Annotated in this window: 52 protein-coding genes and 11 tRNA genes (1 of these 63 running past the window's edge); 22 read left to right on the forward strand and 41 right to left on the reverse strand. The window is 42.8% G+C overall.

The window, feature by feature from the left end; translation table 11 throughout:
* Positions 1-27: 27 nt before the first annotated feature.
* The 16 genes from L4C54_RS09145 to lolB all read right to left on the reverse strand — a co-directional run bounded on the left by L4C54_RS09145 (position 28) and on the right by lolB (position 6,323).
* Positions 28-112 (reverse strand) — tRNA-Leu (locus L4C54_RS09145).
* A gap of 83 nt (positions 113-195) precedes the next feature.
* A tRNA-Gln gene (locus tag L4C54_RS09150) sits at positions 196-270 on the reverse strand.
* A 66-nt stretch (positions 271-336) separates the two neighbouring features.
* Positions 337-421 (reverse strand) — tRNA-Leu (locus tag L4C54_RS09155).
* Positions 422-488: 67 nt separating this feature from the next.
* Positions 489-563, reverse strand: a tRNA-Gln gene (locus L4C54_RS09160).
* Positions 564-629: 66 nt separating this feature from the next.
* Positions 630-714 (reverse strand) — tRNA-Leu (locus L4C54_RS09165).
* 82 nt (positions 715-796) lie between these two features.
* A tRNA-Met gene (locus tag L4C54_RS09170) sits at positions 797-873 on the reverse strand.
* 30 nt (positions 874-903) lie between these two features.
* Positions 904-988, reverse strand: a tRNA-Leu gene (locus L4C54_RS09175).
* 82 nt (positions 989-1,070) lie between these two features.
* Positions 1,071-1,147: transfer RNA gene (locus tag L4C54_RS09180), tRNA-Met, on the reverse strand.
* 79 nt (positions 1,148-1,226) lie between these two features.
* Positions 1,227-1,301, reverse strand: a tRNA-Gln gene (locus L4C54_RS09185).
* Between the two features lie 54 nt (positions 1,302-1,355).
* A tRNA-Leu gene (locus L4C54_RS09190) sits at positions 1,356-1,440 on the reverse strand.
* A 54-nt stretch (positions 1,441-1,494) separates the two neighbouring features.
* A tRNA-Met gene (locus L4C54_RS09195) sits at positions 1,495-1,571 on the reverse strand.
* A 291-nt stretch (positions 1,572-1,862) separates the two neighbouring features.
* Positions 1,863-2,954: a redox-regulated ATPase YchF gene (gene ychF / locus L4C54_RS09200; RefSeq protein ID WP_428800864.1), complete on the reverse strand. Its 1,092-nt coding sequence runs from the start codon at positions 2,952-2,954 to the stop codon at positions 1,863-1,865.
* A gap of 10 nt (positions 2,955-2,964) precedes the next feature.
* Positions 2,965-3,555, reverse strand: coding sequence for an aminoacyl-tRNA hydrolase (pth, locus tag L4C54_RS09205; RefSeq protein WP_428807969.1), 591 nt, complete (start codon positions 3,553-3,555; stop codon positions 2,965-2,967).
* Between the two features lie 292 nt (positions 3,556-3,847).
* Positions 3,848-4,792 carry a ribose-phosphate pyrophosphokinase gene (locus L4C54_RS09210; protein ID WP_428800862.1) on the reverse strand — a complete coding sequence of 315 codons (945 nt, stop codon included), beginning with the start codon at positions 4,790-4,792 and terminating at the stop codon, positions 3,848-3,850.
* A gap of 29 nt (positions 4,793-4,821) precedes the next feature.
* A complete protein-coding gene (gene ispE / locus L4C54_RS09215; RefSeq protein ID WP_428807970.1) occupies positions 4,822-5,712 on the reverse strand; it encodes a 4-(cytidine 5'-diphospho)-2-C-methyl-D-erythritol kinase in 891 nt (296 codons plus the stop codon).
* Entirely contained in the window at positions 5,709-6,323 is a 615-nt protein-coding gene (gene lolB / locus L4C54_RS09220) for a lipoprotein insertase outer membrane protein LolB (protein WP_428807971.1), read from the reverse strand. Before lolB ends, ispE begins: the two co-directional genes overlap by 4 nt.
* A 164-nt stretch (positions 6,324-6,487) precedes the next feature.
* On the opposite strand from lolB, the gene hemA reads away from it, so the two are divergent.
* From hemA to ybaK, 8 genes are all read left to right on the forward strand, one after another.
* Positions 6,488-7,747, forward strand: a complete 1,260-nt coding sequence (gene hemA, locus L4C54_RS09225) for a glutamyl-tRNA reductase (RefSeq protein WP_428800859.1) — start codon at positions 6,488-6,490, stop codon at positions 7,745-7,747.
* An 87-nt stretch (positions 7,748-7,834) separates the two neighbouring features.
* Positions 7,835-8,923, forward strand: a complete 1,089-nt coding sequence (gene prfA / locus L4C54_RS09230) for a peptide chain release factor 1 (protein WP_428800858.1) — start codon at positions 7,835-7,837, stop codon at positions 8,921-8,923.
* Positions 8,924-8,951: 28 nt separating this feature from the next.
* Positions 8,952-9,803: a peptide chain release factor N(5)-glutamine methyltransferase gene (prmC, locus tag L4C54_RS09235; RefSeq protein WP_428807972.1), complete on the forward strand. Its 852-nt coding sequence runs from the start codon at positions 8,952-8,954 to the stop codon at positions 9,801-9,803.
* Between the two features lie 11 nt (positions 9,804-9,814).
* Positions 9,815-10,195 (forward strand): SirB2 family protein, encoded by a 381-nt coding sequence (locus L4C54_RS09240; protein ID WP_428800856.1) that lies wholly within the window; start codon positions 9,815-9,817, stop codon positions 10,193-10,195.
* Positions 10,196-10,373: 178 nt separating this feature from the next.
* The gene (locus L4C54_RS09245; protein ID WP_428800855.1) at positions 10,374-11,183 is read left to right on the forward strand and encodes a SirB1 family protein; all 810 of its coding nucleotides are present in this window, start codon (positions 10,374-10,376) and stop codon (positions 11,181-11,183) included.
* An 87-nt stretch (positions 11,184-11,270) separates the two neighbouring features.
* Positions 11,271-12,122, forward strand: coding sequence for a 3-deoxy-8-phosphooctulonate synthase (kdsA, locus tag L4C54_RS09250; RefSeq protein WP_428800854.1), 852 nt, complete (start codon positions 11,271-11,273; stop codon positions 12,120-12,122).
* Between the two features lie 350 nt (positions 12,123-12,472).
* Entirely contained in the window at positions 12,473-14,134 is a 1,662-nt protein-coding gene (ushA, locus tag L4C54_RS09255) for a bifunctional UDP-sugar hydrolase/5'-nucleotidase UshA (protein WP_428800853.1), read from the forward strand.
* A gap of 152 nt (positions 14,135-14,286) precedes the next feature.
* Positions 14,287-14,760, forward strand: coding sequence for a Cys-tRNA(Pro) deacylase (gene ybaK, locus L4C54_RS09260; protein WP_428807973.1), 474 nt, complete (start codon positions 14,287-14,289; stop codon positions 14,758-14,760).
* 100 nt (positions 14,761-14,860) lie between these two features.
* On the opposite strand, the gene L4C54_RS09265 is transcribed toward ybaK, so the two are convergent.
* A complete protein-coding gene (locus tag L4C54_RS09265; protein ID WP_428807974.1) occupies positions 14,861-16,111 on the reverse strand; it encodes a uracil-xanthine permease family protein in 1,251 nt (416 codons plus the stop codon).
* Between the two features lie 242 nt (positions 16,112-16,353).
* Between L4C54_RS09265 and L4C54_RS09270 the strand changes: the two genes are divergently transcribed.
* Positions 16,354-17,640, forward strand: coding sequence for a DUF2066 domain-containing protein (locus L4C54_RS09270; protein ID WP_428807975.1), 1,287 nt, complete (start codon positions 16,354-16,356; stop codon positions 17,638-17,640).
* A gap of 88 nt (positions 17,641-17,728) precedes the next feature.
* On the opposite strand, the gene L4C54_RS09275 is transcribed toward L4C54_RS09270, so the two are convergent.
* The 9 genes from L4C54_RS09275 to bepA all read right to left on the reverse strand — a co-directional run bounded on the left by L4C54_RS09275 (position 17,729) and on the right by bepA (position 28,187).
* Complete coding sequence (locus L4C54_RS09275) at positions 17,729-18,229, reverse strand: nitrous oxide reductase accessory protein NosL (protein WP_428807976.1); 501 nt, start codon at positions 18,227-18,229, stop codon at positions 17,729-17,731.
* 32 nt (positions 18,230-18,261) lie between these two features.
* Positions 18,262-19,080, reverse strand: a complete 819-nt coding sequence (locus tag L4C54_RS09280) for an ABC transporter permease (protein ID WP_428807977.1) — start codon at positions 19,078-19,080, stop codon at positions 18,262-18,264.
* Positions 19,077-20,012 (reverse strand): ABC transporter ATP-binding protein, encoded by a 936-nt coding sequence (locus tag L4C54_RS09285; RefSeq protein ID WP_428807978.1) that lies wholly within the window; start codon positions 20,010-20,012, stop codon positions 19,077-19,079. The genes L4C54_RS09280 and L4C54_RS09285 overlap by 4 nt, the downstream gene beginning before the upstream one ends.
* Positions 20,009-21,334 (reverse strand): nitrous oxide reductase family maturation protein NosD, encoded by a 1,326-nt coding sequence (locus tag L4C54_RS09290; protein ID WP_428807979.1) that lies wholly within the window; start codon positions 21,332-21,334, stop codon positions 20,009-20,011. The genes L4C54_RS09285 and L4C54_RS09290 overlap by 4 nt, the downstream gene beginning before the upstream one ends.
* An 86-nt stretch (positions 21,335-21,420) precedes the next feature.
* Complete coding sequence (nosZ, locus tag L4C54_RS09295; RefSeq protein WP_428807980.1) at positions 21,421-23,313, reverse strand: TAT-dependent nitrous-oxide reductase; 1,893 nt, start codon at positions 23,311-23,313, stop codon at positions 21,421-21,423.
* Between the two features lie 80 nt (positions 23,314-23,393).
* Positions 23,394-25,526 (reverse strand): transcriptional regulator NosR, encoded by a 2,133-nt coding sequence (gene nosR / locus L4C54_RS09300; protein ID WP_428807981.1) that lies wholly within the window; start codon positions 25,524-25,526, stop codon positions 23,394-23,396.
* A gap of 340 nt (positions 25,527-25,866) precedes the next feature.
* Positions 25,867-26,295, reverse strand: coding sequence for a DUF2069 domain-containing protein (locus tag L4C54_RS09305; RefSeq protein ID WP_428807982.1), 429 nt, complete (start codon positions 26,293-26,295; stop codon positions 25,867-25,869).
* A 69-nt stretch (positions 26,296-26,364) separates the two neighbouring features.
* A complete protein-coding gene (gene arsC, locus L4C54_RS09310) occupies positions 26,365-26,709 on the reverse strand; it encodes an arsenate reductase (glutaredoxin) (protein WP_428800842.1) in 345 nt (114 codons plus the stop codon).
* Between the two features lie 23 nt (positions 26,710-26,732).
* The gene (bepA, locus tag L4C54_RS09315) at positions 26,733-28,187 is read right to left on the reverse strand and encodes a beta-barrel assembly-enhancing protease (protein ID WP_428801270.1); all 1,455 of its coding nucleotides are present in this window, start codon (positions 28,185-28,187) and stop codon (positions 26,733-26,735) included.
* A gap of 242 nt (positions 28,188-28,429) precedes the next feature.
* Between bepA and L4C54_RS09320 the strand changes: the two genes are divergently transcribed.
* The 3 genes from L4C54_RS09320 to L4C54_RS09330 all read left to right on the forward strand — a co-directional run bounded on the left by L4C54_RS09320 (position 28,430) and on the right by L4C54_RS09330 (position 31,883).
* Positions 28,430-28,645, forward strand: a complete 216-nt coding sequence (locus tag L4C54_RS09320; protein ID WP_428800841.1) for a sulfurtransferase TusA family protein — start codon at positions 28,430-28,432, stop codon at positions 28,643-28,645.
* Between the two features lie 20 nt (positions 28,646-28,665).
* Positions 28,666-29,739 (forward strand): AI-2E family transporter, encoded by a 1,074-nt coding sequence (locus L4C54_RS09325; RefSeq protein ID WP_428800840.1) that lies wholly within the window; start codon positions 28,666-28,668, stop codon positions 29,737-29,739.
* Between the two features lie 272 nt (positions 29,740-30,011).
* Complete coding sequence (locus L4C54_RS09330; RefSeq protein WP_428800839.1) at positions 30,012-31,883, forward strand: methyl-accepting chemotaxis protein; 1,872 nt, start codon at positions 30,012-30,014, stop codon at positions 31,881-31,883.
* 87 nt (positions 31,884-31,970) lie between these two features.
* Here L4C54_RS09330 and bcp read toward each other — a convergent pair whose 3' ends face one another.
* Both bcp and L4C54_RS09340 read right to left on the reverse strand, forming a co-directional pair.
* On the reverse strand, positions 31,971-32,444 hold the full coding sequence (gene bcp, locus L4C54_RS09335) for a thioredoxin-dependent thiol peroxidase (protein WP_428807983.1): 474 nt from the start codon (positions 32,442-32,444) through the stop codon (positions 31,971-31,973).
* Between the two features lie 12 nt (positions 32,445-32,456).
* Positions 32,457-32,999, reverse strand: coding sequence for a glycine cleavage system transcriptional repressor (locus tag L4C54_RS09340; protein ID WP_428807984.1), 543 nt, complete (start codon positions 32,997-32,999; stop codon positions 32,457-32,459).
* A 301-nt stretch (positions 33,000-33,300) separates the two neighbouring features.
* On the opposite strand from L4C54_RS09340, the gene dapA reads away from it, so the two are divergent.
* Together dapA and bamC are read left to right on the forward strand one after the other, a co-directional pair.
* Positions 33,301-34,179: a 4-hydroxy-tetrahydrodipicolinate synthase gene (gene dapA / locus L4C54_RS09345; RefSeq protein WP_428800836.1), complete on the forward strand. Its 879-nt coding sequence runs from the start codon at positions 33,301-33,303 to the stop codon at positions 34,177-34,179.
* Between the two features lie 51 nt (positions 34,180-34,230).
* The gene (gene bamC, locus L4C54_RS09350; protein WP_428807985.1) at positions 34,231-35,247 is read left to right on the forward strand and encodes an outer membrane protein assembly factor BamC; all 1,017 of its coding nucleotides are present in this window, start codon (positions 34,231-34,233) and stop codon (positions 35,245-35,247) included.
* Positions 35,248-35,306: 59 nt separating this feature from the next.
* Here bamC and L4C54_RS09355 read toward each other — a convergent pair whose 3' ends face one another.
* From L4C54_RS09355 to L4C54_RS09370, 4 genes are read right to left on the reverse strand one after another with little or no spacing between them, the layout of a single operon-like run.
* Complete coding sequence (locus L4C54_RS09355; RefSeq protein ID WP_428807986.1) at positions 35,307-35,525, reverse strand: DUF2897 family protein; 219 nt, start codon at positions 35,523-35,525, stop codon at positions 35,307-35,309.
* Positions 35,525-36,226: a M15 family metallopeptidase gene (locus L4C54_RS09360; protein WP_428808278.1), complete on the reverse strand. Its 702-nt coding sequence runs from the start codon at positions 36,224-36,226 to the stop codon at positions 35,525-35,527. Before L4C54_RS09360 ends, L4C54_RS09355 begins: the two co-directional genes overlap by 1 nt.
* Before the next feature lie 2 nt (positions 36,227-36,228).
* Positions 36,229-37,368, reverse strand: coding sequence for a succinyl-diaminopimelate desuccinylase (gene dapE / locus L4C54_RS09365; protein ID WP_428807987.1), 1,140 nt, complete (start codon positions 37,366-37,368; stop codon positions 36,229-36,231).
* 20 nt (positions 37,369-37,388) lie between these two features.
* The gene (locus tag L4C54_RS09370) at positions 37,389-37,736 is read right to left on the reverse strand and encodes an ArsC family reductase (protein ID WP_428807988.1); all 348 of its coding nucleotides are present in this window, start codon (positions 37,734-37,736) and stop codon (positions 37,389-37,391) included.
* A gap of 201 nt (positions 37,737-37,937) precedes the next feature.
* Between L4C54_RS09370 and L4C54_RS09375 the strand changes: the two genes are divergently transcribed.
* The gene (locus L4C54_RS09375) at positions 37,938-38,225 is read left to right on the forward strand and encodes a winged helix-turn-helix domain-containing protein (RefSeq protein WP_428800831.1); all 288 of its coding nucleotides are present in this window, start codon (positions 37,938-37,940) and stop codon (positions 38,223-38,225) included.
* Positions 38,226-38,297: 72 nt separating this feature from the next.
* Here the strand turns inward: L4C54_RS09375 and L4C54_RS09380 are convergent, their stop codons facing one another.
* Together L4C54_RS09380 and L4C54_RS09385 are read right to left on the reverse strand one after the other, a co-directional pair.
* Complete coding sequence (locus L4C54_RS09380; RefSeq protein ID WP_428807989.1) at positions 38,298-38,660, reverse strand: DUF4156 domain-containing protein; 363 nt, start codon at positions 38,658-38,660, stop codon at positions 38,298-38,300.
* A 9-nt stretch (positions 38,661-38,669) separates the two neighbouring features.
* Positions 38,670-39,011 carry a DUF2956 domain-containing protein gene (locus L4C54_RS09385; RefSeq protein ID WP_428807990.1) on the reverse strand — a complete coding sequence of 114 codons (342 nt, stop codon included), beginning with the start codon at positions 39,009-39,011 and terminating at the stop codon, positions 38,670-38,672.
* 91 nt (positions 39,012-39,102) lie between these two features.
* On the opposite strand from L4C54_RS09385, the gene L4C54_RS09390 reads away from it, so the two are divergent.
* A complete protein-coding gene (locus L4C54_RS09390; RefSeq protein WP_428808279.1) occupies positions 39,103-39,732 on the forward strand; it encodes a TPR domain-containing protein in 630 nt (209 codons plus the stop codon).
* 45 nt (positions 39,733-39,777) lie between these two features.
* Here the strand turns inward: L4C54_RS09390 and L4C54_RS09395 are convergent, their stop codons facing one another.
* The 5 genes from L4C54_RS09395 to cobA all read right to left on the reverse strand — a co-directional run bounded on the left by L4C54_RS09395 (position 39,778) and on the right by cobA (position 47,325).
* Positions 39,778-41,529, reverse strand: a complete 1,752-nt coding sequence (locus L4C54_RS09395) for a bifunctional protein-serine/threonine kinase/phosphatase (protein WP_428807991.1) — start codon at positions 41,527-41,529, stop codon at positions 39,778-39,780.
* Between the two features lie 209 nt (positions 41,530-41,738).
* The gene (locus L4C54_RS09400) at positions 41,739-43,208 is read right to left on the reverse strand and encodes a NarK family nitrate/nitrite MFS transporter (protein WP_428807992.1); all 1,470 of its coding nucleotides are present in this window, start codon (positions 43,206-43,208) and stop codon (positions 41,739-41,741) included.
* Between the two features lie 156 nt (positions 43,209-43,364).
* Positions 43,365-43,709: a nitrite reductase small subunit NirD gene (gene nirD / locus L4C54_RS09405; protein ID WP_428807993.1), complete on the reverse strand. Its 345-nt coding sequence runs from the start codon at positions 43,707-43,709 to the stop codon at positions 43,365-43,367.
* Positions 43,710-43,889: 180 nt separating this feature from the next.
* Complete coding sequence (gene nirB, locus L4C54_RS09410) at positions 43,890-46,454, reverse strand: nitrite reductase large subunit NirB (RefSeq protein ID WP_428807994.1); 2,565 nt, start codon at positions 46,452-46,454, stop codon at positions 43,890-43,892.
* A gap of 52 nt (positions 46,455-46,506) precedes the next feature.
* Entirely contained in the window at positions 46,507-47,325 is an 819-nt protein-coding gene (cobA, locus tag L4C54_RS09415; RefSeq protein ID WP_428807995.1) for a uroporphyrinogen-III C-methyltransferase, read from the reverse strand.
* A 414-nt stretch (positions 47,326-47,739) separates the two neighbouring features.
* On the opposite strand from cobA, the gene L4C54_RS09420 reads away from it, so the two are divergent.
* Together L4C54_RS09420 and L4C54_RS09425 are read left to right on the forward strand one after the other, a co-directional pair.
* A complete protein-coding gene (locus tag L4C54_RS09420; protein ID WP_428807996.1) occupies positions 47,740-50,238 on the forward strand; it encodes a molybdopterin oxidoreductase family protein in 2,499 nt (832 codons plus the stop codon).
* Positions 50,239-50,306: 68 nt separating this feature from the next.
* A complete protein-coding gene (locus tag L4C54_RS09425) occupies positions 50,307-50,900 on the forward strand; it encodes a cysteine dioxygenase (protein WP_428807997.1) in 594 nt (197 codons plus the stop codon).
* Between the two features lie 145 nt (positions 50,901-51,045).
* Here L4C54_RS09425 and L4C54_RS09430 read toward each other — a convergent pair whose 3' ends face one another.
* Together L4C54_RS09430 and nrfA are read right to left on the reverse strand one after the other, a co-directional pair.
* Positions 51,046-51,570, reverse strand: coding sequence for a glycine zipper 2TM domain-containing protein (locus L4C54_RS09430; protein WP_428807998.1), 525 nt, complete (start codon positions 51,568-51,570; stop codon positions 51,046-51,048).
* 227 nt (positions 51,571-51,797) lie between these two features.
* Positions 51,798-53,192: an ammonia-forming nitrite reductase cytochrome c552 subunit gene (nrfA, locus tag L4C54_RS09435; RefSeq protein WP_428808280.1), complete on the reverse strand. Its 1,395-nt coding sequence runs from the start codon at positions 53,190-53,192 to the stop codon at positions 51,798-51,800.
* A 564-nt stretch (positions 53,193-53,756) separates the two neighbouring features.
* Here nrfA and nrfB point away from each other — a divergent pair.
* The 4 genes in view from nrfB to L4C54_RS09455 are tightly spaced (at most 38 nt apart) and all read left to right on the forward strand, a layout consistent with a single transcriptional unit that may run on beyond the window.
* Positions 53,757-54,344: a cytochrome c nitrite reductase pentaheme subunit gene (gene nrfB, locus L4C54_RS09440; RefSeq protein WP_428800819.1), complete on the forward strand. Its 588-nt coding sequence runs from the start codon at positions 53,757-53,759 to the stop codon at positions 54,342-54,344.
* A gap of 1 nt (position 54,345) precedes the next feature.
* A complete protein-coding gene (gene nrfC / locus L4C54_RS09445) occupies positions 54,346-55,032 on the forward strand; it encodes a cytochrome c nitrite reductase Fe-S protein (RefSeq protein ID WP_428807999.1) in 687 nt (228 codons plus the stop codon).
* Between the two features lie 2 nt (positions 55,033-55,034).
* Entirely contained in the window at positions 55,035-55,991 is a 957-nt protein-coding gene (nrfD, locus tag L4C54_RS09450; RefSeq protein ID WP_428808000.1) for a cytochrome c nitrite reductase subunit NrfD, read from the forward strand.
* Positions 55,992-56,029: 38 nt separating this feature from the next.
* Positions 56,030-57,671 carry the 5' portion of a heme lyase CcmF/NrfE family subunit gene (locus tag L4C54_RS09455; RefSeq protein ID WP_428808001.1) on the forward strand. It continues 317 nt past the right edge of the window, so 1,642 of the gene's 1,959 nt are visible here — the first part of the coding sequence; the start codon lies at positions 56,030-56,032; its stop codon lies beyond the right edge, outside the window.

Here is a 57,671-nt window from a genome sequence, read left to right on the forward strand (position 1 = left end):
CTAACTAGGTTAGGGGATAAGAAATAATGGTGCGGTCGGAGAGACTTGAACTCTCACACCTCTCGGCGCCAGAACCTAAATCTGGTGCGTCTACCAATTCCGCCACGACCGCAGCAAAGCTTTCTCTTGTTAAAACGTAAGTTCTAGCGAAGAGTATAGTTATAAAGACATTGGAGAATCTGTATAACGTTGTAGTGGCTGGGCTACCTGGATTCGAACCAGGGAATGCTGGCATCAAAAGCCAGTGCCTTACCGCTTGGCGATAGCCCAACAAAGATTGTTTCAGTGTCAATCACACGTTCTTATCAACTAACTRRGTTAGKGRATAAGAAATAATGGTGCGGTCGGAGAGACTTGAACTCTCACACCTCTCGGCGCCAGAACCTAAATCTGGTGCGTCTACCAATTCCGCCACGACCGCAGCAAAGCTTTTACTCTAGCRAAGAGTATAGTTATAAAGACATTGGAGAATCTGTATAACGTTGTAGTGGCTGGGCTACCTGGATTCGAACCAGGGAATGCTGGCATCAAAAGCCAGTGCCTTACCGCTTGGCGATAGCCCAACAAAGATTGTTTCAGTGTCAATCACACGTTCTTATCAACTAACTAGGTTARGGGATAAGAAATAATGGTGCGGTCGGAGAGACTTGAACTCTCACACCTCTCGGCGCCAGAACCTAAATCTGGTGCGTCTACCAATTCCGCCACGACCGCAGCAAAGCTTTCTCTTGTTAAAACGTAAGTTCTAGCGAAGAGTATAGTTATAAAGACATTGGAGAATCTGTATAACGTTGTATGGTGGCTACTGCGGGATTTGAACCTGCGACCCCATCATTATGAGTGATGTGCTCTAACCAGCTGAGCTAAGTAGCCAAAATAGTGTATAAACACCATCTTTAAATATGGTGCGGTCGGAGAGACTTGAACTCTCACACCTCTCGGCGCCAGAACCTAAATCTGGTGCGTCTACCAATTCCGCCACGACCGCGTTGCTGTTTAATTCAATTAAGAATTCTCTAAGCAAGAGTTTGTAGTCTTCGTCGATAATTGGAAATCAACGAGACGTTGTATGGTGGCTACTGCGGGATTTGAACCTGCGACCCCATCATTATGAGTGATGTGCTCTAACCAGCTGAGCTAAGTAGCCATCTTTTCGAGCGAGACAATATAATCAATCTCACTGCGAGTGTCACCCTCTTTTTCAAGAAAAATTCCACTTTAAAGTGTGGCTGGGCTACCTGGATTCGAACCAGGGAATGCTGGCATCAAAAGCCAGTGCCTTACCGCTTGGCGATAGCCCAACAATGATTCTTGTTCTCTATGTTTGCAGAGCAAACTAACAAGCAATCTAAACATGGTGCGGTCGGAGAGACTTGAACTCTCACACCTCTCGGCGCCAGAACCTAAATCTGGTGCGTCTACCAATTCCGCCACGACCGCAATATTTCCTAAAAACTCATAATGCTAGTTAAACATAAATAAGCGTTTAGGAAATGGTGGCTACTGCGGGATTTGAACCTGCGACCCCATCATTATGAGTGATGTGCTCTAACCAGCTGAGCTAAGTAGCCATTTCCAAATTGTCTTTCCCATCTCGATGTGACTCTCGTTGGGAACGGGGCGCATTATGCGTAGTTGAGCGAAAACCGTCAATAGTTTTTTGTAATAAATCCAGATAAATCTATCGTTCGGTTTCTTTTTGAACAAAGCGCTGTGTTTGTCATCGAAAAGTGGTTGTAAATCAGCATAAACACGAAGGTTAATATTTGATGTACAAAGCGTTAATAACTGTTAAAAACAAAAGAGCCAGTATGAATACTGGCTCTTTAATTACAGTTAATAAGTATGGTTAACTTACTGAATTATACGTTGAAGCGGAAGTGAACAACATCACCATCTTTTACGATGTAATCTTTGCCTTCTAAGCGCCATTTACCTGCTTCTTTTGCGCCGCTTTCACCCGTATATTGAATGAAGTCATCATAACCAACAACTTCAGCTCGAATGAAGCCTTTTTCAAAATCAGTGTGGATCTTTCCTGCCGATTGCGGAGCAGTCGCGCCAATAGGGATTGTCCATGCACGAACTTCTTTTACGCCAGCGGTGAAGTAAGTTTGTAGTGCAAGTAAGTCGTAACCAGAGCGGATCACGCGGTTAAGACCAGGTTCTTCAATCCCCATATCTGCAAGGAACTCTTCACGATCTTCATCATCAAGTTCAGAAAGTTCTGACTCAATAGCAGCACAAACAGCAACAACAACGTTGTTCTCTTTTTCTGCGTACTCACGAACAGCGTCTAAATATGGGTTATTTTCGAAACCATCTTCAGCTACGTTTGCGATGTACATCGTTGGTTTCAGCGTTAGAAAGTTCAAGTAACCAATAGCAGCGACTTCTTCTTTAGCTAGGTCAACCGTACGAGCCATGCCACCTTCAGTAAATACAGGTAGAAGCTTTTCTAATACTGTAATTTCAAACTTAGCATCTTTGTCGCCACCTTTAGCTTTCTTAGCGTTGCGCTGAATAGCACGTTCACAAGAGTCTAAATCAGCAAGAGCCAACTCAAGGTTGATCACTTCAATATCTTCAATCGGTGACACTTTTCCTGATACGTGAATGATGTTCTCGTTCTCAAAACAACGAACAACGTGACCGATAGCGTCAGTTTCACGGATGTTAGCTAGGAACTTGTTACCTAGGCCTTCACCTTTCGATGCACCAGCAACCAGACCTGCGATATCAACAAATTCCATGGTTGTTGGTAGCACTTTTTGAGGATTTACTATTTTAGCAAGCGCATCAAGTCGAAGATCCGGTACCGGTACGATGCCGGTGTTTGGCTCGATAGTACAGAAAGGGAAGTTAGCAGCTTCGATACCTGCTTTAGTAAGTGCATTAAATAGCGTTGATTTACCGACATTTGGCAATCCAACAATGCCACATTTAAAACCCATGATAGTAACCTTATTCTGCTTTGAACGTATGTAAGCGGTTTTGTGCTTTGGTGAGGCCATCTTTTAATAAGATGTCTAAGCAGCGTACGGATTCGTCGACTGCTGCATCTAAGCACTCCTGCTCTTTTGCAGGGGCTTTACCAAGCACATAACCTGAAACTTTGTCTTTATGTCCCGGATGGCCAATACCAACCCGTAAACGATAGAAATCTTTATTATTAGCCAATTTGCTAATGGTGTCTCGTAGACCATTATGGCCACCGTGACCGCCACCTTTTTTGAACTTTGCTACTCCCGGAGGCATATCAAGTTCATCATGAGCGATCATGATCTCTTCTGGCTTAATTTGATAAAACTTAGCTAATGCGCCAACGGCTTTACCTGAAAGGTTCATAAAGGTCGTTGGAATAAGTAGGCGGAGATCTTCACCGTTGATAATAATGCGCCCAGTTAACCCATAAAATTTAGATTCATTTTTTAGGGTAACGTTGTGAACGCGAGCTAGCTCTTCTACAACCCAAGCACCTGCATTATGACGTGTGCGAGTATATTCTGGGCCGGGATTTGCTAGACCAACAAGTAATTTAATTTGCTGACTCAAAGTTTGGATCTCTCTGGATGATCAAAAAGCGCGGTATGATAGCACAGAAAAGAGCCTAGGCTCTATACCCTTCGTACTTGAAGGTGCAGCTTTGTTAACGACGCTTATTCGCCCCAATTACATAGGCTAGCTATGCTCATGGGGCTTCATTCACTTGTCGCCTCACTGCAACTCCAACTACTTTGGCTCTAGCTTGGGCCAGATATAAAAAAAGCACTTCAAATTATGAAGTGCTTAAATCAATTTTTAAGCCAATTACCAGACTGAGCTGTTAATTAATTTAAATAATCTATTAGCTAAACATCGCAGAGATTGACTCTTCGTTGCTGATGCGACGAATCGCTTCAGCAAGCATGCGAGATAGGCTTAGCTCTGTTACTTTACCAGTTGCTAACATCTCTGGAGAAAGAGAGATAGAGTCGGTAACGATAACTTGGTCAAGAACAGAGTTCTTAATGTTTTCTGCAGCAGTACCAGAGAAAACAGCGTGAGTAGCGTAAGCAAATACTCGCTTAGCACCGCGCTCTTTTAGAGCTTCAGCTGCTTTACATAGTGTGCCACCGGTATCGATCATGTCATCAACGATAACACAATCACGACCTTCAACATCGCCAATTAGGTTCATTACTTCAGAAACGTTAGCACGTGGACGGCGCTTATCTACGATAGCGATGTCTACGTCACCTAGCGCTTTAGCTGTTGCACGAGCGCGAACTACACCACCAAGGTCTGGAGAAACAACAACAGGGTTGTCTAGACCACGGTTAGCCATATCTTCAAGAAGCACTGGAGTACCGAAGATGTTATCTACAGGTACATCGAAGAAGCCTTGAATTTGCTCAGCGTGTAGGTCGATAGTCAGAACGCGGTCAACACCAACGTTTGACAGGAAGTCTGCAACAACTTTTGCAGTGATTGGTACACGAGCAGAACGTACACGACGATCTTGACGAGCGTAACCAAAGTATGGGATTACAGCAGTAATACGGCCCGCTGAAGCACGGCGCATTGCGTCAATCATTACCACCAATTCCATTAGGTTGTCATTGGTTGGTGCACAAGTAGATTGAATCAGGAATACATCACTACCACGAACATTTTCGTTAATTTGAACAGCGACTTCGCCGTCAGAAAAACGATCTACAGTAGCATCGCCAAGTGAAATGTATAAACGATCAGCAATACGTTGGGCTAGTTCAGGTGTTGCGTTACCAGCAAATAGCTTCATATCAGGCACGGTGGAAACCTCAGGGTTGCGTCCAGTTTTCAAATAAATTCGGTGTGGGCTGTTTGGTAATCAGCCAAAGTCTCTTTTAAAGGCGAAACATTCCGTCCTTTCGTCACAAAAGCAGAGACGGTGTCAGAGAGTTGATCTAGTACAAGCATAGCTTCTTTTTTGCTACTAAATTCAGCAAAAATACACGAGCCCGTTCCAGTCAATCTCGACGGCGCGTATTGTAGCAGCCATGAAAGTTTTTGATCAACCTCTGGGTACAGCATTCGTACAATTTTTTCGCAATCGTTTCCGTAATTGCCTTCTAGCAGCATTTTTAATGGTCGTTTTGGTGTATCACGAGTCAAATTCTCATGGCGGAATATGTCTATGGTTGCAATGCTCGCTTCCGGTTTAACCACTAAATACCATTTCTCTTCTGGATCGGCTTTCGTCAGTTTCTCACCAACACCTTCTGCAAAAGCCGAAAATCCGCGAACGAAAACCGGTACGTCTGCGCCCAGTTTAAGCCCGATTTCAGCTAATTCATCATCCGATAGGCTAAGTTGCCATAGGTGGTTAAGTGCAACCAGTACCGTTGCCGCATTAGAAGAGCCACCACCAATGCCACCGCCCATAGGAAGAATTTTGTTAATGGCAATCTTTGCACCCAATTCATTGGTTTCATTTGATTTACCTTCGCAATATTGCTTAAGCGCATCTGCGGCTTTCCAAATTAGGTTGTCAGTCGTAGCAACACCTTCAATGGGATTGAGTAGTGTAACTTCACCAGAACGATCGGCCGTGATAGTGAGCTCATCCCCATGCTCTAGAAATTGAAACAACGTTTGTAGTTCGTGATACCCGTTCTCTTTTCGGCCGGTGATATAGAGAAAAAGATTTAATTTGGCAGGGGAAGGCCAATGGGTTTCGGTCGAAATCATGGGGTTAACGTCCACTTTGTAATTACTAAATTGATGCTTGTGTCTTGGTGTATAAGCTTAATTTTATTTGGTAATGGAAGAGTATCGCCTCGGTATTCAACATCTTGGTAGGAGAGGTACTGAAGTTGCCACTGCTGATTTCCAACGCGTTTGGTTAAATAACTGAGGGTATTATTTTCGCTAAGTTGGAATTCGTCTGCCGATGTTGGATTACCCAATAACCAGTCTTGAAGCTGTTCAACGGGAATGGTCAACCCTGTAAGTTGTTCTATCAGTACATCGGCACTAGGGTTGGCTAACGTTTGATTGTCGTAAGTATTAACAATTGCACCGGTTGGGGTCATTGTTAGGTTTAATACTGTCTGCCCAATAAAGGTTGTCATACGTAATTGCCCATGTTCTGGGCTGTGCTTCCACTGGAAATTTAGAGATTGTCGCTGTTCTGGCGAAATATAGCCGAGTTTTCCAGCTGCTTGATATTGGGTAATGGAATCAAGCTTAACTTGATGAGCTTGCCACTCGACACTGGTTTGACTTTCAGGGAGCGTTGAACAACCAGCAAGAAATAAAATTGGGATAACAAAAGAGAGAAGTTGACGAAAGTTAATCATAACTGGCTGCGCTTTGTACAATTATCAGTGGTTAATAGCGATAACTATATCATTGATATCACGAAGTCAGTAAAACAAATGGACGTGACTCTTTTAATAACGAAAGGCATCAAGTAAAATTCCGACCTTATTTGTATTTCCATCATTCTGAGAACTTTCTATACATGTCTTTGCTTGTTATTGGTATCAATCACAATACGGCGTCAGTTGAATTGCGAGAAAAAGTAGCTTTTGGTCCAGATAAACTATCTGAAGCTTTAAAGCAACTAGAAGCAAATTCAAACGTAAATGGTAGTGTTATCCTATCTACCTGCAATCGTACTGAGATCTATTGTGATACAAAAACCGCTGCCAAAAGCAAAGTTATCGATTGGTTAACACAATTTCACAGTGTTAGCCCAGAAGAGCTTAAACCCAGTATTTACGTTTATGAAGAGCAAGCCGCAATACGCCATTTAATGCGTGTTTCTTGCGGATTGGACTCTCTCGTTCTTGGCGAACCGCAAATACTCGGTCAGGTTAAGCAAGCTTACTCAGATGCACGAGACGCTAAATCCGTCAACGCGGCTGCAGAAAAGCTTTTTCAGAAAACGTTCTCAGTAGCCAAGCGTGTCCGAACAGAAACTGAGATTGGTGGTAGTGCCGTCTCTGTGGCATACGCTGCGTGTACGTTGGCAAAACATATTTTCGAATCGATAGCGGACTCTACTGTATTATTAGTAGGTGCCGGTGAGACGATTGAGTTGGTGGCTAAACACTTAGCAAGCAATGGGTGCACGAAAATTATTGTGGCTAACCGAACTCGAGAAAGAGCGCTTGGTCTTGCACAGCAATTTGGTGCTCATGTCATCAGTTTAGAAGAGATTCCAAATCACTTAGCAAAAGCCGATATCGTGATTAGTTCAACCGCTAGCCCGCTACCTATTATCGGCAAAGGGATGGTAGAAACTGCGTTAAAAGCCCGTAAGAATCAGCCTATATTGCTCGTCGATATTGCCGTTCCGAGAGATATTGAGTCTCAAGTAGGCGATCTTAATGACGCTTATCTATATACTGTCGACGATCTACAGTCGATTGTTGATAGCAATATTGAGCAACGAAAAGTGGAAGCGATACAAGCTGAAGCGATTGTTAGCGAAGAAAGCGCTTCATTTATGACTTGGCTTCGTTCATTGCAGGCTGTTGATAGTATAAGAGAATATCGTAAATCCTCTAATGAAATACGAGAGGAGTTGCTAGCGAAAAGCCTTCAATCGCTCCTCGCTGGTGGTGAGCCTGAAAAGGTGATACTTGAGCTAAGTAATAAGCTAACAAATAGATTAATCCATGCCCCCACTCGCGCATTGCAAAGTGCAGCAGAGCAAGGTGAACCGGCAAAACTGGCGGTTATAAGGCAAAGTTTAGGGCTTGATGAACTTAAATAATCATCGCTCAAATAGAAAAGAACGAATACATCATTTTTATATAGAAGGTCACTCAATTAGTGACCTTTGTAACCTAAGAAAAGAATTATGAAAGCATCGATTTTAGTAAAGCTTGAAACTCTTGTTGAACGCTATGAAGAAGTTCAACACCTACTTGGTGATCCTGACGTTATTGGTGACCAAAATAAATTCCGTGCTCTTTCTCGTGAGTACTCGCAGCTTGAAGAAGTCACTCTGTGTTTCCAAGCTTATCAGCAAGCTCAAGAAGATCTAGAAGCAGCTGAAGAGATGGCCAAAGAAGACGATGCTGAAATGCGTGAAATGGCGCAAGAAGAGATAAAAGAAGCCAAAGAGACGATCGAACGTTTAACGGATGAACTGCAGATTCTACTTCTACCAAAAGATCCAAACGACGAGCGTAACTGCTTCTTAGAAATTCGTGCCGGTGCTGGTGGTGATGAAGCGGGTATTTTTGCTGGTAACCTATTCCGTATGTACTCGAAGTTTGCCGAGAAGAAAGGCTGGCGCGTTGAAGTCATGAGCTGCAACCAGTCTGAGCAAGGCGGCTACAAAGAGATGATCGCTAAGGTCAGTGGCGAAGCCGTTTACGGTACAATGAAATTCGAATCGGGTGGTCACCGTGTACAGCGCGTACCTGAAACGGAATCTCAAGGTCGTGTTCATACCTCTGCGTGTACGGTTGCTGTTATGGCTGAAGTTCCAGAAGCGGATCTTCCTGAGATTAAAGCCGCGGACCTAAAAATTGATACTTTCCGTGCCTCTGGTGCAGGTGGTCAGCACGTCAACACCACTGACTCCGCAATCCGTATTACTCACTTACCAACGGGAACAGTTGTTGAGTGTCAAGATGAGCGTTCACAGCATAAGAACAAAGCAAAAGCGATGACTGTTCTTGCTGCTCGTATTGTTCAAGCTGAAGAAGCACGCCGTGCGGCTGAAGTATCTGATACTCGTCGTAACCTTCTAGGTTCGGGTGACCGTAGTGACCGTATTCGTACTTACAACTACCCACAAGGCCGCGTATCTGATCACCGTATTAACTTAACGTTGTACCGCCTAGCAGAAGTGCTTGAAGGTGATTTACAAAGCCTTGTTGAGCCGGTAATTCAAGAGCACCAGGCGGATCAATTAGCCGCACTTGCTGACAATAACTAGTTCGTAGCAGATAGGTTAGTATCAGATAGTGTCGACTGTTGAACAAACTATAAAGAGCGCTACAAGCGCTCTTGTCCAGAGCGGCAGTGAATCGCCGTCTCTAGATGCCGCCGTTTTGTTGTGCCATTCATTAAATAAACCTCGTTCATTCTTGTTCACCTGGCCTGATAAAGTTCTGAGTGAACAGGATTTAAGTAACTTTCATCTGTTATTGGAACGTCGTTTATCCGGTGAGCCTATTGCCTATATCGTAGGTGAACGGGAATTTTGGTCCTTGCCACTAAAAGTTTCACCCACCACTCTAATTCCTCGCCCTGATACTGAGCGCCTTGTTGAGATTGCACTTGATAAATCCGCAGAGCAATCGGGTGCAATTTTAGATCTTGGAACCGGCACGGGCGCCATTGCCTTGGCTCTATCGTCTGAAATGCCAACCAGACGTGTGGTCGGTATCGACCTTATGCAAGATGCTCAAGCGCTTGCAACAGATAATGCAAAATCTCTAGGTATCACAAATGCTCAATTTCTATCTGGAAGTTGGTTTGCGCCGCTTGAAGATGGAACAAAGTTTGCTTTGATTGTTTCCAATCCTCCTTACATTGACGAAACCGACCCTCACCTTTCCCAAGGAGATGTTCGTTTTGAACCAATGAGTGCGTTGGTTGCCAAAGAAAATGGTTTAGCAGATATACGTTACATATCAGAGCATGCGATTCAATTTCTAGAACATGATGGCTGGCTTATGTTTGAGCACGGTTTTGAGCAAGGTGCTGATGTAAGAGAAATTTTAACGGTACTGGGTTACCAGCATGTCGTTACAGAAAAAGATTACGGAAATAACGATCGAGTTACTCTCGGTCAATGGAAGATAAACAAATAAGAGAGTAGTAAATGTACGAAGGAATTAAACATTTTCACATGCTGACAATCGCGTTAAGCGCAACGCTATTGTCGGTTCGTTATGGCTTGATGATGGCCGATTCAAAGTTAGTTAATAACAAAGTGTTAAAAGTGTTCCCACATATTAATGATACGTTGTTGCTACTATCCGGCTTCGGACTCATCTACGTCACCGGTTTTATGCCATTTACCCCTGAAGGTGCTTGGTTGACGGAAAAAATTACCTGTATTTTGGCTTACATCGCTCTGGGCTTTTTCGCACTAAAACTAGGCCGTAATAAATTACTAAGAACATTTTCATTCTTTGGCGCTCTCGGTTGGTTGATTATGGCAGCTAAAGTAGCAATGACTAAAACGCCAATTTTTATGTAATAAAGAGGTATATGAGCTTTGGGTTTCCGATGATCTAAAAGCTCACCAAGTAAAAAGACACCCATGATCTAAATACTTTTGAAGAGAGTGCGAAGTATAGATTTAAATCCTCATGGGTAGCCTAGTTGATGAATTTATTTTATCGACATAACGACAAGATAGGTAAAGGCAATAGTTGATGTTGGAACTGTTTGACGAAGATTTTGATTCAATGGAATTAGCGGAAGGAGCATTAATGCTCAATAAAGCCGTAGATCCAGAAACAGAGAAAAAGTGGGCGGAGAACGAGCTTGAACGCTTATTCGCAGAAGCTGAACAGACTCTTTGCCATGAAGTCGATGAAAAGCAGAAGTTCGAGTCTTTTTTACGATTGTTCTATCAAGAGTGGGGCTTTCAAGGCGATAAAGACGCTTACTTTAATTCAAATAATGCTTTTATGGATAAAGTACTGGAGCGCCGTAAAGGCATTCCCGTCAGCTTAGGCGCGTTAGTTTTATATTTGGGTCGAAAACTCGGATTTCCTGTTGAGGGTGTTACTTTTCCAACTCAGTTTATTATTAAGCTGACATGGGAGGGCGAAAAGCCACTGTATGTTAACCCATTTAATGGCGAGTACGTGTCATTGCATACGCTAACATCTTGGCTAATTGGCCAAGAAGGGCCTCTGGCGACACTTAAATCAAAGGATTTAGATGTTGCGGATAACCCAACGGTTATTGGTCGTTGGCTTGCGCTACTAAAAAGCTCTCTATTGAGAGAGGAGCGCTATACTTTGGCATTGCAGTGTTCCAATTTGGCCTTAACGTTTGTTCCTGATGATCCGTATGAAATTCGAGATCGTGGTTTTATCTATCAACAGCTCGACTGTCATCAAATCGCCTCAACGGATTTTCAGTATTTTGTGGATCAATGCCCTGATGACCCTGCGTCGGAATTACTCAAAAACCAAATCAGTGCCATGAATGAAACGACGGTTGTCGTACATTGATGTATAAAAACAGATGCATCAAGCTGTAAAGAATTAACTAATCTAAAAATATAGAGCCTCGGGCCATAACGATATAGAGAGATTAAAATGGAACAAAAAATAGTTAATATTGGTGATATCCCAGTAGCTAACGATAAGCCATTTACTTTGTTTGCTGGAATGAATGTTTTAGAGTCTCGTGATCTTGCGATGCAGATATGTGAGCACTATGTAAAAGTCACTGAAAAACTTGGTATCCCATACGTATTTAAAGCGTCTTTTGATAAAGCGAACCGTAGCTCAGTACACTCTTACCGTGGGCCTGGCCTTGATGAAGGGATGAAGATCTTTCAAGAGCTAAAAGACACGTTCGGTGTAAAAATCATTACTGATATTCATACGGAAGCTCAAGCTCAAGTCGTGGCTGACGTTGTTGATGTCATTCAACTCCCTGCATTTCTTGCACGTCAAACAGACCTTGTTGAAGCGATGGCGAAAACAGGCGCTGTGATTAACGTTAAGAAACCGCAATTTATGAGCCCTAATCAAGTAGGTAACATCGTAGATAAGTTTGCGGAATGCGGTAATGAGAACATCATCTTATGTGAACGCGGCTCATGCATGGGCTATGACAACCTTGTTGTCGATATGCTTGGATTTGGCGTGATGAAGAAGTCATCGAACGGCAGCCCAATCATTTTTGATGTGACACACTCACTTCAAATGCGTGATCCTTCTGGTGCTGCATCTGGTGGCCGTCGTGAGCAAACAGTGGAATTAGCTAAAGCAGGATTGGCAACGGGCATTGCAGGCCTATTTATTGAAGCGCATCCAAATCCAGATAAAGCTATGTGCGACGGTCCATCTGCACTGCCGCTTGATAAGCTAGAACCTTTCTTAGCTCAAATGAAAGTACTTGATGATGTAATCAAAGGCTTTGATGCTATTGATATCAAATAGCTATTTACTTCATAGCTAATACTAAGACCAGCGTTTTGCTGGTCTTTTTTATGTCTTTTTCCCTATCTTGTTCCCCCTGCTTTTCCATATTAATGTTCGACTTCACAGTAAAACGTTTGCTTGTGATCCATTGAAATTTGATATGAAAACATCTCTCGTCGTTACAGTTTATTCACGAAAAATAAGTGATCTAGTAGACATAAATATGAAATCAACGTGTTAGGTTTGCTGTGTTAACTTAAACTAGTTCAAGTTTTATTGAGCTATAGGCACTTAAACTCCGGTGATGTCTATTCTCTATAGGTCAATATTTAACGCAGTGGATCCCCCAACAGTTCAAAGGTATGACAATGAAGCAAGGCCTAATTCTAAAAACGACGCTAACCGCAGCGATTCTTGCCACTCTAGCGGGTTGTGCAACTCAACCTGCCCATGAATGGGATGAAGATACGACATATAAACTGACTGTTTTGCATACAAATGACCACCATGGTCGTTTTTGGCAAAATAAATACGGCGAGTATGGTATGGCTGCTCGTAAAACACTTATTGATGAGTTACGTGAAGAAATTCGTGCTGAAGGCGGCAGTGTAATGCTTCTTTCTGGTGGTGATATCAACACTGGCGTACCTGAGTCTGATCTGCAAGATGCAGAACCTGACTTTAAGGGCATGAACAAAATCGGTTACGACGCAATGGCGTTAGGTAATCACGAATTTGATAACTCTCTTGATGTATTAGCTAAGCAAATTGATTGGGCCAACTTCCCAATGCTTTCTGCCAACATTTACGATAAAGCGACGGGTGAACGTAAATTCCAAGCTTACGAAATGTTCAAAAAGCAGGGCATTAAGATTGCCGTTATAGGTCTTACTACAGAAGATACAGCGAAGATTGGTAACCCTGAGTTTATTGCTGGTATCGACTTCCGCGACCCTAAAGAAGAAGCGAAGAAGCTAATTGCTGAGCTGGAAGAAACTGAAAAACCTGATTTAATCTTTGCAGTGACACACATGGGTCACTACGAAGATGGAAAGCGTGGCATTAACGCACCGGGTGATGTTGCGCTTGCTCGTTACCTAGACGAAGGTTCACTTGATATGATCGTTGGTGGCCACTCTCAAGAGCCTGTTTGTATGGAAGCGCCAAACGTCGTTACTAAGAAATTCAAACCAAGTGACGAGTGTAAGCCAGATGTACAAAACGGTACTTACATTGTTCAAGCTCATGAGTGGGGTAAGTACGTAGGCCGTGCTGATTATGAGTTCCGCAATGGTGAACTTGAGATGGTGAGCTACGACCTAATTCCAGTTAACTTGAAGAAGAAAGTAAAAGTTGATGGTAAGAAGACTCGTGTTCTTATCGAAGACGAAATTGCACAAGACCAAGAACTGCTTGAATTCCTACGCCCTTATCAAGAGCAAGGTCAAGCGCAACTAATGGAAAAAATCGGTGAGATCAACGGTAAGCTTGAAGGTGATCGTAACGTTGTTCGATTCCAACAAACTAATATGGGCCGCTTAATTGCGACAGCACACATGGAGCGCGCACAAGCAGATTTCGCTGTGATGAACTCTGGTGGCGTTCGTGACTCAATTGAATACGGTGATGTAACTTATAAAGACGTACTTATCGTGCAGCCTTTTGCTAATATCCTAACGTACACAGACATGTCAGGCGCTGAGGTCATTGATTACTTGAACGTTGTTGCAACAAAACCGGTTGATTCTGGCGCATACGCTCAGTTTGCTGGTATTTCAATGACGGTTTCTGGTGGTGAAGTATCAAATGTCTTTATCGGTGGCAAGCAGCTACGTTTAGATGAAACTTACCGCTTCACAGTGCCAAGCTACAATGCCGCTGGTGGTGATGGTTACCCTAAACTGAGTGCACACCCTGGCTACGTAAACACAGGCTTTGTGGATGCTGAAGTACTGAAAGACTACATTGAAGCGAATAGCCCACTTGACGTAAACCTATACGCACCTTCAGGTGAGATGGTTTATAAGTAAGTTTGTTTAAAGTGAAGCAAGCTGAACGTTAAATTATCAGTTTGAATTCAATAAGAGAGCGGTGCACATTGTGCGCCGCTTTTGTTTTTAGGGAATCTATGTTTTATTAAGTTAATTGATATTGGTTTTGAATGATGGCTAAGGAAAGAGACGTGACCCCAGCGATTGACTGTGCGAAGAAAAATAAGATACCCCACACGATTCATCAGTATGACCATGATCCCCGAGCCACTAGTTTCGGTATGGAAGCGGCTGAGGTATTGGGCCAAGACCCCAATAAGGTATTTAAAACACTACTGTTTTGTTTGAATGGTGAGCCTAAAAATCTGGCAGTTGCGATTATTCCGGTTGCTCATAAATTGAACCTTAAGTTGGCCGCCAAAGTTGCAAAAGCCAAGAAAGCGAATATGGCCGATGCAATTATTGCTCAAAAAATAACAGGTTATGTTGTGGGTGGAATTAGCCCTCTTGGGCAAAAAAAGCGGCTTCCCACTTTTATTCATCAAAGCGCAACTGAGTTAAGCACAATCTGTGTTAGTGCAGGGAAGAGAGGCCTAGAGATCGAATTGTCTGCGGCGGATTTGGCTAAATTAACCAATGCAAACTTTGCTTGTTTGTGCGATTAGGTCTCGTACTTTGGTTATTAATAGAGATGAATACTAGAGCGGCAAGAACCACTTAGGTTCTTGCCGCTTTTTAATTACTTGTCAATGAACTCAATTCATTCTATTTGGAGTCTTCTTCCATCTGAGCATTGTCAACAACGTGATTCTCACCCAAATCGTGCGGCAGGATAAGGTTAAGCACGATAGCAACGATACCACATAGGCTGACGCCTTGAAGGCTGAATTCGCCAATACCAAATGCCATGCCACCGATACCAAAAACAAGGGTCACAGCAACAATCACTAGATTACGTGATTTGTGTAGATCAACGTTATTCTTAATGAGAGTATTCAGGCCTACTGTTGCTATTGAGCCAAACAGTAGAATCATTATTCCGCCCATAACTGGTACTGGAATTGTTTGAAGTAGTGCACCAAGTTTACCAACCAGAGCAAGAACAATTGCGGTAACTGCAGCCCATGTCATGATGACTGGGTTAAATGCTTTAGTCAGCATAACGGCGCCAGTCACTTCACTGTAGGTTGTATTTGGTGGAGCACCCATCATTGAAGCGGCAATGGTTGCCACCCCGTCACCCGCGATAGTGCGGTGAAGACCGGGTTTCTTTAGGTAATCTTTTTTGGTTACATTTGAAATAGCTAACATATCGCCAACGTGTTCAACCGCAGGTGCTATGGCGACAGGAATCATAAATAGAATTGCGTTGATGTTGAATTCTGGCGTAGTAAAGTTTGGCATCGCAAGCCAAGCAGCTTGTGCTACAGGCGTGAAATCAACAACACCAAAGTAGAGGCTAAGTGCGTATCCAGCCATAATACCACCACATATTGGCAGTAACTTAAGGAATCCTTTAGCAAAAACACTGATTGCAATGGTAACGATAAGAGCAACACTTGATATCCAAAGAGAAGCTGTGCCATCAATTAATTGAATGCTGCCATCCCCTGTTTTTCCTAGCGCCATATTAACGGCAACTGGAGCCAAGCCTAAGCCGATAACAATAATCACGGGGCCAACAACAACAGGTGGAAGAAGCTTATGAATAATCTCAACGCCTCGAATCTTAATGACTACGCCCATCAGAACATAAACAACACCAGCGGCCATTAGACCACCCATCGTTGCACCAATGCCCCACGTCTGAACACCAAACATAATCGGTGCAATGAATGCAAAAGATGACGCTAAGAAAATTGGTACTGAGCGACGCGTGATCACCTGAAATATTAGGGTACCGACGCCTGCGCCAAACAAAGCAACGTTAGGATCAAGCCCAGTGAGTAGTGGGACAAGTACTAGTGCACCAAAGGCGACAAAAAGCATTTGTGCACCTTGAATTGCATTCATCATGGTAAGTTCCTGTTTACAAAATGTCATGAGTGAAAAAGAGATGTTAAAAAAAACGATGGGATTTTATCACTAACGAAAACGTTTGCGGTGGATGAGATCAAATTAATTCATTTAAATTATGAATTCTGTTTGCGAATTGAAACATCTTGGTCAAATTCTCACACTATCTTGAAGTCCATTTCTTGCTCACAGGTTGATAGTTGCTTATCATCTACGTTCGCAAGCAATTATCTAGGAAACGTATGCGTCATTTAGCTTTATTGGTCGTGGGTTTATTGGCCCTTCCTGTTCATGCTCTTACTACTGTTGATTTGTATCGCTCTGAAATCACAATCGATCAAGAGAAGCAGAACGGTGATGCCGCTGCTCGAGTTGAAGGCATGAAAGAGGTGGTTATTCGTGCCTCTGGTGATCGTGATGCTGTTAATAACGAAGTGGTTAAAAAAGCACTTCGCCAGCACTCTCAATATTTATCTCAGATCAGTTATGGTCAGGTGAATGACCAATCCTCGATACGTATGAATTTCAGTGCTCCTCATATCCGCAGCTTATTAAGCCAGGCTCAATTGCCATTTTGGCCTCAGTCTCGCTCAAACCTGTTGGTGTGGTTAGTTGAAGATTCGAATTTCGAACGCAATATTTCTTGGGAACATTCATCGACTCGAACGCTGAATCGCATTAAACATGAAGCGCAAGTACGCGGCTTACCACTTACCGTTCCTGTCGGTGATTTTGATGATATTACCGGTATCGCTATTTCTGATGTGTGGGGTGGTTTTGTCGAACCGATCAGTGCAGCGAGTCAACGTTATCCAAGTGATGCGGTATTGGTTGTTCGTGCCCAAGGCAATAACCTTCGCTGGACACTCTATGATCAAAAACCAGACAGTATGATGTCACGATCTCAAACGCCTATGACAGGTAGAGAATCAGGCTCTCAGTCAGCGGCAAACATGATTAATGCATTGAGTGATTACTACGCTAACAAAGACGCAGTAGTCGTTGCTAGTGAGTCGTCAGAAGCTGTAATGGCACAATTTACTTTGATTGATAGCGCACTCGACTTCTTTCAACTGGAAAATAAGCTCAAGTCATTATCTTCAGTTGCGTCGTTGGATATCTTAAAGATCCAAGGTACTACGGTGACCTTTAATGTTCACCTATTAGCATCTCAGCAAGACTTTGAGCAAGAAGTGTTACGTATGGGACAAGTGACCAAGATGCCTGAACTTATCTTACCTAACGAAACAAGCAGTGAAACTGAACAACCGATCAATGTTGAAACGGATTCTGTTAACTATGTAACTGAGTCAATCGATGGCGTAGACCCTATTATTGCAGAGCCTATTCTTATGGACTCAACAGTTGCAGAGCCAGTTGAAGTTGAAAAAAGAACATTACCTGCAACGTCATTACATGTTCAATCGTCACAAATGGAGTCATCAACCGGCATGGCTTTACCTAAAACGGATGAAGAGCCAGTAATTGATTTAAACTCGATACTTAGGTTTGAATGGCAAGGTCAATAATCAAAGTACTCATTTAACTTTGATAAGGTAAATAAAAATAAACCGCAGAATAAGTTCTGCGGTTTTTTTACAAGGGATGGATTTTGAGCTAATTCATGATGATCTCGATAGTAATCTCATCAAACGAGTAAACCTTACCGCCAAACTTCTTACTAAATGCAGTTGCATCGTCTTGCTTACTAAAGCTTGCGAGTGTCATTCCCATCGCACCCTTCTGGCTTGATCCCACAACATACCAAGCGGTACGCCCATCGATAAAGTACTGATCATCAGGTTTATGCCAAGGTGTTTTGCTCATGTCGTGGACAAACACTTCGCGTGCTTGAGTGATATTTTCTGGTTGAAGTAAAAAGGCGAATAGGTCACGGGTCGAACAAAATTTATTCACGTGCTCGCCGGTTGATTGATAAGACTCACCTTTTGGGCCAGGGAAGTTGCTGATGATCATTCCGCATAAATGACATTCGTCTGCGCTTTCAATGGCAACAGCTTGACGAAGCATTTTCTCTTGAGGCTCCTCGCTGCAACCCAATAACACCATACTGAAAAGAGCAAGTAAGTATGTTTTTTTTGTGAAGAATAAATTCATTGTTAGTCCTTATTAAAGCGTTTGCTATGACGTTAAAGTGTTTTCTTACGGAAAATAGCCAAAGCGATACATAGTGGCACAACGACCCAAGCTAGCATGGTGAAGAGTAAGCTGGTGGTCGAATAACTATTATTGATTGCAACTGCCAATACACCGCTGATATCACTAGTATTGAGCGCTGAAAGATTGATTAGACGAAAAAGGTCCGCAGGATTTAGCATCATAAGTTGAACCAAGTCATGCTGACTTAGACCATCACTGGCACCCACAAGTAGGGCTAATAGAGCCAAATCAAACACCAATACGAAGAACAACCATGTCATTAAAGCGACACCTGCAGCTTTAGACTTTTCGCTGACCACAAGGCTAATTACATAAGCAATACTGATAAAGCTCAAACCAAGCAAAATAGAGGTAAGTATAAACAGCCCAAATGCTCCCCATACCGAAGCGAAATCACTGGTGACACTGAGCATAAGCCCTGCGCTGCCAAAGCCAATAATAGTGGCCAGCGCAATAATGCTCGCCTGACCGATAAACTTGCCAAGGAGAAGTTGCCCATGGCTAATAGGGTAGGTCATCAGTAGCAGTAGCGTCCCAGATTCCTGTTCACCAACAAAGCTGTCGTAACAAAGAAGTAGCGCAATAAGGGGGATAATAAAGACCGATAAACTCGATAAACTCGCAATAGTGGTGGAAATTGAAGGAGCGCTTAATGTTCCAGATGCGGCACTTCCATAGTAGCTAAGCCCTATAGATAGGAGAGCGAAAATGCAGGTTATGGACACCAACCAACGGTTGCGTAATCCATCTTGAAACTCTTTAATACTGACAGCTAAAATTGGATTCATTGCTTCACCTCGTTATCCATTGATAGGGGTTTTATTGGCTTCGCAGAAGTAGATAAAAAGTGTTGGTAGATTTGCTCGAGGTTTGCAGGTGTCACATGAATATCATGCAACGATTCGTAGTTGATGAGTTCTTTTAACACGTTGATCTTTTCTGACTCAGGAATATGAAGTTTATCGGTTTCAACCATAAAGCCTGATAGACGCTCATTTTTGGCTAAGGCGCCATTGATACCATGAGTTTTAATGACGACAGGAAGTTGGGCTTGTTGGCGTAGCTGCGCAAGAGTTCCTGATGCGACTGTGCTGCCCTTTGACAGAATCATCGCTCGGTCGATGTGTTTTTCAACTCCAGGTAAAACGTGGGAGCAAAGTACAACGCTCGCACCTTGGTCTTTCAATTGGTCAACACTCTGGTAGAAATCTTGAGTGGCGATAGGGTCAAGACCAACGGTTGGCTCATCAAGCAGCAAAAGCTTAGGTTCTCCTAGGAACGCTTGTGCTAGACCTAACCGCTGACGCATTCCTTTTGAGTAGTGTTTTACTTGTCGGTGTTTGGCATCAAGAAGACCAACTTTCTCAAGTAGCGCTTGAATATGATTTTTTGGTACAGATTTCAGGCGACCAAAATAGGTGAGTATTTCAAGGCCGGTTAATTGGTCATAAAAGCTGACGTTTTCTGGTAGGTAACCGATAGATTTACGCCCGTGCCACGCTTGTTTACTGCATGGGTTTGACCCAAAGACTGAGACACTCCCTTCACTGGCTGCAATAACCCCCAAGATAAGCTTCATCATGGTAGTTTTGCCCGCGCCGTTGTGACCAAATAGGCCGAGTACTTCGCCACTTTCTAATTGAAGGTCAACTGAGTTGAGTGCGCGGAGCTGTTTGTACTGCTTAGTTACTTGTTGTAACGAAACGATGGAATCCGTCATGAGGTTTGTCCTATCTCTTGTGGCTCAATCTCATCGTGAGAGAGCATAGGTTCATCTTTTTGTGCGGGCGTCATTAAAGGAAATGAGTCTTTGACGCCGGGTGGCTTAAGAATAGGGAACTGTTTTTGTATCCATCTCAGCATTAATACTGACGGGCTATCAAGTAGAACCTTTGACTCAGGGTATTTCCAGACAATTTTGTCGATACCATCGTTGGGTTCAAAAGGTGTGTCACCTATGTTGTCGTTGTTGAGGTCCCAACCAAGGTAGTTACTCCAATAATTACCAATGCCATCTTCGCTCCACTCTTGCTCACGAGTTGAAACGTATTTCACTTGAATGGGATTATTTATAAAGCTGTTACCAAAAATCTTGCCTCCTTCAGATCCGGCGGTTAGGTGAATGCCAATTTCAGCAGTATCTACGGTGTTATAACTGATAGTGTTAAAATTTGAGTTGTAGACAAAGAGCCCTTTACCTTCTCGACCAATCACTTTGTTTTCAGGGTAGGTCCATACATTTTTAATCTGGTTGTGGCTTATGTCTGACGAGGAAATGAAGTTCATTAAAATACCGTAGTCTTGGCTATCGATACTTCTATTTTTATGTACTGTGAGATCCTTTGAACTCATGAGTGCATAGCCTGCACGGGTATTGTAGGTGAGATTACTAATGACTTGGTTATTGTGAGAGTACATATAGTGAATACCATAGCGAAGATCATGCATAGTATTGTTTTTTAAGAGGCTCTCTTGACTGGATATTACGTATAAACCGTCTCTGGTTAAGCTGATGGTATTATTTTTAACGACAGCATGCTTAACACCCGATAGCTGAATGCCATTGCCGCGATCTGCGGATCGTAGCTCAGGATTGCCGACAATCGTGTTGCCTTCAATGTTGATATGCTCGGATTTTTGGGTCCATATACCGAACCCGTCACCTTGGAGTTGGTTATTTTTAATCGTAAGGTGAGTTAGCGATTGGTCGTTATAAATGCCTGCATTTTGCTCAGTGAGATCATCACCCCAGTTGATAATATTGAGGTCTTCGATAGTGATATTTGAGGAAAGTAGAGTCAGGGCATTTCCTGAGCCATTCGCGTCGATAGTCGTGTTGCCACTTCCTTTAAGCGTAATGCCTGTTGGAATAGAAAAATTTCCTACATAGTGTCCATCAGCCAATAGAATCACATCACCTTTTGCACTGCTATTCAGCACAGACTGAAGATCATCGTTTGCTGTTAGGGATACTTCAGAAGCAAGTAATCCAAAATGAGCCAAAGAAAAAATAGGGACAAGCAAATAGGCTTTCAATTTCAAATAAGCCTCCTGAATTAAACGTATTTGAGATGGGCGAATTAAAAAAGCCCCCCATTATGACTAGCATAGTTGGGGGGCGTTAAGTTTTACGCTTCGACCAGCATGCGGCCACGCATTTCCATGTGTAGAGCGTGACAGAACCAGTTACAGTAGTACCACTGAACCCCTGGCTTATTCGCTGTGAAAGTAATAGACGATGTCTGTTGCGGACTGATTTCCATTTGTGCACCGTGGTTTGTCATACAGAAACCGTGGCTTACATCTTCAACCATGTCTAAGTTAGTGATAACAACAGTGACTTCGTTACCGAGTTTGACTTTAAACTCGTTCATACCAAACGTTGGTGCAACAGACGTCATGTAAACACGAACTTTATTGCCATCGCGGATGACTTTGTTGTCAGTCATTACGTTAACGCCGTCTTTCTTCGCCATTTCAATTGTTTCTGCAAAGATCGGGTCATTTCGGTCCCAAATCTTAGCTGGTTTAACTTTGCTTCGGTGGATAATTGTGCCGTCATGCGGTTCTGCGAAAGTTGGTCCATCGTGGACTAGCTTCATCTCATCACCAGAAATATCGATCAATTGATCATTTTCTGCTTTCAGTGGACCAACGGGTAGGAATCTATCTTTCGAGAACTTACATAAAGAAACAAGCCATTTACCATCGGCATCACGTGTTTCACCACTTGAAGTACTGTTATGACCTGGCTGATAGTGAACATCGATTTTTTGGCGAATATAGTTAACCTTTTCACCATTATGGGCGCGTATTGCTTCTTCAATGTTCCATTTTGCAATTTGGCTATCAAGGAAGAGTGTGGTGTATGCAAAACCCTTGTTATCAAATGCAGTATGCAGTGGACCGAGACCAAGCTCCGGCTCTGCCACAATGGCGTCACGAGGTTTAATTTTATCATCAAATAGCGAGTCTAATTTAGCGATTTCAATGATCGATACGGTAGGGGATAACTTACCATTGGCCATGAAGTACTTGCCATCTGGTGAGGTGTTCATTCCGTGTGGTGACTTAGGTACAGGGATGTAACGAGTAAGGTCTGAGCCCTTACGCCCGTCTAATACAGGAATTGAATTGTCATTGTAGGTTTTAAATTTACCTGCTTTCAATGCGGCTTCACAACGAGCTAGGCTGAATACAACGACATGGTCACGCTCTGCTGTGATCATTTCGCCTAAATTCATACCCATTTCAGAGTTATAGCTGGTGGATGCGAAGTACTTACCATCGTAATCAGCATCGGTATTGTCGAGGTTACCATCGACCATGACTTGGAAAGCGACTTCCATTTTCTCTGCATCAATTACGTTGAACAGAGAGCGATAAGTACTGACGTCTTCCAATGACGATTTACCATCGTTGTTCATTGGGATTTCGAATTCACTATTACAGATGACGTATTTCGTTTGAGGTGCTTTTTGTACCCGCAAGCCGTGAATAGCTTGCACATTCGGAATGGTAATCATCTTATCCACTTTCATTACATCACAGCGGATACGAGCCACGCGAGAGTTTGCTTTATCGTTGATAAATATATACTTACCGTTGTAGCGACCGTCCGTCATACTCATGTGAGGGTGATGCGAGTCACCAGACATGATGTGTGCGCTATCGCCTTTAATGCGCTTACTTTCGTCTGTAAAGCCCCAACCTGTCGCACTACAAGTGTTAAATACCGGAATTCGCATCAGCTCACGCATGGATGGAATACCTAGAATACGAACTTCACCAGAGTGACCACCACTCCAAAATCCATAGTACTCATCAAGTTCACCAGGGTGGACAAATGGGCTATTTTGAATTTCTTGTGCTTGTGCTTTAGCCATTGACGCAAACATGGCGGCAGTCATTGGGGCAGCAGCAACACCTAACCCGATCGCTGCACTTTGACCAAAGAACTTACGTCGATCCGTATTGACGGGGGTATTCTCATTGTCGAGTTTGCTTTTGTCATCACTCATTGGTAAATCTCCATTTTCTTTATAGTTTTTGACTTATTCGGCAACTAACGACCTAGATTCAATGGAAGGCCGTTTTGCGTTTATAGTTGTGTTACAGGAATCTCGGATTCACGTTGTTTCATTTTCTTACGTGCCAGTTTTTTTAATGGTGGGCACTTTCCATCATTGGAATAGGTAATTTGGCAATCTAAACAGTAATGACATTCACGCATGTTGATGACGCCATCTGGGTGGATTGCTTGGATTTCACACTCTTTTGCGCAGGTTTTACATGGCGAGCCACATTCCGGTCGTCGTTTGAGCCAGTCAAACAGGCGAACGCTATTGGATACCGACAGCGCAGCACCAAGAGGGCATAGATAGCGACAAAATGTTTTACGATTGAATAAGTTGAGAGATAAAAGAAACACAGCCCATAGAACAAATGGCCACTCTCGATCAAATTTAAGCAAGAAAGTTGTTTTGAAAGGCTCTATTTCAGCAAATTGCTCAGCAACGGCCAGTGAGTCCAGAGATAAACCAAATAGACCAAGCAGGATCAGATACTTAATCGCCCAAAGCCTTTCATGTACAGCCCAAGGTAGCTCAAATTGAGGAATCTTAACGTATCGTGCAAACTGGTTAATAAGCTCTTGAAGTGCGCCAAATGGGCATAACCAGCCACAATAGACTGCGCGTCCCCAAAGCAACATCGTGACTGCGGCAGCACTCCATAATATGAAGATGACTGGGTCGAGTAGAAATAAGTCCCATGAAAAATCCTTCACCAAGGCTTGAAGGAAGGTGAACACGTTAACAACCGAAAGTTGCCCGCCCCAAATCCAACCGATAAACACCACGGTAATCGCTAAAAAACCATGACGCAGTCGATGCATGAAAGTTGGGTGGCGTACTAAGATATCTTGGAAAAATAGGATCAGTATCAGAACAACTATTAGCCCAATTAAAATGATGACCTTTACTTGGCTCTCTTGCCAAACTTGCTGGGTTAATGTGAGTTCAGGTGGAAGAATAATCGGCTCTGGTGTGTCTACGTATTGTTCTAGACTGTCATAGCTGCCTTTAAAACTGGTAAAGACACTATCAATAGGGCCAGTTTGTCTTCGAATTAATAGTTCTAGCTGCCAACTTGCTCCGGGATCAAAATCATGATGAACTCGGACAATAAACACTGACATCTCTTGAAATCGAGGGCTTCCTTGCGCGACCAAATCACTAATACGGTTATGGTCTAAATCACGGAATGAAAATTCATTGCCATTTTGGTGTACTTGAAGCCTGTCAAAGATACCCCCTCTCACATAGCCAGAGCCTTTATAAGAGTAACCATTACCAAAGACAGCGACTAAATGTTCGTCGGGTTTTAACTGATTAACTAACCACTCATATTCACTATTGCCAAATAGGTTCTTTCCTATCGTCGGAATATCAGCAATCGTGTAATAAACTTCAGCAAACATTTCTTTGTTTTCGCTAGAGTCTACGCGATCAATATTTTCTCCATCGGTTTCATCAAAAGCGGTTTGAACGGTTTCATTGGTTAAATACAGTTTTCTAATCGAGCCGTCACCCGTGAGTTCAAGCCACGTTCTATCTGCGAAGACATCTTTTTTGATTGTTGATTTGGGTTGAATGATATTGCTTGAACGTTTGATGATACCTAAAGATTCAGCTGCTTTGGTTGCCGCTTTTGTGATGGCGACATTCATTACCATTACCGTGACTGTTGCGCCTGATAGTCCATCAATTGGGGTAAACCCTTCTTGACTCGCTTTACCACCAACCTTGATTTTATCTTTGACGGATAAGCCTACATATTGATCACTAAAGGCGGTCAATTTACTTTCAGGGATCCCGGCTAAAATAATCGGCTCGTGATGCTCTAAGACTTTGGATGCGAGGTATTCACCGTCAGGATCCATAATGACGAGCATGTTAACGGGTTCGCCAGAGTAGGCTGGAATTCTTTCTATATCGTTAGTTTCAAACGCATAGCCTAGTATGGTGTCGTCTTGTTTGATGATTCTAAGTAGTGGTTCGCCTTTTTTCACTGATATGTCTGTGAGAAGTGGGAACACGTCATGAATTAACGGTATAGGATCTTTGGGAGGGCTTACAAATAGTGCATAGCTCGGAGATGCACAAATCCATAACGAGAGTACGAGAAGTAAGTGTTGGAATATTATTTTTATTGTTTTGGAAAACACTTTCATTGCAGCTATGTCCTTATACAAGCGTCTAAAAAAGAAGCAATGTGTGGGCATAGACTAATTGATAGGGTTCGTTGCTTATTGATTCAAATCATTATAAATCTGGTCAATGATTTAAAATTTCCCGAAACTTAATCGCAGTCACGTTAATAAAATGTGTTCATCTGATTTATACGTTCTAACGATATTATTCACTACTGGTATTGATGATATTAACCATTTAAAGTGTAAGGTTAATGATTTGAAAGAATAAAAAACCAGACTTAGATTGTCTGGTTTAATGCTTATGGGCTAATTGTTAACTACTAAAGGGCGGGTATTAACAATTAAGGGCTACAAATAACTAAGAGTCATTAAAGCGAGCCTTTTCTTGTTTCTCGACTTGAGACAAGCGGATAAGTTTCGTTCCTAGCTCTTTACCTCTGGCACGGGTGTAAAGAATATTACCGGTAAATGCCATGGTGGTTAAACCAAGTTCAATCGACGCTAGTAGGATTTCTCCCTCTCCAATGGTTAAGATCACGAGCGCATGAAGAAAGTAGAGCATCAAAACAAAGTTTGCCCAAGCGTGAGTGTAAGGCTTGCCTGCAAGTATACCGGGCAGTGGAAGTAACAAAGGAACGCACCACGCTATCGCGAGTGTTAGATTGTTTATATGCGGATGTGGGGATAAATACCATTGCCATAGTACGACCAAAGAGATAAGTGCAAGGTTGCTAAAAAGCGCGAGCCATCTAAACTGTTTGGTTCTGGTTGTCATATCTTGTGTCATGTTTATCCCTATCTACATTACCTTTATCGAATATCGCCAATAAAGTTCACGCCCTTTATAAACTAACCGTTATAAAATTTCTAGCACTTGCTCGGGTGGGCGGCCATGTCGAGCTTTGCCATTTGAAACAACGATTGGTCGTTCAATTAACTTTGGATTGTTCATCATTGCCGAGAACAACTCATCGTCAGATGCGTTCGCGAGTTCAAGACTCTTATAAATATCTTCTTTGACTCTCATCATCGCTCTAACGTTGTCTAATCCCAGCTGTGCGTATAGGACTTTTAGTGTCTCAACCGTTGGTGGGGTCTCTAGATAGTTAACGATATCTGGAGAGACATTATTCTCTTCCAAAAGAGCAAGAGTTTGGCGGCTTTTAGAGCATCTAGAATTGTGGTAAATCGTAACTGACATGATTATCTTCCTTATAAATTTTATTATTGAAGCGCGAGGAATCGATCTCGCTGTACCATTAATTGGTCAATACGAGCATCGTATCGAGCTTGTTGTAGACTGCCTAGCTCGGCGATTTGCCCAGCCTGAGTATAAAACTGAATCGCTTTATTCCAGTTCGCTTTGAGTGCAAGAAGCTCTGCTCGTGCTGCTAAGTCCTCAGCACTGTTTCCAAGCGCGATATGTGCCTCAGAGAGTAGGTGCCAACCATTCACATCATCGCCGTTATCATGGGTGTAACGTTGAAGAACACGGATCGCCTCAGTATTCTTATCTTGTTTAAGAAGTACGTTTGCGTAGTTGATCGTTAAAACGGCGTTGTTTGGTTTTGATTTTAGCGCACGTTCGAGCATTGCTTGAGCTTTTTCAGGCTGCTTTTTTTCTATATATAAATCAGAGAATGCATCCAGATAAAAATTGTTATTTGGGTCAAGCTTGATGAGGTCGTTGAGTATTGCCTCTGCTTCATCGAGCTGCTTGTCGTCAAGGTGAACGAGCGCTTTTCCGTATCGATAAGCGGGTTTAATGTCGGCATCGGCACGTCGTTCTGCACGATTTAACCAGTCCATTGATGCACCACTCTCTATATTCGCATAACGAGCAACAATTCGAGACCGCGCTAATTGATAATCAAGAGACGGCTGAATACGCATTGGCGGATACCCACGGGCTCTTTCACGGCTATCGGTAATACGATCTTCTGGAAGTGGGTGAGTGAGTAGCATAGGTGGTGGCGTGCTTGCATAGCGATACTCGTCTGCTAGGCGACCAAAGAAACGAGGCATCGCTTTTACTTCAAAGCCTGCCTTTGCAAGGGTATTAATACCAAAACGGTCGGCTTCTTTTTCGTTGCTACGGGTATAGTTGATTTGGCTTTGCATGCTACCCGCTGTTGCCGCTGTAATCGCAGCAATCCCGGCTTCTGGTGCTGCAATCGCGATCAACAAAGAGGCTGCAAGTGCGGCCATTGTTGCTGGTGAGCGTCTTGCTTGGTCTTCCATTCGCCTTGCCAAGTGGCGCTGAGTAACGTGAGCAATTTCGTGAGCAACAACAGAGGCAAGTTCACTTTCTGATTGTGCGTGTAAAAACAACCCTGAATGAAGAGCAACATAACCACCAAAAAATGCAAAGGCATTAATGTTTCGGTCACGGATCATGAAAAACGTAAATGGGGTTTTTACATCATTAGCATTAGCAACTAAGCGATGCCCTAATGAATCAATATATTCATTTAAAACAGGGTCATTAACAATGGGGGAATTGTTTCTCAGAATTCTCATGTACGCGTCGCCATAGATGATTTCTTGATCTATGGTGAGAGTTGCCCCTGCTGCGGTACCTATATCAGGCAGTTCTATATTGTTGGCCATTGATACAGAGGGACTGGCAATAGCAGTCGCGACACAAAGGCAGACAAGCGAGCGGGTGCGTTTAAACATATTAGTCAACAATACTCCATTTTCATTGCTGTTATTGACACTGGTTTACCAATTTGGTTTCAACTATTCCAATCCATGCATGAAATTGTGAGAAGAAATTTAACTTTGGTCAGGTATAAGTGGATACTTTAACGTTGATAGCCTCGCAAATACAAGGGCTGCACAATGAAACATGAACTTGATTTTGTTTGCTGTTCAAAACCCTATACAATGTTGGCTTACTCAAATGCATAGAGTCGAGAGTGGAACAACTTCTAGATTTACGTTGTGAGCGCTGCCCAATGGCACTGTTACTAGCGAAACGCTTCATTGCAAAGCTAATAGACGGAGAAGTAGCAGAAATTTATGTCTCTGATCCTAACTCCCAACATGACATCGAACGCTATCTTCAAATGAAGAGCCACTTAGTGACGAGCGAAAAAATAAATGACTACTTTTGCCTTAAAGTCGTCGTATAAATGAAAGGGAACGCTGCTTAATGTTAGATATGGTTAGTCGTTGGTATAAACGACGTTTTTCTGATCCGCACGCTGTAAGTTTGGTTGCGATCTTATTTTTCGGCTTTGTAACTATCTACTTCTTTGGCTACCTCATTGCCCCATTGCTAGTCGCGATTGTTCTTGCCTACCTACTTGAATGGCCAGTGACTAAACTGAGCCGTATGGGTTTGCCCAGAACACTAGCGGTGATCTTGGTGATCCTCTCATTTACTAGTGTGATGATATTAGCGGTATTTGGGCTAGTTCCAACCATTTGGCACCAAGTCGGTAATTTAATCAACGACATCCCTAGCATGTACATTGGTTTACAACAGTTTATCTCTGTATTGCCTGAAAAGTACCCTGAGCTTGTTAATGTACAGCTTGTTGAATCACTCATGGATAACATGAAGAACCAAGTGATTACCATGGGTGAAAGTGTCGTTAAAGGTTCACTTGCATCTTTAGTGAGTTTAGCAACGCTCGCTGTCTATTTAATTCTGGTGCCGCTATTGGTCTTTTTCTTATTAAAAGATAAGCAAGAGATGATGTCGATGGCTAGTGGAATTTTACCAAAGAATCGCCGATTAGCCGATAAAGTGTGGGTGGAAATGAACCAACAAATTTCCAATTATATTCGCGGTAAAGTGCTCGAAATTCTCATTGTGGGTGGTACTAGCTACATAACATTCGCAATATTAGATTTACGCTATTCAGTACTGCTGGCGGTCGCGGTTGGTTTCTCGGTACTGATTCCATATATCGGTGCCGCAGCAGTGACAGTTCCGGTTGCGATTGTAGGCCTATTTCAATGGGGACTTGCACCACCGTTTTACTGGCTTTTGTTCGCGTACGGCATTATCCAAATGTTAGATGGTAACGTTCTTGTGCCTATCTTATTCTCAGAAGCGGTTAACCTACACCCAGTGGCAATTATTGTCGCAGTGCTCGTCTTTGGTGGATTATGGGGTTTCTGGGGAGTGTTCTTCGCTATCCCACTAGCAACGTTGGTTAAGGCTGTTATTAATGCACTGCCAAGTCATGACGATGAAGAGTTGGAAGCGAACGCATAGTGACGATTAACTAAACTTTAGGGGCGCCCCTTCAACGCTAAACAACCCCAAAGCATATGAAAGTCCTATTGATTTGAGATCAATAGGACTTTTTTTTATGTTTAGCATCTATACTTTCACTCATGGGTCACAATTAGATATAAAATTATTTACAAAAATATAATTAAGTTTTTGTAAAAGCTGGCGATATAGCTTGTAACATATTTATATCTGCATTATAACGTACGCCGTCCTGTTGTTGGTGGTAAGTGAATATTTAGTCGAGGGAAGTTATGAAGTTTAGTCAAAAGATTGTGGCAGCATCTTCAGCATTGTTGCTAGTTACGGTTTCGCTACTATCAATTCAACAGTTGTCTACAGTTAAGTCTGAAGTAGAGAGCCTAGTCTATAGCAGCTTGAACGAAATGGTTGTCGGGGTGAAGAACACGGTTTCATCTGAAATGGAGAGTAAGAAAGCACTCGCTCAGGCTGCAACAGAGGTGATTGAGATTAACCCTCAAGATCATGACTATATTAAAGCCGTTTTAGAGAAACCTAAGCTTAAGTCCAGCTTTTTAGCGGTTGGTCTTGGCTATAACGAAAATGGCTTCGTATTGGAAAATGACGACAGTTGGGATGTTGGACCTGATTATGATCCTCGTGTTCGTCCTTGGTTTATTGATGCTAAATCAAAAGGTCGTTTAGTCGTTACTGCTCCTTATATCGATGTATCGACAAAGAATGTGATTATTTCGATTGGGACGCCAGTTAGAGATAGCGGTCAGTTCACTGCTGGTATGTTTTACGATATGGAGCTAACAGGGCTAGCAGACCTTGTAAACAGCATTAACCTGTTAGATGCGGGTTACTTGTTTATCGTGACGGCTGATGGCACCACTATTGCTCACCCAGAAACGAAAAACAACGGTGAAAAACTATCAACATATATGCCAGAAGCACAAATTAAAGAAGGGATTCAAAATGTTGAGATCAATGGATCTCCGTTCCTAATTCAATTTATGCAAGTACCATCAGAAAACTGGTATGTAGGTGCGATTGTTGATGAATCTATCGCATTTGCTGCGATTGATAAGTTACGCAATAACTCAATTATCTATACCTTAATTGGGGTTATTCTAAGTGTCATCGGTTTAACGCTATTGATTCGTGCATTACTGCGTCCACTGGGTACATTAAATGCCGCGATTCAAGATGTTGCCTCTGGTCAAGGTGATTTAACCAAACGTATAGACACAAACACAGATGCTGAGTTTGCTGAACTAGCTAAGGGCTTTAACCAGTTTACGGAAACACTGCAAAACCAAATTATTCAGTCGAAGAGTATCGGTAGCGAGATCATGAGTGGTACAGAGATGATTGTACACGGCGCTCATGAATCTGCTGATGCGATGCGTAGCCAGTTGCAAGAACTAGAGCAACTAGCAACCGCGATGAATGAGATGGCCGTGACGGCAACCGAAGTTGCAAACAACGCACAAGGGGCAGCAGGTGCAGCCCAACAAGCGGATGATGCGACAGAAGTGGGTTCTAAAGTAGTAAGTGAAACCACGATTTCGATTGATAATTTGTCGGCTCGTATCGATCAAGCGGTTGAAGAGGTGAAAGGGTTAGAGTCTGCAACAGCAAACATCGAAACAATATTGAAAGTAATCAACGATATTGCCGATCAAACAAACTTACTTGCATTGAATGCTGCGATTGAGGCTGCCCGAGCGGGAGAGTCAGGACGTGGTTTTGCCGTGGTTGCGGATGAAGTTCGTACTCTTGCACAAAGAACTCAGGAGTCTACGACAGAGATCCGTAGCATGATTGAGCAACTGCAAGCGGGTGCTAGTTCAGTATCAGCAGCAATGAATGAGAGTAAAACAACAGCTGTTGATGCGGTGGATAAAGCACAAGCAGCAAACGCTTCACTTGAAAGTATCCGCAGTGCGATTCAGCAAATATCTGATATGAATCTACAAATTGCTTCAGCGGCGGAAGAGCAAAGCCTTGTTGCTGAAGAGATCAATAACAACACGGTGAAAATTAAAGACTTATCTACACAAGTAGCTGATTCTGCAGAAAACACCAACACTGCGATGCAAACTCAAAAAGAGAATATTCATCAGCAAGATGCGTTGTTGAATAAGTTTATCGTTTAGAAGAACTAGACATTAAAAGTGTATTACTTCGCTTGAAACAAAAATGCCAGCTCTAATAAGAGCTGGCATTTTTTATAATATTAACTATTACGACGCGTTTTCGTTTAAGTAATCAAGTACCACTTCATGGTGCGTCTTAGTTTTGAACTTATTGAAAACATGTTCAATAACGCCTTCTTCATTAATGAGAAAGCTGATGCGGTGAAGACCGTCATATACCTTACCCATAAATTTCTTGGTTCCCCAAACACCGAACTGATCTGCAGCAATGTGCTCTTCATCAGACAGTAGTGTGAAGTTTAAGTTATCGCGCTCAATGAACTTGCCTAAACGTTTAACAGGGTCGATGCTTGCACCTAATACCACAACATTATGAGCATCAAGCTCAGCTTTAATGTCGCGAAGACCTTGTGCCTGTGTTGTACAACCGGGCGTCATCGCTTTTGGGTAGAAATAGAAAAGCACTTTCTTCCCACTAAAATCGCTAATTGAAACGGTATTGCCATCTTGATCTAGAAGAGAGACGTTTGGAGCTGGAGTGCCAGCAGTCAAAGTGTTCATTGATATTCCTTTCTATTGACTGTTTTTAATAAAATTGAGTGAGCCTTGCACAGAATGTGACTGACAAAACAGGGTAAATTCTTCCTGAAGCTGCATTAAGTTACATTGAGAGTCGACAGCGGCCGTTAGTGCGATATGAAATTGATCACTATCGAGTTCGATTTTAGATTTATTGATTGTCTGTGCGCTTAATGAAGCAAGGCCAATATTTCGATCGGCAAAGAACTGAGTAAACTCTTCGGTGAGTCCCATTCTATCATCCGATTCAACGAAAACTTCCAGAGTGTACGCATGATCAACGGTAGCGTGTGGCGAGGTTCGCTTCATCATGGTGATGAGATCATGCTCTTGACCAAGCAGTGGCAGTGTTGTCTCTACACGCGTAATACAGTTAGCACTTCCTGAAATGAGCATTAGTAGCGTAAATTCGTTACCAAATAGAGCAATACGGCTATCGATGATATTGCATCCTGACTGAGTCACGAGGTGTACGACTTGATTCGATACTCCGGGACGGTCAGTGCCGACTGCAGTAATCACTAGATGTTGAGTCATAATATCACGTTAAAGTAGGGTTATAAGAGAGTATGTTAGCACAGATGCTTGTAGAACCTTGTCTAGCACAATGGTTTTAGATGCAGAACTGTGTGAGGAGACACGCTGTTTTTTACAGGAGATATGTTGCGCTGATTGTCCTCCTGTCATTATTTCCCAAGAATATAGGTGAATAACTATGCCGGAGGTCAAACATGTGGTAAATATTCAATATATCAGGTGGTTTATACGCGCTTAATCCCTTGTATTAAGGAAGGGCCTTAAAGTACCATGCAGAAAGTATCAAATTATGGAGAAAGACATGTTTTCAGGAAGTATTGTTGCATTAATTACACCGTTTAATTCCAGTGGTGAGGTCGATTACATAAGCCTGAAAAAATTGGTCGATTTCCATGTGAAGGCTGGTTCAGATGGTCTGGTAGCGGTAGGCACAACTGGCGAGTCTGCAACGCTTACTGTTGAAGAGCATGTGAAAGTGGTAAATAAAGTCGTTGAGTTTGCTGCAGGACGTATTCCTATTATTGCAGGTACAGGCGCAAACGCGACACACGAATCGGTTACTTTTAGCCGTTTGCTCAATAATTCTGGCATTGTAGGTTGTTTGAGTGTGACGCCATACTACAACAAACCAACTCAAGAAGGTTTGTATCAACATTATAAGGCGATTGCTGAAGTTAGCGACGTTCCTCAGATTCTATATAATGTACCAGGCCGTACGGCTGTTGACCTATTACCAGAAACAGTGGCTCGACTTTCTAAGATTGAAAACATTGTTGCACTTAAAGATGCGACAGGTGATTTAGAAAGAGTTCAAATTCATCGTGAACTTTGTGGCGAAGATTTTATCTTACTAAGTGGTGATGATAGTACAGGTCTAGATTTTGTTAAGCTAGGTGGTCACGGTGTTATCTCTGTAACCAATAATATAGCCGCAGCTGATATGGCGAAAATGTTTAAGCTAGCAGCTGACAAACAGTGGGATGAAGCAGAAGCGATCAATCAGCGCTTAATGCCTCTGCACAAAGACTTGTTTGTTGAATCTAGCCCTATAGCTGTAAAGTGGGCAGCTAAGAAGCTTGGCTTGATTGATGATGCCACACTGAGATTACCACTGACCGATCTATCAGAGTCGGCACAACCTATTGTTAGTCAAGCGTTGACTGATTCAGGTGTTTACTAATTAACGAAAAGAATAGCCAAGATCGATGATCTTGGCTTTTTAGGAGTTTCAATGAAGTTTTCTCGCCAGCTAGTTATGACATCACTAGCTGTTTTTGTTTTAAGTGCATGTTCTAGCGACCCATCTTCACGCCGACAGGCTAAAGATGATTTTGAGTATTTGGATACCCCTGAATTCAAAGAGTGGCAGTCAACGGCAGATGCTCAACCGCATATTTATGATGACTATAAAATTCCTCAAGGGGAGTTCAACGGTGAAATTGGTCGCGATGTAGACATTCGCCCACCACAACAGATTCTAGAGTTAGTTCCTGGCGCTCGATTTGAACGTAACGATGGCGAAGTGACGCTGTGGTTATTGAACGAAGATGATGCTGATAAAGTGAGAGATACAGCGCTGACTTTGTTTGAAGAAAGGAATATTAAGCTTGTTGAGCACACAGATGAACGCATGGAAACTGATTGGTTTACATGGATCTCTGATGACGAAGATACTGAAATTGGTACTCGGACAGAGGTTAGTCGCGTCAATGCAAACAATCGTTTTGGTTTTAAAATTTCATTAGTTGAGTGGCGTGAAGCGAATAAGGTAATTCCTGTTTCAGCGATTAATAAAGAGCGCTATAACGTTCTTATGACTAACTTGGTCATGGCTCGATACGACTTAGAATTACGTGAAGAAGCCGCTCGTAAAGCTCAAGAAGCAGTGAAAAAGATTCCTATTAGTTTGGGTTCTGATCGTAGTGGTTTCCCTGTAATTATTGCTCGTACACCATATAACGTATTCTGGCAGCGTCTACCTGAGTTGTTACCGTCAATGGGCTTTACCATTGAGGCGAGAAATCAATCTCAAGGTACAGTGAAAGCGAAGTATGCGTCACCAGACGACAGCTTCTGGGAAGATATTGGCGTTAAACCGATTGAGCTGAAAGGTGGTACTTATAACTTCCTATTTGGTGATCTTGGTAACCGTACTTCCATTAACGTAACGGACTCAGCAGGTAAGCCAGTTGAAGAGCAGTTATTAGCGGATATGGTGCCAGTTATAGCGGCAATGATTGAGAAGTAATTACTCAATAAGCTATTGATTAAATATAAAAAGGAGCGTAGATACGCTCCTTTTTTTGTCTATTTTTTTTCAGTATCAGTATCAGTATCAGTATCAGTATCAATGTTAGCGTTTGGATCGGCAGGCTCTAATTCATCACTAGGATCTTTTTTCTTTGTTAGATCTTTCTTCGGCTGCCCAATTTTCAGTTTAGAGACCCATTTTAAAGCCATTATGTTACTGACCATAAAGCCCATTGCGAGAAAAGAGATGACCCAAGGGTTGGTTAGAAGATCCATTATGGCTCCTCAGTCGTCGTATTAGTTATATTCGCGACATTCGTTATATATTGAGTATAGATACTATCTAGTGAACTAAGCACGCTATCCATAGCAAGAATGGGGCGCTGTTCTAACTGATTTCTCAGCAGATCAACAGAAAGCTGTGAGATACACACATCACTTTGCCTAATGTGGCTTACATGCCATGGCTCGACAGCGACACCACCACGCTCCTCACTGTAAGGGAAATAGAATCTAAAGTGATGAAGATTTGATGATAACCAAACATAGAAGTTGTGTTGATGCCCGCTTAAATACTCCCACGGCTCAAGTTGAAGCGTGGTATTGATGGGGATTGAAGAGGCGTCATATAAATCAAAATCGGTGCCCCAATGGTGACGACTGGCACCTGGAAGCGCTGACCATCGAAGGATAGCACTTACTTTTTGTTCTTCGGTCAGATTTGTTGCATCGATAGGCTGACTGTCTGAATCTAAAATCGGACGCTCACCTGAGATTTTACTATTCCAAATCGCAGCTTGACGCTCAAAGCTTCGAAAACCACTGGCGATACATAAATTAAAACCAGCTTTCATTGCTGCCTTCTTAAGCTCAAGAAGATCCCGAACTACCTCGTGATGCACCTGAAACTGCTTCTTACCAATCAAAACATCAGTAAGGTGCGTATCCGTTTGTCCAGTGAGCTGCTCGGGAGTCATCATTAGCCTAATAGGTTCTCAAGAGTTTTCTCTAACATGTCAGTCAACTTTTCTAGATCAGAAATGCTGACACACTCGTTAACTTTGTGGATGGTTGCGTTGACTGGACCTAACTCAACAACCTCTGTTTTTTTACTCATCGGTGCGATGAAACGAGCGTCAGATGTTCCACCAGTCGTGAGTAGTTCCGGTTTCTTATGGTTAACATCTTCAACCGCTTTGACAACGGCTTCTAAAAGTTTACCTTCATCGGTTAAGAAAGGCTGGCCACTCAGAGTCCAGTTGAGTTCATAATCGAGCCCGTGAGCATCAATGATTGAGTGGACGCGCTGCTTAATATCAGCATCGGTTAACTCAGTGCTGAAGCGGAAGTTAAACTGAACATTAAACTCGCCCGGAATGACATTTGAAGCGCCTGTACCTGAATGCAAGTTCGGGATTTGAAAGCTAGTCGGTGGGAAGAACTCATTACCGTTATCCCACTTGGTTGCCGCCAGTTCAGCTAACGCTGGTAACGCTTGGTGTACCGGGTTGTTAGCAAGATGAGGGTAGGCAACATGGCCTTGAATCCCTTTTACTTTGAGATCGCCGGTAATTGAACCACGACGGCCATTTTTAACCACATCACCGATAGCATGCGTGCTTGAAGGTTCCGCCACAATGCACATATCGATAATTTCGTTACGAGCTATCAAGGTATCAACAACACGAGTGGTACCATTGATAAACGGTCCCTCTTCATCGGATGTAATAAGGAAAGCAATTGAACCTTTATGATCTGGGTTGTTGGCAATAAATTGTTCAACCGCAACAACCATTGATGCTAGAGAACCTTTCATATCCGCTGCGCCGCGTCCATGTAGGTAGCCATCAATAATAGTGGGTTCAAAAGGAGGCGTGTGCCAATGTTCCAGATTACCAGCTGGAACGACATCTGTGTGTCCAGCGAACGTAAATAGCGGCGCTTCTGTGCCACGACGAGCCCAAAAATTGGTGGTATCTTCAAATACCATCACTTCGATTTTAAATCCTAACGCTTCTAGACGTTCGATCATTACTTGTTGGCATCCGGCATCTTCTGGTGTTACTGATTCGCGACTCATTAAGTCTTTTGCAAGCGCCAGAGTTGGGCTATCTGTCATCCTTGGTGTCCTATTCATAATTATTTAAAGATTGATTGGTATTGTTCGGCCTTAAAACCAAGATGTAACTCTTCATCTATCGCCAAGATTGGTCGTTTAATCATAGCTGGCTGCTCTACAAGTAGCTTAATGGCTGATTGAACGTCTAATGCGTCTTTTTGTTCTTGAGTGAGTTGGCGATAAGTCGTACCGCGTTTGTTCACTACTTTTTCCCAGTCTAAGCTAGTGCAAAATTGAGTCACAAGTTCGCTGTCTACACCTTGCTTTCTGTAGTCATGAAATACGAATTCGATGTTATTGGCGTCAAGCCACTTTTTGGCTTTCTTTATGGTATCGCAGTTAGGGATCCCATACATGGTGATGGTCATATTGATTTCAATATCAGCAAATTAATCAGTGTAGAAATCCTAACAGGAAGTGAGCTAGGACACAAAACGAGAAAGTTAATATTTTATAGGGTAAAAAAAATAGGTATCAAATTGTTTCGATTAAAAAGAAGTTGATCAAACGCACGTGTTTATTTTTAAAAAAAGCAAATAATAGTTAGGAACCACTAGGAGATGTAATCAATGGAATTGAGTCCTGTTTTTGCAAGACGTTTGTATTTGGCTCTGTTAGTTGAAAGTATTGAAAGACCAAACGTACCGAAACTTATCGAGAAAACGGGCTGGCCCCGTCGCACCATTCAAGATGTACTTAAAGCATTGCCCGGCATAGGTATTGAATTGATGTTTGTGCAAGATGGTCGTCGACATAACGATGGCTATTACCAGCTTTCAGATTGGGGACCTTTTGACAGTCAGTGGGTGTTGGAAAGACAGACCGACATAGCTGAAAGTCTAGGTTTTGAAGCTTAAGCCAGCATTGCTGGCTTTTTTATTTTTGCGATCCAACTAAACTTTTCTTCTTAGCTGAACTAGCTAGTTAAATTAACTAGAAGATCGGCAGCGGTAAGCCATACCAAAAACCGTAAATGACGTCGCAAAATCCTGAGGGTTAACTAGATATATAGTATCAGCCCCTAAAGCAAGGGCTTGATTCTTAACGTCAAAGAGTGCACCTTGTATCAACACATCATTTGGAAAGAATAGATAGCTATACCAGTGACCTTCACTTCCGGTCACTTCTCCTAGCACCTCACAGTTATCTGCATTAAAGCCATAATCCATTCTTATCGAGATATCATGAATACCTTCACTGGCGGTCATTGTTGGCGTTGAACAACCGGATAGAATGATACCCGTAAGCAGCACTGTTCCTATTTTCTTAATCAAACTACGTTCCTCAAACATAACCACGACCTATTGCTGAGTCATATAGGTAATAAAACCAGCCCAACTGACAACGAGCAGCATCCAAGGAAGCACAGACGGCTTTGTATTACTGTCAGCAGGTTGCTGATTTTCCGTTGCATCATTAGCTGTATTATCAGTCGTCTGTTTCAATTTTTGAGTTTTCTTTTTCGCTTTATCTGCTTGTCGGTTGCGCTCTTTTTGCTGTTTTTTATATTGAGCGATCCCTTTTTCAATTCCTTGAGCAATTAACTTAGTTTGCTCTTTTGTTTGGCCTTGTTTCTGGTTCGACTTAGCGATTTTCATAGCTTGTTGCTGAGTCTCTTCTGAAGGGGTAACTTTGTTTTTCATTGGATATAGTGCTAGTTGATCAAGGTTATCAATAGGGTATCACGATATACTCAAAGTTGGATGTCAGAAAGTGTAAATGAAGAGGAACAGCATGCACAGTGGTGCCTTATTATTGTTACTAGTTGCGATTGTGGCCATCGTAGTGATTTTATCTCAGTCAACCTCTCATGCTAAACGTAAAGCGATTGGCTTCATATCCATCACTTCAGCAATAACAGCCTCACTGTTTTTCGTGCTGTATCAACCGATGCCGGAAGAAGCAGTGCAAGAAGAACAACCTCAAATGCACTCAGATTTTATGTCTGATATTCAAGCTAAATTGAGTGAAGATCCTAATCAGGGTGAATTGTGGTTTCAGTTAGGGCATGGCTATATGCTCGAAAATGAATTTAAATCGGCATTAACCAGCTTTGATTACTCTATTCGACTCTCATCTCAAATATCAGCTAATCAACTGGCTGCAAAAGCAAGTGCACTGTATTACCTTCACTCCCAAAGAATAAGTCCAGAAGTCGAAGACCTTTTACAAAGAGCGTTAGATTTGGATTCAACCAATACTACCGCACTGACACTGATTGCCAATGACCACTTTGTGAGTTTTCGTTATCAACAGGCGATTGATATGTGGGTTCGTTTGTTAGACTCTCAACAAACAGACTTAGATAGAGTCGCGATTATTGGCTCGATTAATCAGGCTAAATCTCTTATTGCTAATCGTTAATCAATAACGGTATTACTATTTAGTAATAAGTGCGTGTGAGCCCCTCTAGCGATCAAGCAGTAAGAAAAACTCAATTGCAGACACTAACGCTAAAAATATGGCCATTCCTTTCCAAAATAGCACCGGGTTTCGTTTGAGCAACGGCTGAACTTGCGCGGCTTTTATGAGTTTAGGGTTTGGTGTGTAGAGGTCATGGATAAACTCACTCAAAACATGGTAGCGCTGACTTGGCGAAGGGTTACACGCCTTTTGAATACTGAGGTCAAACCAAGTCGGTACATCACGACGTTGTGAAGCGAGAGAGCGATATTGCCAATTGTGATGACGAGCCGATTGAACAGTTTGCCCCTTAATTGGTGGATACGGACGTTTTCCACAAAGCATTTCATAACCAATCACCGCGATAGAAAATAGATCACTGGAAATTGAACTGATGCCATTTTGTAGATACTCAGATGCGGCGTAATTGACATCACCTAACGGTATTGCTTCTTTCGGTTCAGTCACCCCTTCTTCTAAGCTACTGACCTTTACCGAACCAAAATCGATAAGTTTGATGCTGCCGTTATCGAGGATCATGATATTTTCGGGCTTGAGGTCTCGATGAACCATTTCAGCACGCTGTAATACTCTAATGGCTTTAATCAACTCATCCATTAGGGTTCGTACTTTTTCTAAGGAAGGGCTAGGGTTATCGTACATCCACTGCCTAAGTGTTATCCCATCAATATACTCACAAAGTTGATAGCAAAATTTGGAATCGATAGGCGTCGGATAGACTTTCATTATTCGGCTGTTATTGAGTTGGCTACCCACCCAGTATTCATTTGAAAACTGAGAAAGTACATCATGGTCGTCAATGTAATTCAGTGATGGCGCTTTGAGCACAAAGGACTGAAAGTTGTTCTTATCGTGAACAAGATAAACATGGCTGCGAGGACCTGCATAGAGCACCTTGTCGACAATAAAGTTATCTATTTTGTTGTTCGCTACCATAGCGGGCGGAATGGCTTTTTTGATCAGTTGTTTTTGATGTTCGAATAAAGACTGCTGAGGTAGTTGCTTCACATCGATGATTAAACAGCTTAAGTTATCATGGCTGCCGTTCGTTAGCGCTAATTGACAGAACCCGTTACTGATTTCTTCGTGTGAATGTTCTTGTTGCGTCGCCAATTGACTAAATTCAGATTGAGATAAAAAATCATGCACGCCGTCGGTGGTGAGGATAAAACGATCGTTGACTTGCAGTGTCACCGTTTGATAATCGACTTCGAGCTGGTTATCGATCCCTAGAGCTCTGGTCAAATAGGAACCTTTGCCAAAATTGGTTCTTTGGTGGTCACGAGTTAATAGACGAAGCTTGTTATCTCTTAAGCGATAGATACGGCTGTCGCCAATATGAAAAATATGTGCGGTATTGGATTTGAAGATGACTGAGCTGAGGGTTGTCACTAACCCATTATGATTAAGGTTCTGCTTCTGGCCTTGAGAGAATAACCAAGAGTTTAAAGCGGAAACAATTTTACTGGCTGAGTGTTTAACGCTCCAAGTATCTGGAGTGGCGTAATAATCGGTAATGAATTGCATGGTTGCGGTGTGACTGGCTTTTTGCCCTTGTTCGCTACAGCTAACACCATCAGCAATACAAGCAACGATACCTTTATGTTCTAGTTCAGTTTTTTGTGCCGGGCTTTTCACCAAAAAAGCATCTTGATTCTCATCTCTTAGCCCTGTCAGTGATGTACCACCAAAAGTGACAGAGAGTGAAGCTTCGGTTTGAATGTTGTTTACGCCCATTATTTATCCCCGTTCTTTATCTCTATTCTTTAGCAAAAGTCATTTTATTTTAAAACTGAACAAAAGCCCTGCTGGAGCAGAGCTTCTGAACGATATTGGCAGTCAGTATTATTACGACAGGGCATAAAATGGTGTGCAAGCACTCTGTGCCCTAATAATTCAGAGGAACCAATATCCCCGATTTTTATAATGCCTAGCTATGATTGATGCTAATGAGACACATCAATCATAGTGACACTACCATCTTCATTGACCTCTGCAATTTGACCATTTGGCTCTTCCATCATCAGTAATGTGGCAAATCCAACCACCGCTGTACCGGCAATCACAAAGAAGAAGGTGCTGTAGTCTACAAATGATAAGACCGTGAGATAAACCACTGCTCCCACGTTACCATATGCGCCTGTCATCCCAGCGATCTGTCCGGTCATTCTGCGCTTGATTAATGGTACTGTCGCAAACACAGCCCCTTCACCCGCTTGAACAAAGAAAGAACATGCCATCGCAGCAGCAACAGCTAACCATAGCGGCCAATCACTCTCTACTTGCCCCATTAAAAAGTAACCGATGGCGAGACCTGCAGTCAGAATTAGTAGCGTCGGCTTACGACCACACCTATCAGAGATCCAACCGCCACCAGGGCGAGACATCAAGTTCATAAAGGCGTATGCGGATGCAACCATACCGGCCATGACTGGGGTTAATTCAAACGTCTCAGAAAAGAACAGCGGTAGCATTGAGATCACAGCAAGCTCAGAGCCAAAAGTCGCAAAATACAAAATATTAAGCACAGCAACCTGCTTGAATTTATAGCGATGAATCTCAGGCACTGGTTCGGTGAAGATATTCTTATTTACTTTCCACACTTGGCTGACTTCGTAGGCGTATAAAAGTACTAACGATAGGTAGAGACAAGTGATAGTAAAGTCGGACAGCATGCCGATACCTGAAGGCGATAATTTCCATCCAAGTAACGCAAGCGCAGCGTACATTGGAATCTTCATAATAAGCAGGAAATAGAAATCGCCCTTACTGGTGACTTCCATTGCCGTTAAGTGCTTAGGCCTGAAATAGGTTGCGCCTTTTGGTGTGTCTTCTACATTGGCGTAGAAAATAAAAGAGAAAGCTAAGCTCATTAACCCAGTAATGCCGACAGCGTAACGCCACCCTTCATCGCCACCGAATACGAGTGCTAGAGTAGGAAGGCTAAATGCAGCGGCCGCAGAGCCAAAGTTGCCCCAGCCACCGTAGATGCCTTCTGCTGTCCCTAGTTCATCGTGAGGAAACCATTCAGAAACGAGTCGGATACCGATAACGAAACCCGCACCAATAAAGCCAATTAGGAAACGAGCAATAGCCGCTTGGATAAAGGAATTGGCAAACGCAAACATGAAACACGGAATGGAACAGACCGCGAGCAAGGCTGAGTAGACAATTTTTGGGCCGTATTTGTCGGTAAGCATACCGATTAATACTCGCGCAGGAATGGTTAACGCGACATTGAGTATGAGCAGGGTTTTGATTTCTTCATTGGTCAAACCAAGTGTTTCTTTGACCATTGATAATAAGGGAGCAAAGTTAAACCACACGACAAATGTGATAAAAAATGCCATCCAACTGAGGTGCAATACCTTCATTTTTCCTTTAAAAGAAAATAACGAAAAGGCTGTACTATCCATAGTAATTGATCCTGATAGGCGAAGTTTTTGAATGAGCCACTGTTTTTCATAACTGCTGTTGTTTCACAGTTCCAATTATTTCAGATCGACTCATTCTGGTTATCTATTCTCATCGTCTGACGCAATGCATCCGTTGATGAAATTCTAATTGAGTCATTAAGCCGCGACGGATTCAGGCAACTGAACTTGAACCTTGTTGTCGTTAAGTCGCACAGGGTATGTGGCTAACTGATGTTGAGGCTCTTCAAGACATACACCTGTTTCCAAATTGAAGTGCTGCTTATACAGCGGCGACGCGACGCATGGCTCATCGTTCAATGAACCGATGATGCCTCGCGAGATAACGTTCGCACCGCTGAATGGGTCTAAATTAGATAGCGCATATAGCTTACTGTTTCGACCACAGTAAAAGATGGCGACTTGCTCTTCCTCGACCTTGGCACAAACGCCCATATTTGGGGTTAAATCTTCTGTTAAACAAACGGTAATCCAGTTTTCCATGAGTTTTCTCCTAATCATTACTTAATCTTAAATATCCCCTTAGTACTTGAACGTGCAGCTTTGTTAACGGCGCTTATTCCCCCCAATCGCATAGACGAGCTATGCTCTTGGGGCCTCACTCACTTGTCGCCTCACTGCAATTCCAATTACTTAGGGTATAGCGTTAACTAAAGCGGTTATTTACACTTCAACGACGTCGATTTCTTTACCAAAATCATGTTTAGCCGCAGGTGTTGGGAATCGCTGTTCTCGTAGAGTGGTAAACGTTAGGTTTTGATCCGTTTGGTCACTGTTTACAAAGTGCTTAAAGCGTTTCAATTTTTGTGGGTTTTCAATGGTTGTTTTCCATTCACACTGGTATTTAGAGATATTCAGTTCGATCTCTTTTTCTAGTTCTTCCGCCAATCCAAGTTTATCTTCAATGACAACTTGCTTGAGGTATTCAATGCCGCCTTCTAGGTTTTCTAACCACACCGACGTACGTTGTAGACGGTCAGCTGTACGGATATAGAACATCAGTACGCGGTCGATGTATTTAACCAGAGTGGGTGTATCGAGATCGCTTGCAAATAGGTCGGCATGGCGTGGTCTCATACCACCGTTCCCACAGACGTATAAGTTCCACCCCTTATCTGTTGCGATAATACCGATGTCTTTAGACTGAGCCTCTGCACACTCACGGGTACAACCAGAGACAGCAAACTTGAGTTTGTGTGGAGAACGAAGTCCTTTGTAGCGATTTTCGATATCAATAGCGAAGCCAACACTGTCACCTACACCGTAGCGACACCAAGTACTACCAACGCATGACTTAACCGTACGTACTGACTTTCCGTAAGCGTGTCCGGTTTCAAACCCTGCGTCTATGAGCTCTTTCCAAATCGCTGGTAGTTCATTAAGTTGAGCGCCAAATAAGTCGACACGTTGGCCACCAGTGATCTTGGTGTAAAGGTCGTATTTTTTAGCAACCTCACCCAACACGATGAGACGGTCAGGAGTGATCTCACCGCCAGCGATGCGTGGTACGACAGAATAGGTTCCGTCTTTTTGCATGTTACCAAGGTAGACATCATTGGTATCTTGAAGCTCAATATGTTCGTCCTCTAGAATGTAATCATTCCAGTAAGAGGCCAAGATAGAACCGATAGCTGGCTTACAAATAGTACAGCCAAGACCTTTACCATGAGAGTCTAAAATTGAGTCGAAGGTTTGGATTTTGTTGACGCGAACAATATCGCTTAGCTCTTGGCGAGAATAAGCAAAGTGCTCACAGATATCATTGTTGACCTCAACACCCAAGCTACTTAATTCGCTATCGAGAACCTGTTTCGCAAGAGCGCTACAGCCGCCACACCCTGTTGATGCGTTGGTGGTCTCTTTTAGTGAAGCCATTGTTGTACAACCAGCGGCAACGGCTTGCTTGATATCACCTTTAGTCACATCAAAACATGAACAGATCATTGCGGTATCGGGTAGGGCTTCAATCCCCATCCCTGCAGACTCATCTTGTGCCACGTTAGGAAGAATAAGTACGGAAGGGTTTTCTGGCAGTGGCATGTCGTTCTGCATCATCTGCAGCAACGTCCCGTAAGCTTCGGCATCACCCACTAAGACTGCGCCAACGATTTTCTTTCCATCTTCAGAGATGATTAAGCGTTTATAGACCTGCTCGATTTCATCACTATAGGTATACGAAAGCGCGCCAGGTGTTTTGTCGTGAACTTCACCAATACTCGCCACATCAACGCCAAGAAGCTTAAGTTTAGTGCTCATGTCTGCGCCAGTAAATTCGAGATCGCTTGCTTCTTTTGAAGTTGGGAGGCTCGAAAGAATATGAGTCGCGGCCACTTTTGCCATTTGGTAACCAGGCGCTACTAATCCGTAGATTTTTTGATCCCAAAGAGCACATTCGCCGATGGCGTATACATCAGGAAGGCTTGTCTGGCATTGGTTGTTGATAACAATACCGCCACGGCCGCCAAGCTCAATAGCGGTATCACGAGCGAGCTCATCTTGAGGGCGAATACCCGCCGAGAAAACAATCATGTCGGTTTCAATGTGGCTGCCGTCTGCAAAGTTCATACGGTATCGCGCGCTTTCTCCTGCCACGATCTCCGAGGTCGCTTTCTCGGTATGAACCATTACGCCAAGGTCTTCAATTTTACGTCTAAGTAGGTCGCCTCCACCCGCATCAAGTTGGACGGCCATTAGGCGAGGAGCAAACTCAACAACATGCGTTTCAATATCGAGGTTTTTCAGTGCGTTTGCAGCTTCAAGACCTAATAGCCCCCCGCCAATAACTACGCCTGTTCTACTTTGTTTGCTCGACAGTTCGATAGCATCAAGGTCATCTAAGGTACGGTATACGTGACAATGTTCTTGGTCATTGCCCGGAATAGGTGGAACAAAAGGGAAGGAGCCCGTTGCAAGAATCAATTTATCGTAACCTTCAATACGTCCGCTTGCGGTAACAACTTGGTTATTGTCGGTATCGAGAGAGGTGACTTTCTCATTCACGACGTAGCTAACGCCGTTTTCTTGATAGTAAGCTTCGCTGGTCATTGCCAGATCTTCGGCGCTTTTGCCATTGAAATACGATGTAAGTTGAACACGATCGTACGCTAGATACTTCTCTTCACTGAAGGTGATGACTTCAACATCATCGCTTGGTGACTTGATTAAAGTATCAATGAACTTGTGACCAACCATTCCGTTGCCCACGACCACAATCCGTTGTTTGCTCATTTTTTGACTTCCTGTGTAAATTTATAATTAGATTCTGTTCTTCGAATATTGTTTATGCCGACAGTTTTAATTGTTGATTATCTTCCTGATTTTCACTCTCGACAGAGTGTTTGGTTCGCTGCTCTAGCCATTGCATTTTCTCTGAGATAGAGACGACTTGGCCGATAACAATTAGAGCGGGAGATTGAATATTGTGTTGCTCTTTGAGTTCAGTCAGCTGATTGAGTGTGCCAATAACTGTTCTCTGTTCTTGGGTACACCCTTTTTCTATGAAAGCGATAGGGGTGTTTTTATCCATACCCGCAGACAACAATTGCTGGCTAATCATGTCTGTCTGGCTAAGACCCATATAGATAACCAGGGTCTGTTTCAGAGAGGCTAACGCCTCCCATTTAATTGTGAGTTTTTTATCGGCGTGCGCGGTGATAAAGGTACAACCTTGCGCGATACCGCGATGTGTTAATGGAATTTGAGAATAAGTAGAACAACCAGACGCTGCAGTAATACCAGGAATCACGTCAACACGAATGCCTTTTTGAGCAAGCAGCAACATCTCTTCACTACCACGTCCAAATATAAAAGCATCGCCACCTTTCACTCGGCAAATGCTTTTCCCATGAGTCGCAAGCTCAATCATTAGCTGGTTTATTTCATCTTGAGTTCTACTGTGGCTGCCTTTCTTTTTACCAACGTAAATTTTTTCAACATGATCAGGGAAGGTCGCTCGAATTTCTTTGCTGACTAAATTGTCAAAAACAATGACTTCAGCATTATTGATGGCTTTAGCAGCCTTAATTGTCAGTAGCTCTGGATCACCAGGACCTGCGCTAACTAAGGTGACAACCCCGTACTGCTTAGAATTTATCTTCATTGCGTTACTCCATTAACTGCAAACTGATGGGTTGAAATTGATTAATTGGATTAGAGCAAGGAGAGTGCCAAAGCGAAATTTATTTGTGAAAACAAATCATTAATTCTTATATTTCAATTGGATAAGGATTAATTTGAGGCGGTTTGACTTGTTTTTGTAGCACGGCTAACTAATCAAAAATGCGAGTTATTGGGCGTTTATGGTGCAATAGGTTGTAACTTGGTGCAAAAGTACGCACTAATATAATGCGATCTCTACCTATTTATAGGTAGGTCGTCTTTGTTGTGAATGTAAGTTATTGATTATTAAACAATGTGTATTGATCGAAATTGATGCGTTCATTTTGTTGAGCTTGGCGTAAATGTTGCAGATTACGTAAGTAGAAGAATTAGACTCAATGTGGATGAGGCAATAATGAATACGAATAACGAAGGATGGATTAAAACAACCTGCGCCTATTGCGGTGTCGGCTGTGGTGTAGAAGCAAGGCCAATGTCGTCAGGGAAACTGGAAGTTCGTGGCGACCAAGAGCACCCATCGAACTTTGGTAAGCTATGTACCAAAGGGATAGCACTAGGCGATACCGTTATTCATGACGGGCGACTGCTTCATCCTACTTTTCGCGAGAATAGACAGGGTGAGCAAACAAAAAGCCTTGCTTGGGATGATGCAGTAGAATTGGTTGCCGATAAGTTTAATCAAGCAATCAACGAGTACGGCCCAGATTCAGTCGCATTTTACGTATCCGGTCAGTTGTTAACTGAAGACTATTACGTCGCCAATAAGTTGATGAAAGGATTTATTGGCAGTAGCAATATCGATAGTAACTCTCGCCTCTGTATGGCTTCATCCGTAGTAGGACATAAACGCGCATTTGGTACCGATACCGTTCCGGTTAGCTATCAAGATATTGAACAAACCGATGTGGTTGTGATTGTGGGATCAAACTTAGCTTGGTGCCATCCGGTGCTTTTTCAGCGATTGCGTCAAGCCAAGCAAGCGAACCCCGCGATGAAAGTGGTCGTTATTGATCCTAGAGAAACAGAGACTTGTAGCATCGCGGATCTTCATCTCGGTGTTAAATCAGGTTCTGATGTTGCTTTGTTCAATGGCTTGCTGAGCTATTTAGATGAGAACGGGCACGTAGATCATACCTTTGTATCACAGCACACTCAGGGCTTTGATAAGGCTTTAAAGCAATCGACGCTAGAAAGCAACGCTGAAATTGAAACTGGGGTCGATAACCAAGATCTTATCGATTTTTATCAAACGTTCGCTGGTGCCAATAAAGTCGTCACTATCTATTCTCAAGGCGTGAACCAATCGAGCCAAGGCTGCGATAAGGTGAACAGTATAATTAACTGCCACCTAGCAACGGGGCAAATAGGTAAAGTAGGATCTGGTCCATTCTCTGTGACTGGTCAGCCTAACGCAATGGGCGGCCGTGAGGTTGGGGCACTGGCCAATACGCTTGCAGCCCACATGGAATTTGATGACCCGACACAGCATCAAATGATCAGTGATTTCTGGCAAACTGATTCACTAGCTAAAAAGGCAGGGCTAAAAGCCATCGACATGTTTGATGCCATGAAAGAAGGTAAGATCAAAGCGGTGTGGATCATGGGCACCAACCCTATGGTGAGCCTGCCCGATAGCGATAAAATTAAAGCAGCATTAGAAACCTGCCCATTTGTCGTTGTGTCAGATTGTATTGAAGATACTGAAACCACGCGAATGGCAGATTTGTTATTGCCCGCTCAAGGCTGGAGTGAGAAGTCAGGAACCGTCACCAACTCAGAACGTCGAATCTCAAGGCAACGTCGATTGCTACCTAGCCCCGGGAGCGCGAAGCCCGATTGGTGGATAGTCAGTGAAGTGGCGAAAAAGATGGGCTTTGAAGATAGTTTCAGTTATCGCCATGAAGGAGAGGTTTTCAGTGAATATGCCCAGTTAACGGCATTAGGCCATGAAGAGAAACCAAGAGATTTAAATCTTATTGGGCTTACTCAGCTTGATGACCTAGGCTATAGCCGATTAACGCCACAGCAATGGCCCGTGCTAGAGCTTCAATCTGAGCTTGTGCACCGCTCACTGTTTAGCGACTATCGTTTTTATACTACTAGCGGAAAAGCGCAGTTCATTGCGGTTCAGCATGCAAAACCATTAGGCGAGACAGATAAGAGCTATCCACTGGTGCTTAACAGTGGTCGAACACGAGATCACTGGCATACCATGTCTCGAACGGGGCTATCAGCAAGGCTAGCGTCTCATGCTTCAGAGCCTTATGTACAAATTCACCCTATTACTGCTCAAACGTATGACATCTTAGATGGGCAATTGGTTGAGGTGACCAGCCAGATTGGTAAGGTGATTGCCCGTGCAACCACCACTAAAGAGGTGAGTGAAGATCAACTCTTTATGCCAATACACTGGAATGCGGTAACTGCGAAACAGAGTAAACCTTGTGAGCTCATTCTACCCATCAGCGATGGTTTATCGGGGCAGCCCGAGTTCAAGCATACGCCAGTGAATATTTCCCCACTTTCCATGTCGTCATCTGCTGTACTGTTATCGAGAGTGACTCTGAACTGTGATTTATTTGAATACTGGAGTCGACAGAAAATAGAAGATGGTTATCTTTATCGAATTGAATCGTCATTGGGCCAAAAAGAACTCATTAAGCCTGTGCAAACATCGGTGGAAAGACTGAGCGGTGAGGTTATGGAAACTACTGGTGCAAACTTCTATCGCGCTGTGAATCTGTTCGACCATCGCTGCCAACAAATCGTTTGGGTCGGAGAGAAAATTGATGAATCACATGTCGCGCAGCTAATAGAGCAGTTTAGTCAAACTTACGATGAGAAAACGAAGTTTGATGCTATGCGAATGTCTAGTGAACAGAATGCTGCTTAGGAGTGTTTGGTCTATTGTTTAGTAGGTGTGCAATAAGCAAAAGAGTAAATCTCTTCTGAGGAGATCACTTGTCCGAATCTACTAATACAGCAACTAGTACAAATTCGCTGCGTAGCTTAATCGGCTCTGATGACACTATATGCTTTGATGAGTTTCTAGTTCATATGGAAGCGGCGAATAAACCACTATCACTGTCTACTATTCGTTATTTGCTGGATAAGGTTACGTTGAGCAATGGGGAAGTAAAACGTCTCTCGAGTTTTCAAAAAGAGAACTATTGCCGTAGGCGTTTGTTTCGTAGTGAGCAATGTGAAATTCTTATTCTTAGTTGGCTAAATGGTCAGCGCAGCAAAATACATGATCACCTTAACTCTGCCTGTGGTGTAAAAATCTTACTCGGAGACGCGACTGAAACGGTATTTGACACCGCAGACAATGGTCAAATTTACGCGACAAATTCCACTTTTTATAAAGAAGGGTCTGTCACGGTAGGGCAAGACAATGACATTCACCAGATATCTAACTTACAGTCTGATGATTTACCTTTAGTGACGTTACATGTGTATTCACCGCCGTTGCAAGCATTTCACATCTATCAATTAGACGGCAGTGCACCTGAGTTACTGAACGTAGCGAACGATTCATGGTTTTACGAAATATAGCCTGTTTGCCATCAATGATTTTGAAGCTAAGGGTTTGCTTAGTAACTAGAGTTACCTTATCGCAGGGGTAGTTGAATTAGTGACACAACCTGAAAAACTAAATAGTCAGGTTGTGTAGTAGAAATGATGATTAATTCATTATCTTTTAATGGGGAATAATTACCTTCCCATCAATAATTGGAAAGGTATTACTTTGAGGCTGATTGTCTGTTCGAACTGTTGTTGAAATTCCCGCAATTTCATAAGTGACATCGTAGCCCACGACATCTGTTGAGTTGGTGTACTCTGTAGTACAGCGCCTTTCTGTCGTTGTCGTAGTACTATTCTTCTGAGCATTTTCTTGAATCTGTCTGCCTGTCATTGCCCCCGCAACGGTACCAACCGCGGTTGCGACTGTTTTACCCGAGCCGCCACCTACTTGATTACCAAGTGCTGCACCTGCTGCGGCCCCCCCAAGTGTTCCTAAAACTTTTCCATCATCTTTGACTTCTGCCTGTTTTGTCACAACAACGTCATTACACACTTTGTGTGGTGTTTTAGTTGACTCTGTTACGGCTTCTACCAGTGTAATTGTTGCGTGTGTCGGCCCTGTTGGGATAGATGCCTCTTCTTTACATGCTGCGAGTACAAGTATGCCGGTTATTGCTAAAGCAATGGCTTTAATATTCATTGTTATATCCTGACTAGGTGTATTACTTGGGCGATATAGTAAGGATAAAACGTATAGATAAATCAGCTGCGTATGAAGTCTATGTCATTGTATGGTGAAGAGTCAGGGCAGTTTTAGAGTCGTGTAAATTAGCGATCAAGGCAGAGTTTCTTGGCCAGATATGATTGATAAAAAAAGAGCCAAGTTATGAACTTGGCTCTTTATTACTATTGTAATTTTAGCGTGGCTTAGTAATCAGCTTGACGTTTCTCTGCGGCTTCTTCCCAATTAGGAACAACCGTTTTCAAGAAGTCTTGCTTCTCTTTGTTCATGCCATCCATATCCATACCAAGAGCTTGTTGTGCTTTCTCTTTGGTTGAAATATCTGGAATTTCAATCGGGTCAGTAATGCCTTTCTTCGCAAGCAAGCGTACAAGTTTAGTACGGGCATCGGCAGCACGGTCAACAGCTGTTCCAAGCACTTCTAGTGCGACTTCAGGAGCGTGCATATGGACACCGTGAGAGGCTATAGCATAATCCCAACGCCATTGTGCATGACGAATATCTTGTAGAATTGGTGCCATTTCTGCTTCCGTTGCACCGGCATCCCATGCTGCGCCAGCTTCAAAGTGCGCTGCAACAATTTGTTTTTCTGCCGTTAGCTTCATATTTAATACTTGAGCTTTACGAGTTGAAACGATATCACGCATTACTTGCTTAGATTGAGTATGACACTGAGCACAAGTATCTTCGAAGCGATCAAATGGGTTACCCACTTTATGATCCGTATAAACGGTGCCGTCTTCTTTGGTTACTTTTGGCATATGACAATCAGCACAAACGACTTTGTTTTTACCGTGCATTCCATCACGCCAAGTCTCGTAGCCCGGGTGTTGAGCTTTCAACATTGGTGCTTTAGAGACTTTATGTGTCCAGTCTTTAAAACCAAGCGCGTCATAGTAGCGCTCCATTTCTTCAACCGAGGTACCCATATCCCAAGGGAACTTAACGCCCTTAGTTGGTCCGGTAAAGTAGTACTCGACGTGACACTGAGCACATACTGAGGCCTGTTGGTCTAAACGAGATTGATGTTCAAAAGGCTTATCGATGGCTTCAAAAGCTCGCTCAACATAAGGCTTAGTGATGGCTAGAGCTGGCTCGCCATTTTTAAACTCTTCGCTTCGAGTGTCGTGACAATCAGCACAACCGATAGGGTTCGAAATTTCAGAGCCTAAACGTGCCCATTTACCTTCAAAGTATCCATCTTCTCCACGCTCTTCAATAACGCGGCCGACATCTGGACTTTTACAGCTCCAACACGCCATTGGCATTGGACCCGACTTTTCATCTTGAGGTCCACCAGTACGCAGTGTTTGGCGTACATCGTCAAGGGCGAAAAAGTGACCACGTGCTTTGTTATAGTCTTTAGCAAAACCATAACCTGCCCACATGATGACCATGTTTGGATCTTCCGCTAGGGCATCTTCTATCTGTTCACTTTCTGAGGTTTCTTTCCAAGTCTTATATTGGTCGGGGTGGTTTTGCTCGTAAGTTTCATTACGAGGGTCAGCTTCAGCTAATCCTTTTTTTTCTGATGCAGCAAAACTCGTAGCACTAAATATAGTGGCGGCTACCAATATCATTGCTGCAGCGGATTTAGGAATCCAATGCAATTTTTTCACAGTGTTATCTCCGTATTCTGTTTTTGTTATAAACAGCGTTGTGAACTGGCTATATCGAAATAAAGAATTGGAGAACTATTAATAATATTACTGGATGTAACAATTAATAATAGTTGCTTACATTGAATAGATTGTTTTAGATCAATTCACAATGGTGATGTAGCTCACGATTCCCCATTTCTACCCCTTAAGGGTTATTTGTAGCTTTGTTAACCTGATTTTTATCAAACACTTAGCGACAAAGGCCTGAGAATAAATAGGGTGATACGTGTCTGCTTTTTGAACTAACACCCTACCTCTAAATAGGCAGGCGCGTAGTATAAACAATATAGCGTTGTGGCTTATTCCGAAATAAGAATTGATATCATTTAGGGTTTGTTTTTTATAACTCTGGAAGACGTTAAATTTGATCAGTAAATAATGGTTGCGAATAGTTATTATTAGCATTTAATTATCACTTAACAGTATGATTATCGTTTTTAATAACCAGTTCCTGTATTAGCGCTGATATAAGGAAAGGATAAAATGGGCAATATAAAGTTGGCCATAGTCATAATGCTAAAGTCTATTCTTGCATTCTGCCTCTATGGTTATTCTCTTCATGCCGTTGCCGATACTTCAACCTTGCAGTCTGAAGATACGTCAGGTCGACATGAAGTTACGCTTATCCGTGACAAGGACTATAAATGTGTCCAATGTCATAAGGATTCAAAAGAGACATTATCGGGTTCCCATGGAGAGGACGCGCACAAGATTCTTGGTCGTGAAGTCAACTGTACGGAATGTCATAACAGTATAAGTCCGGATCACCGTGAAGGTGCCCCAGAAGTCATCAAATACTCCAGCGCACAATCTAAACAAGGTACGGATAAGGTTTTTCAAGATCCTGAACTGATTTTGAAGGCTAACAGTGAATGTATTGATTGTCATACCCCTAAAAAGTTACAAGATAAGAGTTGGACACACGATGTTCACGCTAAAAACCTTACCTGCTCAAATTGCCACGATGTTCATGCTAAGAAGGCTAAAGTTCTAGGAATAGAACGTAAAGAAAAAATCCAAATGTGTGTGGATTGCCACTCTGATTTTAACCAAAAAGAAGAGGAGAAGTAGTATGAGCTGTTCTAGACGAAACTTCTTAACTGGCGCTGGTGCGGTAATTGTTACTACTGGTATAGCAGGAACGGCCACGCTAAGTAGCCGAAAAACGTTGGCTAACGTTGAACAAGATGGCACTAAGCTTTATGGCATGGTGCATGATGAAAACGCTTGTATCGGTTGTACTGCCTGTACAGATGCGTGTCGCGAAGTGAATAAGGTTCCTGAAGGTGTGTCTCGCTTAGAGATTGTTCGCAGTGAGCCGAAAGGTGAATTTCCTGACGTTGAATACCGCTTTACACGTAATTCTTGTCAACACTGTGATAACGCCCCTTGCGTGATGGTTTGCCCAACGGGTGCAGCCTATAAAGATGAAAAAACCGGTATTGTCGATGTTCACCAAGAGAAGTGTGTTGGTTGTGGCTACTGCCTGTTAGCGTGTCCTTACCAAGTTCGATTCTTCCATCCTGAAAACGGTTCAGCAGATAAATGTAATTTCTGTCGCGATACTAATCTTGCACAAGGTAAATTACCTGCGTGTGTGGAATCTTGCCCTACGAACGCTTTAACCTTTGGCGATCTTAACGACCCTGCGAGTGAAATCAGTAAGTTGATCAACAATGAGGTTGTTTATCGAGACAAGTTACACCTAGGTACGAAGCCTAAGCTATACAAAATACCGAATAAGAAAGGGGAGGTTTGATCATGAGTGCATGGGCTACCGCATTTCAATCTGGTACGGTTGTATGGGATTGGATCATAGCAATCTATCTGTTCTTAGCTGGTATGTCAGCTGGCGCAGTAATGATCTCTATTTATTTAAAAAGGAAGGTTATAGAAGGAGATTCTGCTGACAATGGAATCATGAAGGCAACCGCTTTTCTGGCGCCATTTGGTATCGTTGTAGGCTTAACTATTTTGGTTTTCCATCTAACAAAACCGTTAGATTTCTGGAAGATCATGATTTTCTATAATCCGACGTCAGTTATGTCGATGGGTGTGATGTTGTTTAACATCTACATGGCGGTACTGTTTGCTTGGATAGGCATTATTTTCAGAAAACAAATCGTAGGCTTGCTACAAGGCAAGTTTGATTTTGTTGATGGAATATTACTGAAGTTAGGAAGATTCGAAAATGCAATCGAAGTATTTCTTGGTATCTTAGCGGTTACCCTAGCCGCCTATACCGGCTTCTTGTTATCAGCACTTCAAACCTTTCCAATGCTCAATAATCCGGTCTTACCGATCTTATTCTTGTTCTCTAGTTTGTCATCAGGTGCAGCGGCATGTCTGCTGTTTGGCATCTTGGTGTTTAAAGAGCCAATGAACAGCCCTAGTGTTAGTTGGGTACATGGTTTTGAACGTCCTGTTGTACTGTTTGAACTGTTTGTTCTTGTTACTTTCTTCACTGGCCTTATCTTTAGTGGTGGTCAAGCAGAGCTTGCAGCCTGGAATGCTATTGGGAGTGGGTTTTGGGCTAAATGGTTCTGGATTGGTGTTATTCTAGTGGGCATGATTTTACCACTAGTGCTTAATGCAGTAACACCGAAGGAAGTTCGCCATAACAGCGGCTTTATACTAGTTGTAACGACCTTGAGCTTAGTGGGTGTGTTAATGCTCAGAACGTTTATCCTCTATGCAGGACAAATGACAGTCGTCTAGATTGTTTTCATTATAGCGATGAGGTCAAAAGGATAAGAATGGTAGGAGAGTTAGGCTTTGTAACACTACTTTTGGTTACAGTATTAAGTTCAGTTTTAGCATTTTATTACGTAGTAGAGCGTTGGTGGTATAAGCAAGAGACACATGCTTTGATGCTACCAATAACACGACTTAATGGCTTACTCTCTTTATCAAGTTTGCTCTTATTAGGAGCAGCGTTTGTGACGGACCAGTTTGGTCTTGAATACGTTGCTTCTCATTCAAATTCTCAACTTCCTATCTTCTTCAAAATAGCGGCCATTTGGGGTGGGCATCAAGGGTCCATGCTATTTTGGGTGATGACACTGTGTTGTTGGGCAACCGTTATATCCTTTATTAAGCAAGTTCGATCTCAATATATAAGCGATGTGCTTTGGCTGATGAACTTGTTGATCGCCGCTTTTTCTTGGTTTACCTTACTCGCGTCAAATCCATACGCGCCATCTTTAGAGTTCATGAGCGAAGGTCGTGATCTTAATCCGATGCTGCAAGATGTCGGATTGATATTCCACCCACCTCTTCTTTATCTCGGTTACATTGGCTATGCCACAGTGCTGGCTTTTGCGTGTGCATCAATGATGCGCGAAAAGTTCGATGTCGAATGGTTAACTTTGAGTCGTAATTTCACACTGGTTTCTTGGGTATTCTTAACTGGTGGAATTGTATTAGGTTCGTGGTGGGCCTATTACGAGCTTGGCTGGGGAGGTTGGTGGTTCTGGGATCCCGTTGAAAATGCGTCACTGTTACCCTGGTTAACGGGTACTGCGCTACTTCACGCACATCTAGCTGCACATCGATACAAAATGTTTCATCGTTGGGCAATCGGGCTCGCCATCTCGACATTCTGTTTTAGTATTCTTGGTACATTTATTGTTCGATCAGGGGTGCTCACATCTGTTCATGCGTTTGCAGTTGACCCAGGTAAAGGTATCGCTCTACTGCTCATTTTAGTAACCGCACTGATTGGTTCGTTAGGTTTATTGGTCTTCAAGTTCGATGCAATTTCGAGTCAGCCGGTTCGAGCATTAGTCAGTCGTAGCTATCTTCTTTATGTCGCGATTGGGCTGTTAGTTGTTACTACGTTTACCGTGTTTCTTGGCACTTTTTATCCGATGCTGTATGAGCTTTTTGGCCTAGGCAGCATTTCTGTTGGTGCCCCTTATTTTAACACGCTGATATTACCCATTACACTGTTATCTCTTGTTGCCATGGGTATCGGTCCGTTATTGAAGTGGTATAAAGGTCATTACGTTACGCTAAGACAGTGCTTATTTATTACTGGGTTATCTCTGCTATTGGGCAGTGTGTGCTATGTGGGGCTTCTTTCTCTAGTTCAGTATCCTCAACTACAGACTGAGCAGTTATTTGTTACACAGATTAAAGGTGTTGTATGGTTAGTTTGGATACTGGCAATATGGGTTATCGCGAGCCACGTATATACGTTCATTGCCGCTGGATTTAAATTAAATCAATTTGCTTCGCTATTGGCTCATGTCGGCATAGCCATTTCATGTATTGGTGCGGTAATGAATAGTGAGCACTCACATGAATTAGGGCGAAAGCTGTCTAGTGAGACTCAGTTTGACTTCCAGCAGTGGCAGGTTATTTATCATGACACTCACTGGGTTGTTGGGCCTAACT

Source organism: Vibrio lamellibrachiae (assembly GCF_050337265.1).
Lineage (GTDB): Bacteria > Pseudomonadota > Gammaproteobacteria > Enterobacterales > Vibrionaceae > Vibrio > Vibrio kyushuensis.

Coding starts and splice junctions, on each gene's coding strand:
- ychF (WP_428800864.1), bottom strand. CDS start 2,954: ATGGGTTTTAAATGTGGCATTGTTGGATTGCCAAATGTCGGTAAATCA.
- ispE (WP_428807970.1), bottom strand. CDS start 5,712: ATGATTTCGACCGAAACCCATTGGCCTTCCCCTGCCAAATTAAATCTT.
- lolB (WP_428807971.1), bottom strand. CDS start 6,323: ATGATTAACTTTCGTCAACTTCTCTCTTTTGTTATCCCAATTTTATTT.
- hemA (WP_428800859.1), top strand. CDS start 6,488: ATGTCTTTGCTTGTTATTGGTATCAATCACAATACGGCGTCAGTTGAA.
- prfA (WP_428800858.1), top strand. CDS start 7,835: ATGAAAGCATCGATTTTAGTAAAGCTTGAAACTCTTGTTGAACGCTAT.
- L4C54_RS09240 (WP_428800856.1), top strand. CDS start 9,815: ATGTACGAAGGAATTAAACATTTTCACATGCTGACAATCGCGTTAAGC.
- L4C54_RS09245 (WP_428800855.1), top strand. CDS start 10,374: ATGTTGGAACTGTTTGACGAAGATTTTGATTCAATGGAATTAGCGGAA.
- kdsA (WP_428800854.1), top strand. CDS start 11,271: ATGGAACAAAAAATAGTTAATATTGGTGATATCCCAGTAGCTAACGAT.
- ushA (WP_428800853.1), top strand. CDS start 12,473: ATGAAGCAAGGCCTAATTCTAAAAACGACGCTAACCGCAGCGATTCTT.
- L4C54_RS09265 (WP_428807974.1), bottom strand. CDS start 16,111: ATGATGAATGCAATTCAAGGTGCACAAATGCTTTTTGTCGCCTTTGGT.
- L4C54_RS09270 (WP_428807975.1), top strand. CDS start 16,354: ATGCGTCATTTAGCTTTATTGGTCGTGGGTTTATTGGCCCTTCCTGTT.
- L4C54_RS09275 (WP_428807976.1), bottom strand. CDS start 18,229: ATGAATTTATTCTTCACAAAAAAAACATACTTACTTGCTCTTTTCAGT.
- L4C54_RS09280 (WP_428807977.1), bottom strand. CDS start 19,080: ATGAATCCAATTTTAGCTGTCAGTATTAAAGAGTTTCAAGATGGATTA.
- L4C54_RS09285 (WP_428807978.1), bottom strand. CDS start 20,012: ATGACGGATTCCATCGTTTCGTTACAACAAGTAACTAAGCAGTACAAA.
- nosZ (WP_428807980.1), bottom strand. CDS start 23,313: ATGAGTGATGACAAAAGCAAACTCGACAATGAGAATACCCCCGTCAAT.
- nosR (WP_428807981.1), bottom strand. CDS start 25,526: ATGAAAGTGTTTTCCAAAACAATAAAAATAATATTCCAACACTTACTT.
- L4C54_RS09305 (WP_428807982.1), bottom strand. CDS start 26,295: ATGACACAAGATATGACAACCAGAACCAAACAGTTTAGATGGCTCGCG.
- arsC (WP_428800842.1), bottom strand. CDS start 26,709: ATGTCAGTTACGATTTACCACAATTCTAGATGCTCTAAAAGCCGCCAA.
- bepA (WP_428801270.1), bottom strand. CDS start 28,187: ATGTTTAAACGCACCCGCTCGCTTGTCTGCCTTTGTGTCGCGACTGCT.
- L4C54_RS09325 (WP_428800840.1), top strand. CDS start 28,666: ATGTTAGATATGGTTAGTCGTTGGTATAAACGACGTTTTTCTGATCCG.
- L4C54_RS09330 (WP_428800839.1), top strand. CDS start 30,012: ATGAAGTTTAGTCAAAAGATTGTGGCAGCATCTTCAGCATTGTTGCTA.
- bcp (WP_428807983.1), bottom strand. CDS start 32,444: ATGAACACTTTGACTGCTGGCACTCCAGCTCCAAACGTCTCTCTTCTA.
- L4C54_RS09340 (WP_428807984.1), bottom strand. CDS start 32,999: ATGACTCAACATCTAGTGATTACTGCAGTCGGCACTGACCGTCCCGGA.
- dapA (WP_428800836.1), top strand. CDS start 33,301: ATGTTTTCAGGAAGTATTGTTGCATTAATTACACCGTTTAATTCCAGT.
- bamC (WP_428807985.1), top strand. CDS start 34,231: ATGAAGTTTTCTCGCCAGCTAGTTATGACATCACTAGCTGTTTTTGTT.
- L4C54_RS09355 (WP_428807986.1), bottom strand. CDS start 35,525: ATGGATCTTCTAACCAACCCTTGGGTCATCTCTTTTCTCGCAATGGGC.
- L4C54_RS09360 (WP_428808278.1), bottom strand. CDS start 36,226: ATGACTCCCGAGCAGCTCACTGGACAAACGGATACGCACCTTACTGAT.
- dapE (WP_428807987.1), bottom strand. CDS start 37,368: ATGACAGATAGCCCAACTCTGGCGCTTGCAAAAGACTTAATGAGTCGC.
- L4C54_RS09370 (WP_428807988.1), bottom strand. CDS start 37,736: ATGACCATCACCATGTATGGGATCCCTAACTGCGATACCATAAAGAAA.
- L4C54_RS09375 (WP_428800831.1), top strand. CDS start 37,938: ATGGAATTGAGTCCTGTTTTTGCAAGACGTTTGTATTTGGCTCTGTTA.
- L4C54_RS09380 (WP_428807989.1), bottom strand. CDS start 38,660: ATGTTTGAGGAACGTAGTTTGATTAAGAAAATAGGAACAGTGCTGCTT.
- L4C54_RS09385 (WP_428807990.1), bottom strand. CDS start 39,011: ATGAAAAACAAAGTTACCCCTTCAGAAGAGACTCAGCAACAAGCTATG.
- L4C54_RS09390 (WP_428808279.1), top strand. CDS start 39,103: ATGCACAGTGGTGCCTTATTATTGTTACTAGTTGCGATTGTGGCCATC.
- L4C54_RS09395 (WP_428807991.1), bottom strand. CDS start 41,529: ATGGGCGTAAACAACATTCAAACCGAAGCTTCACTCTCTGTCACTTTT.
- L4C54_RS09400 (WP_428807992.1), bottom strand. CDS start 43,208: ATGGATAGTACAGCCTTTTCGTTATTTTCTTTTAAAGGAAAAATGAAG.
- nirD (WP_428807993.1), bottom strand. CDS start 43,709: ATGGAAAACTGGATTACCGTTTGTTTAACAGAAGATTTAACCCCAAAT.
- nirB (WP_428807994.1), bottom strand. CDS start 46,454: ATGAGCAAACAACGGATTGTGGTCGTGGGCAACGGAATGGTTGGTCAC.
- cobA (WP_428807995.1), bottom strand. CDS start 47,325: ATGAAGATAAATTCTAAGCAGTACGGGGTTGTCACCTTAGTTAGCGCA.
- L4C54_RS09420 (WP_428807996.1), top strand. CDS start 47,740: ATGAATACGAATAACGAAGGATGGATTAAAACAACCTGCGCCTATTGC.
- L4C54_RS09430 (WP_428807998.1), bottom strand. CDS start 51,570: ATGAATATTAAAGCCATTGCTTTAGCAATAACCGGCATACTTGTACTC.
- nrfA (WP_428808280.1), bottom strand. CDS start 53,192: ATGATATTGGTAGCCGCCACTATATTTAGTGCTACGAGTTTTGCTGCA.
- nrfB (WP_428800819.1), top strand. CDS start 53,757: ATGGGCAATATAAAGTTGGCCATAGTCATAATGCTAAAGTCTATTCTT.
- nrfC (WP_428807999.1), top strand. CDS start 54,346: ATGAGCTGTTCTAGACGAAACTTCTTAACTGGCGCTGGTGCGGTAATT.
- nrfD (WP_428808000.1), top strand. CDS start 55,035: ATGAGTGCATGGGCTACCGCATTTCAATCTGGTACGGTTGTATGGGAT.